Origin of the sequence: Streptomyces sp. NPDC016845 (genome assembly GCF_044332585.1) — a bacterium.
GTDB lineage: Bacteria > Actinomycetota > Actinomycetes > Streptomycetales > Streptomycetaceae > Streptomyces.
In genome coordinates this window covers 1-57,671 of the sequence record NZ_JBIRPI010000029.1, presented here as the reverse complement: position 1 = coordinate 57,671, position 57,671 = coordinate 1, and the positions used below count along the sequence as shown (strand labels likewise).

Here is a 57,671-nt window from a genome sequence, read left to right as displayed (position 1 = left end):
TCCTCCCCGTAGGCGGCTGACTCGGCCACCTGACCCAGCCAGCCCAGCAGGGCGGCCCGCAGGCTGCGCGGTGGACCGTCGTCCCAAGGAAAGTGCCCCTCGTGCTCGGCCAGGCCCATGGGATGGTCGAGGATCGCGGCGACGAACAGTGCCGCGGGCGCGGTGACCGTGTACAGCGAGCCCTGATGCAGCACGCCCATGTCCAACGCGGCCAACGCCTCGGACCGCACCTCGGGATCTTCGTCCACAAGGGAGCACAGCGAGAGTGGTATGTCCTCGCCGGAACCGTAGGCGTGCCGGTGAGCAGCCCAGTCCGTCTCAAACAGCAGGACTCGAGCCGCTGCCGGCAGCCCGCTCAGGACCCGCGTCATGCGGGCACTCTCGCTATCCGTCATGCACGCACCCTGCCAGCCCCCACCGACAACGCCCTCTGCTTCGCAAGCTCACCGCACGCCGCCATCGCGGGACGTCCATCGCGCGCCCAGGGGCCAACTGGTGCGCTCGAGGGCCAGATATCGCGCGGTGTCGCCGTCCTCATCCAGTACGGCCTGGTCGCCGAGGACGGCCCGACGGCCGCCCGAATGGGCACCTATTTCATCCCGGTCATCGCCACCGCCCCGGCGTCGCGCTCCTCGGCGAGGCCAGGCCTGGAGGAATGATCCGAGCCGCACAACTCATCCACAAGTCTTGACAATTGCTCGGTGTCTTGTCGGATTCGCTGCTGGTCTCACCTGGCAATGTCCGTGCAGGCCGGGACAGCCGTTTCGGTGGCTGCCACAGACCGGGCACCGCCGGAACGCCGACGAGCCACGCCTGGCTCACGCTGCGGCGTAGTCGGCGAGCGACGGCGCCAACAGGCCGAAGGCGCTGTCCGCCTCTGCGATGACAGTGGCGGAGATCCGGGCGTTGTCCTGGCCGATGAGGGTGAGTTCCTGGATGCGCTGGAACAGGGTGCGGTGTACGGCGCCGAGCAGGGCGGCGGCGGTGCGGGGGGTGATGTCGCCGCGGAGTGCGCCGGTGGCATCGGCCAAGGCGTCTGCCAAGGCGGCCTCTCGCAGGTCGTGCAGGTCGCGCAGTCGGGCGGAGAGGGTGGGGCTGTCGGCGATCATGCGGGCGAAGTCGGGGCCGGAGAACCCGGCGACCGGATCGGCGTTCGCAGCCGCTTCGGTGAAGGCGCGATGCAGGGCCGACAGGGCCGACTCGCCGGTCCGACGGCTGGTCACCGTACCGGCCAGGGTGGCGATGAAGGCGTCTTGGTGGTCCAGGGCCAGATCCTCCTTGCGCGGGAAGTAGTTGGTGACCGTCTTCTTCGCCACTCGCGCGGCGGCGGCGATCTCGGCGATGGTGGTCCGCTCGAAACCCTGGGCGAGGAACAAGCCGGTGGCGACGTCGGAGATGAGGTGACGGGTCTCCTGCTTCTTGGATTCCCGCAGACCAGTAGGGGGTGCGGACGAGGTGGCGTCGGTAGTCATGGAGCAATCTTACCCTCGTAGCAATTTTATGTTGACACCCCCGAGCGGTTCGGTCTAAGTTTACGTCCGTCGTAAGTTTCTCCGCGGAGCCAAGAACGGACGTTCCCATGCTCAAATTCCGCCCCATCGCCCTTCGGGTCGCGCCCGTCACGCTCGGCCCGGTTCTGATAGAGCGCGACATCCGCGCCCAGGCTCTGCCCTGCGGCAACCAGCGTCCCTCCCGCACGCTCCCCGCACTCGACCGGCGAGTTCCCCCGAAGGCCCGGAGTCTGCCGCGCCGCTCCGGCTACTGACCTGAGCCCACCCGGCACTCCCCGCTCCACCTCCCGGAAACACTGAGGAGAAGCACCTTGCAGATCACCGCGTCCACCGTCTCGCTCACCGTCGACGATGTCGCCGCGTCCCAGCGGTTCTTCACCACCCACCTCGGCTACGTCGAGCAGGCCGCCGCCGACGGGTTCGCCTCCCTGTCGCGCGACGACGCCGCGATGGACATCGTCCTGCTCGCCCGCGGCACCGAGGTGCTGCCGGCCGACCAGCGAGACCAGCACGCCTCCGGCCTGATCCTCGCCTTCACCACCACCGGCATCGAGCAGGAGGAGAAGCGGCTGCGCACCGAGGGCGTCGAGATCACCATGCCGCTGCGCGAGGAGCCCTGGGGCGAACGCCTCTTCCAGGTCACCGACCCCAACGGGGTGATCGTCCAGTTCGTCGAATGGGTCACCCCGCCCGGCCCCGACAACGCCTGACCGCCCGCCGCGTCAGGCGAATCCGGGCCATGCCCCGGCAACGCCCGGCCCGAATGCCCGGACCGTGTGCGACATCCCGCAAACCGGCGAAGGACCTCGACCTTGTCACCTGATCCGACCACCGTTCACCCGCTGCCCGCCCACGACCGCGTGGTGTTCCTCAAACCGCTGGTCACCTCACCGAACATCGCCGTGGGCGAGTACACCTACTACGACGACCCGAACGGCGCCACGGACTTCGAGCACCGCAACGTCCTCTACGCCTACGGGCGAGAGCGTCTCATCATCGGCAAGTACTGTGCGATCGCCACGGGAACCACATTCCTGATGGCCGGTGCCGAGCATCCGACGATGGGGGTGTCCACGTACCCGTTCACCATGTTCGGGGGCCGGTGGGCCGAACAGACCCTGGACATCGTCACCGCCATGCCCAGCCGCGGCGACACGGTCATCGGCAACGACGTCTGGTTCGGTTACCGGACGACCGTCATGCCCGGCGTGCGAATCGGCGACGGCTCCATCATCGCGGCCGGTGCCGTGGTCACCGCCGACGTTCCGCCCTACACGATCGTCGGCGGCAACCCGGCCAGACCGATCCGACAGCGCTTCGCCGACGCCGACACCGAGCGGCTGCTGCGCGCCGCGTGGTGGGACTGGCCCGCCGACCTGGTCACCGAACACGCCCGCACCATCATGGCCGGAGCCCCGGCCGACATCGAACGCATCGCCACCGAGCACGGTTTGGAGAAACCCCTTTGACCCAGATATCCATCGAAGAGCACGTGGTGGCCGACAGCGGGGCCGGACCCTACGCCCTCACCACCGGAACGGACGGCGCGTTATGGTTCACCCTCGTCCACAGCGGCCGGATCGGCCGCCTCGTCCCCGGTGAGGAGCCGACGAGCCACCGGCTCGACCCCACCTGCGGACCGACCCTCATCACACCCGGACCCGACGGTGCGCTGTGGTTCACCGAGTACCGGGCCGACCGGATCGGGCGGATCACCACCGACGGCGTCATCGACGAATTCGACCTGCCCACACCCGGTAGCGGACCATTCGGCATCGCGACGGGACCCGACGGTGCGCTGTGGTTCACCGAGACAGCCTCCGACCGCATCGGCCGCATCACCACCGACGGCCACATCACCGAGTTCTCGCTCCCGGTCACAGGCGCCTTCCCCTCCGCGATCACCGCCGGTGACGAGGGGATGTGGTTCACCCTCAACCAGGCCGGCGCCATCGGCCGGATCGACATGACCGGTGCGGTCGACATCCATCCCCTGCCGACGGAGGCGGCAGCACCGGTGGGGATCGCCTCAGGCAACGACGGGCAACGACGGGACCCTGTGGTTCGTCGAGATCGCCGCCGGTCAGATCGGACGGATCACTCCCGACGGGCAGATCACCGAGTTCCCACTGCCCGACCGCACCGCCCGACCGCACGCCGTCACCGTCGATGAACAGGGCGCCGCATGGTTCACCGAATGGGGAGGCAACCGCGTCGGCACGATCGCCCCCGACGGCTCCGTCACCGTCCACGACCTGCCCACTCCCCACTCCGAACCGCACGGAATCACCGTCGGTCCCGACGGCGCCCTGTGGATCGCACTGGAGACCGGCGCGCTCGCCCGCATCGCCGCGAACAGCACCCCCTGACCAGGCTGCCCCCTTACATCCCATCAGCAGCGGTTGCCCGTACGGCGGCCGGAGAGGAACCTCATGAAATTCGCACTCGTGATCTTCGAGACGGACGAGTCACGCCGTCGGATCCAGGCCGACCGAGCCGCATATCGCAAGCAATACGAAGGCTGGATCGGCGGCCTCGCCGCCGCCGGGAAACTTATCGGCGGCGAGGCCCTGGAAACCGAGCACGTCACTCCGGCGACGGTGCGCACAAAGGCCGACGGGACATCTGCGGTGACCGACGGGCCCGTGCAGGCCGGCGAGGAGACCCTCGGCGGCTGGTTCATCATCGAGGTGGCCGACCGCGAGGAAGCCCTCGAACTGGCCAAGAGCCTCCCCACCCCGGAGACCATCGAGATCCGTCCGATCCTCGAATCGGCCTGAGCAACACTGGAGACCGGCCCGATGCACCACCATGCCGTCCTCGGTGCTCGACGTGTATGGGCCCATTCGCCTGCTCCTGCCCGGACTTGGTGGAGTGGTGCTCGCCGTGCTGGGTGCGCTGCTCCCGGCGGGCTGGGCGGCCAGGACCCGAACGGCCACCGCACTGCGCACCGAGTAGCACCACGACCGCTCGGCGCAGCCCGAAGCAGCTGGTTGCCATGGCAGGGAGCCAGGCACAGTGCGAGGAGTGGAGTGCTCGACCCTCACGCGGCGTCATACCGCATGGTCAGGGACGTGGAGGAACACCTGACCGTGGGACGTGTGGCCGAGCTGGCCGGCGTGGGCGTCCGCACACTGCACCACTACGACGAGATCAGCCTCGTGAAGCCGTCCGCGCGGACCGCGGCCGGATGCCGGGCCTACTCGGCCAGCGACGTGGAGCGGCTGCGAGAGGTACTCGTCTACCGGCGCCTGGGATTCGGACTGCGCGAGATCACGGCCCTGGTGGACGACCCGGCCACCGACGCCGTCGCGCACCTGCGCCGGCTGCGCGGCCTGCTCCGGGAACAGCGCCACCGCACAGGCGCCATGGTGGCAGCCATCGACAAGGAACTGGAGTCAAGAATTATGGGGATCAGGACAACACCGGAGGACCAACTGAAAATGTTCGGGGCCCAGCTGTACGAGACCATCGGGTCTGCTTATCCGGCGACGCGGCGCACCGAGCCGCGGATCGCCGCAAGGATCTGGGAAGCGCTCGGGGACGCCCGGACCGTACTGAACGTCGGGGCAGGTACCGGGTCCTACGAACCCACCGGCCGAAGGGTCGCGGCAGTGGAACCGTCGGCGATGATGCGGGCGCAGCGTCCTGCGCATGCGGCGCCGTGCGTGGCCGCCAGCGCGTAGCAGCTGCCCTTCCCCGACCAGTCCTTCGACGCCGCGATGGCGGTGAGCACCGTCCATCACTGGCCGGACCCGGTCGCCGGGCTGCGCGAAATGCGACGGGTGGCCCGCCGCGTGGTGGTGTTCACCTACGACGCCAGCACGACCGGCTGGCTCGAGCGGTTCTGGCTCACCCGCGACTACCTGCCCGAATTTGCCGACATCCTCGCCACCTGGTCCTCACTGGCCGACCTGACCCACGCGATCGAGGACCATGCGGAGCCGGTACTCAACCCTGGGACTGCGCCGACGCTTCTTCGAAGCCCACTGGCACCGGCCCGAGGCATACCTCGACGAGCACGTACGCCGCGCAGTAATCTGCCTTGGAACCGTCGCTCTCGGAGCCCCCATAATCTGGGTGCACATGAGCTTCGGGAAACGGCGCCGTGGTCGTGACGGCGGCATTCTCGGCATGCATCTGATCGATTCAGACTTCTGGGTGTGGTCACCGGCGGCACGACGATCGTGCTCATCGGCGACGCGAGCCCTCGGGCGCGAAGCCGTGCATCTCCTCAAAAGGTTGGAACCATCACGCTCACTGGTCCGTGATCTCCTCGCGGCAACGTGACAGCTACTGAGCTTTCGGGCTTGGTCTCGTTGGGGGCTGACGTGTGATGATCGTTGCGGTATGCCCGAAGCATGAGGTATCCGCAAGGCGGTGGTCTGACCGACGAGCGGCGGGCATTTCGCGAGCGCGTCCGTATGAAGGCGGTCGGGATGTTCGCTGCTGGCCAAGACAACACGGTGGTGGCGAAGCAACTGCGGATGTGTGTGCGATCGGTGTAGCGATGGCGCCGGGCCTGGCAGCACGGCGGCACGCAGGCACTGCACTCGCGGGGGGGGCGGCGGCACGTCCCAAGCTGAGCGAGGCCCTGTTCGCGGTGCTGGAGCAGGAGCTGGCCAGGCGGCCGGTCGCGCACGGCTGGCCGGACCAGACCTGGACTCTGGCGAGGATCAGGACGCTGATCGGCCGCCAGTTCCACAAGTCTCTCGCGCTGTCGAGCATCCTGCAGATGCACCGCAGCCACGGATTCAGCCATCAGGTCCCCGCCCGGCGGGCCGTGGAGCGCGAAGAGGAGAAGGTCGCCGGCTGGGTGAAGGACACGCGGCTGCAGGTGGAAGCACCGAGGCGGCGCTCGGGGCCTACATCGTCTTCGAAGACGAGGCCGGGTTCTCGATGACGCCGCCCACCTCCCGCGCCTGGGCCCGACGCGGACACACACCGGTGATCCGGGTGCGAGGACGTTCCCGGCGCCGCTTCTCCATCGCAGCCCTGACCTGCTACAAACCCGGCGAGCGTTCCCGGCTGATCTACAGGCCCAAACGACACGTGGACCACAAACGCGGCGGCCGGCGCAGCTTCACCTGAAGCGACTACCGCGACCCACGTCCGCCGCCCTGTCCGGGCGTGGGCGTCGATCGAAGCACAGCTGGTGGCCCTTCGTCACTGCGTTGCCGGAAGCCATCGGCGATCTGTCGAAGGCCGCTACGTCGCGCACCGCAGCCATGCTCGACTACATGAAGGGGACATCGTGACGCAGGAACCCAGGCGTGAGCGGCGCACCGTGTCGGCCCGTGAGCTCGCGGACCGGTTCGGGGTGTCACCGTGAACCGTGCGCAGCATGGGGGCCGAGGAACGTGCCGTGTACGAGGGTCGCTCCCGCCAGCGTCGGGATCAGATCATCGAGCTGCACCGGCAGGGCTCACGGGCTACGAGATCGCGCGGGAGTTGTCTGTCTCCCCTGGCCTGGTGTCCACCCGGCTCATTGAAGCCCGCGCAGCCGGTGTCGATCTCACCCGCTACACCGCTACCGGCAGCACCTGACGGTCTCCTCAGTCACCGGTGGGTTTCATGCTGGCGCCGGTCGACGACGTCCTTGTCGAGGTCGCGGTGGACCAGTTCGACGGCCAGAGCGCGGCCGGCGAACGGCCGGGCGGCGTCGCCCAGTCCGTACGCGGCGGCCTGCTCGACGTCCCCGGCAATGACGGCGCGCAGGGCCATGGCCGTGGTGGCGGCCCGGTGGCGTCCGCCGGTTCTCTCGCCCATTGCGAGTCGTTGCTGCCAAAGGGCATGTCGGGAGGCAATGGCCATTGCCTCGAATGGAATGTTCTGGATGATCCGGGTGAATCGGATGGGTGCAAAAAAATCCCGCGGCTGCTGCCGCGTGGGCTGCCCGGTCGCGGTCGACGGGATGACGACTCCGCCTACGCCGAACAGCTCGTGACCTGGTCGAAGTCCCGGCTGGGCCTGACTCTGAAGACAGGCAGTCGGCCAAAGGACGCCAGCGGGTTCGTCGTCCTGCCGCTGGGTCGTCGAACGCCCCCTCGCCCGGATCACGCACGCCCACCGACACGCACGCGACTACGAACGGCTCATCCAGCACTCGGAATCACTGATCACTTGGGCGGCGATCACCATCATGACCAGACGCATCACCCGCCGAAGCTCCCGCAGGAACGGGCAGCCGGCACCCCGCGAACCGGTCCGGGACTGACCGGTTCCAAGGACAGCGTCCTCTCCTTGCCACGATCACTCGCGCATACCGGCTCACGCTGGTGAGGCGAGCATCGCTTTGAGGATGCGTTGCAGCTCGACGCGGTCCTGGGGGGTGACCCTCGCCAGCCTGCGGTCATACTCCGCCGCGAGGGCTGCAAGTGCTCGATCGCGCGCTTTCGTGCCCTCGTCGGTCAGCACGAGCCGGTGACGCCGCAGATCCGCCTCGTCGATCTCGCGGCAGATGAAGCCCTTGGCGACGAGGTTGCGGACGTAGACCGTCACGCTCGCCTTGGGCAGCAGCAGCGCGGTCGCGATCTCGGCCGGGTACGGCGATGCCTCCACCTCGGCCAGGACGAAGAACTCCTTCGTCTCCAACCCCAGTTCGGCCAGCTCCTCCGTGCAGGCATCCATCACGACTGCCAGCAGCCGCTGGTTCAGCGTCCACAGCTGCGCCCCGTCGATCGACACGCGATCCTCCGTTCCAGGTGGTACAGTTTCGTACTAGTTTCAGATCGTACAAAATATTTCTTTGTACTGGGCTCCTATGGAACAACAATCTCACGAAGGAAGCCAGGCGTGATCCAGCACCTCACCATCCCGCGCGGTCCCATCGACCTCGCCGCGGACCTCCACCTGCCCGACAACGCCGACAGCAGCGCACCGCTGCCCGCCGTGGTGCTCTCCACCCCCGGCAGCAGCGTCAAGGAGCAGATCGGCGCCAACTACGCCTCCCGTCTCGCCGCCCACGGCATCGCCGCCCTTGTCCTCGACCCCGCCCACCAGGGCCAGAGCGAGGGCGAGCCCCGCGACCTCGAAGACCCCTACCGCCGAGGCGAGGACATCTCCTACGCCATCGACGCGCTCACCACGACCCCCGGCATCGACCCGCAGCGCATCGGCGTCCTCGGCATCTGCGCCGGTGGCGGCTACGCCGTGCACACTGCCCGCACGGACCACCGCATCAGGGCGGTCGGTACGGTCGTCCCCGTCAACATCGGCAACGCGTTCCGCAGCTTCTCCCCCGACGGTCCGGCCGCAGCAGTCGACGCCCTCGCGGACGCACGGACCGAGGAGGCCCGCTCCGGCGAGACGACCCGCGTGAACTGGCTGCCCGACACCCTCGAGGACGCCGCGGCAGCGGGCCTGACCGACATCGACACCACTCAGGCCGTCACCTACTACCGCACCGAACGCGGCGGTAACGAACACTCCACGAACCGGCGCCTCCTGCGCGGCGACTCCCTCCTGCTGGGCTATGACGCCTTCCACCTGGCCGATCAGCTCATGACCCAGCCTCTGCAGGTCATCCTCGCCGGACGCATCGGCAACACCGGCTCCTACGACATGGGCATGCAGCTGTGGAAGCTGGCCCCCAACCCCGTCGACGCCATGGTGATCGACGGCGCCGGCCACTACGAGATGTACGACGAACCCGCATACGTCGACGCCGCCGTCGAACGACTCACCAGCTTCTATGCGAACAACCTGTAAGGCACCCGAACCTGCCAGCCTCTGCGGTCACCGCACTGATATAGCGGGCCGGTCTGTCAAGCAGCAGTCTTCAGCGGCGTCCGAGCTTCGGGGCTCGGACGCCGCTTGTGTGCATGGGGCCGGTAAGCGCTTGGTGGCGCGCGTGTCGTTCTCGACGCATGGTCCATGCTGAGGGCCTCCAAGATCGTCTTATGGCAAACGAAGTGGAACACTCCCGCGACACACACGGCCCCGCAGTGCCACCCGGGCTCCGCGGCAGCCCCGTCAACGAGATGGCCGCCCAACAGCCCCTTCGGGCTACAGCACTACACCTGTCGCAGTCGCTAGACTCTCGATCAATAGCGCTGAGCTGCACCAACGTGAACCACTCACTAACGCCACAGCTGAGAGCCCCAGAGAACGTGCAGCGGCCGTGGCGATGTCGAGCCGCTGCGCGGTCGAGGCGCGGCGGAACGCATTGGACGCGGACAGTCTCGCGCCGCCAGATGACCCCCGGCTTCCTTGGCCGTGCTGGTGTCGTAACCGCGTCACTACCAAGGGGCCCGTTCTCTCATGCCCGCGACCGCACCCGAACCTCCGTTCAGGTGACCACCCGCGCCGCACACCTCGAACAAAGTCCGGTTAGCCACAACGCGCTAAACGTACGGGCAGGTCGCCGCCAAACCCCATGAGCTGCTACGCAGGGCGCTGGACCACACCGGACGGGCTGCCCGTTCGGCGAGCCAAGCCTTGAAAGCCTGTGGCTTTGGTCGTGACTTGTGAGGCGGTCAGCTCTGGGGCATTCAGCGGCTGATGTCGTCCAGCTCGGTCAAGTCCTCATGAGAGAGGGAGAGTCCCGCGCCGGCGATGTTCTGGCGCAGGTGTGCCGTCGATGACGTGCCGGGGATGAGCAGGATGTTCGGTGATCGCTGCAGCAGCCAGGCCAGTGCGACGGACATCTGTGTCGCCTCCAGTCGAGCGGCGACCGCCGAGAGCGCCGAGGACTGAAGCGGGGTGAAGCCCCCGAGGGGGAAGAAGGGCACGTACGCGACGCCGTCGGTTGCGAGCCGGTCGATGAGCTTGTCGTCGTGGCGGTGGGCGAGGTTGTACATGTTCTGCACGCACACGATCGGCGCGATGCTCTGCGCCTCGGTGACCTGCTCCTCGGTGGCGTTGCTGATCCCGAGGTGGCGGATCAGGCCCTGCTCCTTGAGTTCGACGAGCGTCTCGAACGCCTCGGCGAGCGAGCCGGGCTGGGGACCTTCGGCGTTGCCGAGTCGGAGGTTGACCAGGTCGAGTACGTCGAGGCGGAGGGACTTGAGGTTGTCGTGGACCTGGCGGCGCAGATCTTCGGGTCGGCGGGCTGTGGGCCAGCCGCCCTCTTCGTCGCGGGTCGCGCCCACCTTGGTCACGATGTGCAGCGACTCGGGATAGGGGTGCAGTGCCTCGCGGATCAACTCGTTGGTGACGCGCGGCCCGTAGGCGTCGCTGGTGTCGATGTGTGTGATACCGAGGGCGACCGCTTCACGCAGCACGGCCAGGGCACCCTCGCGATCGGCGGGCGGCCCCATGACCCTCGGGCCGGCCAGTTGCATGGCGCCGTAGCCGAACCGGGTGACGGTCAGGTCACCCAGAGTCCAGGTGCCGCCGGGAAGAGAGAGGAAGGGTGTGCTCATTTTGTTGCCTTTCGTCGTGCACTTGGGGGTGGCGCCTGTTGCCTCCCTGCATCAGCATTGGAGAGAAACTTTCTCTGGGGAAGTAGGCACTTGAAAGTGCGTAACCCACCCATTGGTGAGAGGTGCGATCAGTGACGACGACGAAGGCGGCCCAGAAGAGGGCTCAGGCCAAGGTGGAGTACAACGCGTTCCTGGCAGGGTGCCCCAGCCGGCAACTGCTCGACCGGATCTCGGACAAGTGGGTCGTCCTGATCCTGTGTGCGCTGGGCGGCGACAACAGCCCTGGCCAGCCCGGTGCAGCACACGCAGACGCTCCGAAGGCGATGCGTTACTCCGAGATCTCTCGTCTTCTGGCCGGGGTCAGCCAGAAGATGCTGACCCAGACGCTACGGTCGCTGGAGCACGATGGTCTGCTCACCCGTACCGTGAAGCCAACCGTCCCTGTCACCGTCTCCTACGAGCTGACCGACCTCGGCCTCTCGCTCCACCACATGACCCGCGGGCTCAGAAACTGGGCGCAGACACACATGGCCGAGGTCCTCGCAAACCGCGAGAACTACGACGCTCGCACCCCCTGACGACTCACCTCCAACCGTCCCACAGCTCTACATTCTCGGCCTGCACCCTCAACTGCGAAGAGCCTCTGGTGACCCGGGCGCGCTGCGCGCCGAGGACGAGCCCGCCCCGGCGACCTCGACCCCCGCGGCGCCCGACTCCCAGCCGGCCACTCCGAGCACGTCCGCGACGCCCGCCACCGCGACGAGCACCACGATCGCCGGCAGCGCCGGCGCCGGCGGACCGGCGTACGCGATGGCCAAGGCCCGGAACGCAACTCGCCCGTCCTCGATCCCGCCTGGAGCCGTCAGTTGCACATCGCCCTGATCCCGATCTGCCAGGGCTACACCGGGTTTGCTGTCACCAGTTCCGCTTGCAGTATCAGGGTGCGGAGCTGTGTACGGGTCAGGGGCGGGGTGCGGAGGAGGGGGCCGAGTTGTCCGTGGCCGCGGAACCCGGTGCTGTCGTGGATGAACAGGACCCGGCCGTCGGGAAGGGCGAGTTGGCCGGTGAGCTCCTCTCCCCACGCCAAGGTGGCACTGTCGTTGTGTTCCCGCGGCTGCCGCCAGATCGTCAGCACCCTGTTTTCGGACAGCTTTTCGCGTACGCACTCGGCGCGAGGAGTCTCGGTCTGGGCGCAGAGGTCTTCGGTCAGGGGGTGTCGGTCGGGCGTTTTGGCTTCCAACTGTGCCCGGTCGCGCAGGGTGATCCGGAGGTAGCCGACGCCGCCGTCGCGGCGGACGGCGTAGCTGCCGTCCAGCGCGCCGCCGCTGTCATCGCTGGTGGAGCTCGCCAGGTCCGCGTCCTTCACCAGCATGGGCAGGGAGACTTCCTCGATCTTCCCCGTTTCGGCGGGCAGCAGCCCGGCAAGCTTCTGCTCGCGTCCGGAGCCGCCGGTCAGCTCCGTGCGGGCTGGGGAGGAGGCCGCGGCAGGGGGCCGCTCCGTTTTGCCGGGGGTCATACCGGCCACGGTGACCAGGCCGCCGGCTACCGCGGCCAGCGCGGCACCGGCGAGCACCAGGCAGTGCCTGCGGCGCACCCTGGAGGCTTTGGCGAACACCGCGGCCGTGTCGAGCGAGGGGTGGCCGGCCTGCTCGGCGGCGCGCGCGAGCAGGTCGCGTACCTCATCGGTCCTTGCGTCGTTCATGCGAATTCCTTCCCCACTTCGGCACGGAGGGCCGCAAGGCCGCGGGCTGTGTGGCTCTTGACCGTGTTCTCGCGCATTCCGAGCAGTGCGGCGGTCGCTTCGACGCTCTGGTCCTCCCAGTAGCGCAGCACCAGGACGGCCCGCTGACGTGGTGTGATGCGGGCCAGCGCGGACCGCACAAGCATCCCGGTTTCCGAGTCGGACTCGGGAGCGATCTGCTCGGGCATCTCCCCGTAGGCGTGTTCGCGCCGCCAGAAGCGGCGCTTGCCCGCGATGAACGTGTGGAACAGCGTCTTACGGGCGTAGGCCTCGACGTTGTCGAGGCGCTGCAGGCGCCGCCAGCCGAGGACCACCTTGACCAGCGTGGTCTGCACCAGATCCTCCGCCTCGTCGCGGTTGCCGCACATCAGATAGGCGCTGCGGAAGAGTGCCAGGCGTCTGTCGCGGACGAAATCGTGCAGCGCTTGCTCACCGCGCTCCATCCCGCCCCTCCTTTCCCGGTCCGCCGGTGCGGACCGTCTCCCTCTTAAGTGCGGTGGACCGTGCTGCGCGTTGCAGTACCGGCGAGGCGATTGACGCGAAGAAAAGTTGCCGACAAGCGCAACGCCGCGCTGCTCCCACCGCACTGAAGGGGGTGAAGGGTTGAAACCGCATACGCACCAGGAGCGTTCAGCATGAGTGCAATACACGTACGCAGGAGAACGGCCGTCGCGACACTGGCCGTCACCGCCATCGCCCTGTCGGCCGGCACGGCGCACGCCGACGCCCGGTGGACCGCCGCGGACCTGTCAGCTGTGGGGGACGCCGCGCTGACCGGTGTCACGCGCGTGGACGCCGACACGACCTGGGCCTACGGAGTGCAGGTCAGCCAGGAAGGCAAGGTCCAACCCAGGACGCCGCTGCTGCTCGCCCGCGACGACAGCGAGAAAAACTGGCGGCGGATACCGATGCCGGCGTTCGCCGACCGCTCCAACCAGATCAGCGGTATCAGCGCCGTGTCGCAGGACGACGCATGGGCGGTCGGACTGTACGAGGAGGAACGTGGTGCCTTCCTCACCCAGCACTGGGACGGCACGGCGTGGCAGGTGATCGACGCGCCGGCGCCGGAGGGCAAGCGGCTTTCGGGGGCCGGGTTCCTTGACGTGTCGGCGCGGGCCGCGGACGACGTGTGGGCGGTCGGCTGGCTCATCGTCGTCGACAGCGAGGTACCCGATCCGGACAAGCCCGGGGGGACGATCCAGGAGACGCACGCGGAGGCGCTGGTCCAGCACTGGGACGGCGAGGCGTGGCACATCGTGCCGGTCCCCGACGCCACCTCCCTGTGGACGAATTCCGTCACCGCCCTCGCCGACGACGACGTGTGGGTCTCCGGCTACACCTCCGAGGACCAGCCCGTGATGCTGCACTACGACGGCCGCTCCTGGTCGCGCGTGCCCGTTCCGTACGACGGGGTCAACGGCGAACTCATCGACCTGGAGGCCCGCGGTGCCAACGACATCTGGGCGGCGGGCCGGAAGCTGAACGACGACGAGGACACCGGGCACGCGCTGCTGGCGCACTGGAACGGCCGCTCCTGGAAGCAGGTGCCGGCGCCCGCCGACGCCGGCCGGGTGAACGACCTGACTCTCGCACCGTCGGGAGTGGCGGTCGTTGGGGAACAGCCGGACCGCACACCGTATGTGATGCGGCTGCGTGACGGCCGGTGGTCGAGACTGCCCGTGCCGTCGGGCGGCGCGGACGCCGGCCGGCACCTGAGCGGGGTGGCCTGGACCGCGCGGGGCGTCACCGCCGTCGGATACGCGGAGGAGGCGACGGGCCTGCCCAGCCCGATACTGCTGACCGGCGGGAACTGACTGCTGACCGGCGGAACTGACTGCTGACCGGCGGGAACTGACACCGGCACCGGACCCCGCTCCCAGTCCTGCGGCCCCTGGAGCCGTGTCTGCCCGTGACCCGACTGGAGCCGTATCGCCGACCATACGGTTCCAGTCTCGTCGCGCACACGCGCGGCCGGCCAACGTGGCGCACCGCCGGTCGTGGCAGGCTAGGCCGTGGCGCGGCGGCGGGTGCGGCGGGTGCGGCGGGTGCGGCGGACCGGGTGTCCCACAGTCTCGCCACCGCGATCGATGCGGCCGCGGCCAGTGCGTAAGGCGCCGCCGTCAACAGGAAGCGGCCCAGCGGCTGGTGGGCACCGGAGCCTGTTCTGATCCGCAGCGCATGCGCGGCAAGATCCAGCTGTTCCAGGCGGCGGGCCCGGCTGTTCGCGCCGTCGGTGGCGTCCCGGTACGTCTGGGCGATCTGTTCGCCACGGCCGTCCGAGCCGATGGCCTCCACCAGCAGCACGTACTGGTTCTTGCTCTTGACCTTGTAGACGTTACTGGCCTCGAACAGGCCGAACTTGTCGTTATGCAGGGCGATCCGGGTGTTGCGGAAGCCGCCCGGGGACTCGCCGACCGTGGTCTCCGAGCGGTAGAGATGGCCGTTGTCGTCGGAGGAGAACAGGTAGCACTTGGCGTGGTCGCAGGTGACCCAGAAGTCGTCCCAGTAGCCGTCGCCGATATGGTCGCGGATGATGTCCGGCATCTCGCCCTGGAAGTTGCGCGGAGCGGGCCAGGAGCCGGGCCTGGTCGGGTCGTCGGTCGTGGAGAAGGACGGCAGGCCCGTCTGGAGGACGAGGTACCACTTCTTCTGCGGGTTGAAGTAGAAGACCTGCGGAGCAGCCCGGTAGCCCGAGCCGATCTGGCCTGTGACCAGTCCTTGAAGCTCGTGTTCATCAGGCTCCAGCCACCGCTCTTCCGCGCGGTGGTGGCGAACACCAGCCACTGGCCCTCGTAGCGCACCGCCGAGGGGTCCTTGACCGCGGCGATGTCGTGCGTGGCGTTGGACTTCGCGCTGATCAGCGGTCCGCTGGAGGACCATGTGAAGCTCGACGGCAGAGCGGCCGCACGGGTCCAGGTGCCGTCGGCACGGTCGTCCGCAGCGCTGGCGGAGGCGGCGGTCAGGCCGCCGAAGGGCAGAAGGACGGCGACCAGAGCGGCACGCCAACGATGTGCGGGCACGGCAGACTTCTACGGCTCGATGGGCACGACGGTGCTGCGGGAAGCAGGAGCGAGGCGGCGGACGCGAGCGCCTGGCGGAGCCGTGACGCGGGTTCTCGGCCGGCATCAACGGAATCGATCGTCCGCATGTTTCGGAAAGTGCCTGGAATGCTGCGGTGGGACTCTAGGTAGGACCGACAGGCGCGTCAAGGCATGTCGCTGGAAGTCGTCGAATCGGCAACCGATGCAACGGTCGTTCATGGATATCGCAGTACGAAGGGTGTTGACGGCCTTCTGCGGACGTCTATAGTCCGTGCTTGCCGAAGAGTCGACCAGCATCCGATATTTCGAACGTCGTAAGCGAGTGAGCCGCCCGCCGAAAACCGGAATCCGTCTTCAGCGCCGAGATGCCCCGCCCGAGCCCGTCCGCACCTCGGCGCAACACCGACCGAGCCGTCACGTCAAGCCCAGCAGGGAGCGCTGATTTGGCATGTCCTGGACCAACACCATGCACAGTCACAGTCGCAGGCAGGCACTGGCCGCAGCGGCCGGTCTGATCGCGGGGACGGCCGTCCCCGGCGCCGCCTCGCGAGCCCATGCCGCGTCCGCGCCGACCGCGCCCCGGAGTGCCGCGCTCGCTCCCGCCGCCTACGCCAACCCCGTCATCTGGCAGGACTTCGCGGACATCGACATCATCCGCGTCGGCGACACCTACTACTGCTCCGCCTCGACCATGCACTACTCCCCGGGAGCACCCGTCCTGCGCTCCTACAACCTGGTCGACTGGGAGTTCGCCGGCCACTCGGTGCCCGTGCTGGACTTCGGGGCGAAGTACGACCTCGACGGCGCCCGCGGCTACGTCAGAGGGATCTGGGCGTCCTCGCTGAACTACCGGCCCAGCGATCGCACGTTCTACTGGCTGGGCCAGATCGACTTCGCCAAGACGTACATCTACACCGCCCCGGCCGCCGAGGGACCCTGGACCAGGCACACCACCCTGGACAACGCCTACTACGACGCCGGCCTGCTGATCGATGACGACGACACCCTGTACGTCGCCCACGGCAACACCACCATCAGCGTGGCCCAGCTCTCCCCGGACGCCCGGACCGAGGTCCGCGACCAGCCGGTCTTCACCACACCGGCGGACGTCGGCGTCCTGGAGGGCTCCCGCTTCTACAAGATCGACGGAAATTACTACATCTTCGTCACCCGCCCGGCCAACGGCCAGTACGTCCTGAGATCCACCAGCGGCCCCTACGGCCCGTACGAGATGCGGCAGCTGCTGCTCGACCTGCCCGGCCCGATCCCCGGCGGCGGCGTCCCCCACCAGGGCGGCCTCGTCCGGACCCAGAACGGCGACTGGTACTACATGGCCTTCGTCGACGCCTACCCCGGCGGCCGCATGCCCGCCCTCGCGCCGGTCACCTGGACCACGGACGGCTGGCCCACCGTCCAACTCGTCGACGGCGCCTGGGGAACCACCTACCCGGCACCCGCCCTGCCGCCCCCTCCCCGCCAGGTGGCCCCTCTGACCGGCCCCTTCACCGACACCTTCGCCGGCCCCGGGCTCGCCCCGCGCTGGGAGTGGAACCACAACCCGGACAACAGCAAGTGGTCCACCGGCAAAGGGCTGCACCTGCGGACCGCCACCGTCACCGGTGACCTCTACGCGGCCCGCAACACCCTCACCCACCGCATCCAGGGCCCCTCCTCCACAGCCACGATCACCCTCGACCACCAGGGGATGCGGGACGGCGACCGAGCCGGACTCGCCCTGCTGCGGGACTCCTCGGCCTGGATCGGCCTCAGACGCGACGGCGGCACCAAGCGGCTGGTGATGACCAGCGGCCTCACCATGGACGACAACTGGAACACCACCGGTACCGGCCAGGAGATCGCGAACACCGCCATCCGCGGCAATCGCGTCTGGCTGCGCGCCACCGCCGACATCCGCCCCGACGCCGGCCGCGAAGGCCACTTCTCCTACAGCACCGACGGAGTCACCTTCACCCCCCTCGGCACCGCCTTCGTCCTCAAGAACGACTGGCAGTTCTTCATGGGCTACCGGTTCGCCCTGTTCAACTACGCCACCCGCGCCCTCGGCGGCTCGGTGAACGTCAGGCGGTTCGAACTGGCAACACCGTGATCACGGCCAGGGCCGAGGAAGGTCCACCTGCTCGGCGGCGAGCCGGTCAGGACCTGCCCGGGCGTCCCCTTCCCTTTCCCCTTCTCCATTCCCTCCCCCGACCACAGAACAGGTGAACGATGTCTTCTTCACCCAGCAGACGGCGCCTCCTGCAAACGGCCGGAGCCGCGTTCGCCGTCTCCGCGGCCGGCTCCCTCGCCGGCGCCTCCCCCGCCCGGGCGGCCGTCCCTCCCGCCCGTGCCGACATCGGAGTATCCGCGTACTCCTTCGGCTTCGGCCAGGTCCGCCTGACCGCGAGCCGCTGGCTGGACAACCAGAACCGCACAGCCGCCTACCTGCGGTTCGTGGACGTGGACCGGCTGCTGTACACCTTCCGCGCCAACCACAGGATCTCCACGGCCGGCGCTGCACCGAACGGCGGCTGGGACGCCCCCGACTTCCCCTTCCGCAGTCACGTGCAGGGTCACTTCCTCACCGCCTGGGCGCAGTTGTACGCCATCACCAAGGACACGGCCTTCCGCGACAAGGCGCTCCACATGGTCGCGGAGCTGGCCAGATGCCAGGCCAACAACGGCGCAGCCGGTTTCACCACCGGCTACCTCTCCGGCTACCCCGAGTCCGACTTCACCGCCCTGGAACAGGGCACCCTCAGCAACGGCAACGTGCCGTACTACACGATCCACAAGACGCTCGCCGGGCTGCTGGACGTATGGCGCCTGATCGGCTCCACGCAGGCCCGGGAAGTCCTGCTGGCCCTGGCGGGCTGGGTCGACACCCGCACCGGCCGGCTCACCGTCCAGCAGATGCAGTCGATGCTGGCCGTGGAGTTCGGCGGCATGAACGACGTGCTGTGCGACCTCTACCAGCAGACGGGCGACACGCGGTGGCTCACCGCCGCCCGACGCTTCGACCACGCCGCGGTGTTCGACCCGCTGGCCGCGGGCCAGGACCGGCTCAGCGGACTGCACGCCAACACTCAGGTCCCCAAGTGGATCGGCGCCCTGCGCGAGTACAAGGCCACCGGCACCACCCGCTACCGTGACATCGCTACCAACGCCTGGAACATCACCGTCGGCACGCACACCTACGCCATCGGCGGCAACAGCCAGGCGGAGCACTTCCGCGCGCCGAACGCCATCGCCTCCTACCTGCGGCAGGACACCTGCGAGAGCTGCAACACGTACAACATGCTCAAGCTCACCCGGGACCTGTTCACCCTGACCCCGGACCGGGCAGAACTCTTCGACTTCTACGAGCAGGCCTGGCTGAACCACATGATCGGCCAGCAGAACCCCGCGGACGCCCACGGCCACGTCACCTACTTCACCCCGCTCAACCCGGGCGGCCGGCGCGGTGTGGGCCCGGCCTGGGGCGGCGGCACCTGGAGCACCGACTACGACAGCTTCTGGTGCTGCCAGGGCACCGGCCTGGAGACGCACACCCGGCTGATGGACTCCATCTACTTCCACAACGGCACCACTCTCACCGTGAACCTGTTCGTGCCCTCGGTGCTCACCTGGTCCCAGCGCGGTATCACCGTCACCCAGACCACCTCGTTCCCCACCAGTGACACGACCACGCTCAAGGTCACCGGGAACGCCGGCGGAGCGTGGACGATGCGTATTCGCATTCCCGGCTGGACCAGCGGGGCCGCGGTCAGCGTCAACGGCGTAATACAGGACATCGCCACCGCCCCCGGCACCTACGCCGCCCTCACCCGCCCCTGGAAGAACGGCGACACCGTCACCGTCGACCTGCCCATGCGGGTCGTCCCGCGGCCTGCCCCCGACAACGCCGGCACCGCAGCGGTCACCTACGGCCCGGTCGTCCTGGCCGGCGACTACGGCGACCGCACGCTCAGCGGGCTGCCGATGCTGGACCCCGCCACCATCAAGCGCACCAGCGACAGTTCACTCGCCTTCACCGCGACCGCGGACGGATCCGCCGTCGACCTCGGCCCGTTCCACGACGCACACGGCTTCAACTACACCGTCTACTGGAACACCAGCGGCGTCGCCCCCGCGCACGTGCGCCTCGCCAACGTCGCCAGCGGCTTGGTCCTGGGAATCCAGGACATGTCCACCGCCGACGGAGGCCTCGCCCTCCAGTGGACCGACAGCGGCACCGCCGACCACGACTGGGAACTGATCGACGACGGGGACGCGACCCGCATCCGGAACGTCAACAGCGGCAAGGTCCTCGGTGTGCGGGACATGTCCACCGCGGACAACGCGAGCGTTCTCCAGTGGACGGACAACGGCACCACGGACCACCTGTGGACACTGCTCGACCAGGGCGACGGCACTCACAAGATCCGCAACGTCAACAGCGGCAAACTGCTCGCCATCAAGGCAGACTCCACCGCAGTCGGAGCCTTCGCGGTCCAGGCACCCGACGACGGCACCGCCGACAACCGGTGGCGCATCGTCAGTGCCTGACAAGCAGGCCGCACGCTCGTGTCAGACTGTCCGGCGTCGGCTACGCCGCGACCCGCAGGACCCGGTCCTCCAGAGGCAGCCCCCACAGCCGCCCCCACCGCACCAAAATCAGCTCACCCGTGGCCTACGGGCTGGAGATGGTTGTCACTTGTGCCCGGTGTCCAAGAGTGCGTCACCTTCCGAGCGGATCCAGCACTGCTCGGCCAACATCTCAGACGCGTCACCGCGGGCTAGGAAAGTCGCCCATGGCTCGGTGCCCTGCCTGCCGAGGCGTTCGATGCGCGCGGCCTCACGGGATTGAAGGGCGTCCAGCGCCTCGATCACCGCTCGGGGCCGCTCCCCGTAGGCAGCACAGAGCACATCAAGGCGAGCCCGCAGGGTGCTGGAGCCAGTGACCGACGCCCGTCGCTGCTGCTCCAGGGGCCGCAGTGGGACGGCGTACCAGGCGAGTTGGGCCACGTCGTCGACGGCATGGCCGGGTGCCGCGAAGTCCCAGTCGATGAAGCCGGCAAGCCGGCCACCGTTCCAGATCGAGTTCCACGGTCCGAGGTCCCCGTGTCGGATCACCATGCCCGGCCGCCACTCTTCTTCCTGGCCCTGCCAGTAAGCATCGGGCGGCGGGCGGAAGGTCCGGACGGCATCGTGGTAGCACCGCAGCCAGCGGCCCAGCTCACCGACTCCGTGTGAGGAGCGCAGAGCCTCTGGCCAGGGCGTGAATGCGGGCTCGCCGTAGAGCAACGACAGCACTGCGTCGGCGCCGTCAGTGCCCAACGCGCGCGGAGCTCTGCTGAATCCCACCGCCTCCAGGTGGCTCAGCAAGGCATGTACGGCAGGCGTCCACGCGCCCGTCGGCCTACGGATCGTCGCGCCGATCCTTCGCACCGTCATGACACTCCCGCGGTCAGCAGAACCGTCCTCAATCACCGGGCCAGCGTAGACCGGCCACCTCACCGCCGTGCTCGCGGGCTTCGTCGTTCCGGGCGAGGAGGTTGTCGCGGATCTCGAGAAGGCGGGGCAGCTGGGCGGGGCCGGTCCGCAGCAGTGGGCAGCGGATGCACCGCACCCAATGCGGTTGCTGACGTCGGCTGCGTAGGCGGCCCAGTCTCCGGCGGCGGCTCGCTGCCATTCGACGGCGACCGTGATGTCGATACCGAGTGTCCGGGCGAGGACCGCGGCGGGTAGCTGGGTGGCGAGTTGGACCAGCGCGGTCGAGCGGGCTTCCGCGAGCCGGATGCCGAGTTCGCGGAGCCGTTCGCCCATGGCCCAGGCACTGATCGGGCGGCCGGCCTGGCCGCCGGGGAAGAGCCAGCTGGAGTCTGTCCGGCCGAGGAGGGCATGGCTGCGGCGAGCCTCGGCCTGCCTGAGAGCCAGTTCAGCGACGGGTGCGGGGATCTCGACGGGGACGGTGTCGAACCACTTGGTGATCCCATCTCGGCAGCGACATGAGCGACCGGACGGCCGGACGCGGCACGTTCGACCAGCAGTCGCCTCCCGAAGACCGTCAGCCGGGCATTACGGTGGGAGACGAAGACCTCCGTGTGGTGTGTTCCTGGACAGCTCCACCACACCGGAGGTCTTCGCCATGACCAAGCCCAGTCGGTGTTGACAACGCTGGTGAGCGAGACACCTGGTCCAACGACCAGAACCCTGACGACGGTGCAGCAGCATCGGCGCCAGAAGTGACTGGCTAAGCTCCGAATCATGTGGAGAGAAGCAGCGACAACGGTCTTCCCCGGCGTGGGTCTCAGGGAGCCGGCCCAGGCGTCCGATCTCATCGCGGCACAGACGCGACTCAGTCGGAGCCTGCCGTCGGAGCTTCGGCAATTGCTACTCGAGAGCAACGGGTTGACCGGTCACACGCACGTGGACATCGTCTGGCCCATCGATCAAATCGTCGAGACCAACCTCAGTTTCTGGTCCGACACGACGTTCGCGCAGCTCTACATGCCGTTCGACCCCTTTCTCTTCTTCGGGGACAACGGAGGCGGTGACCAGTTCGCCTTCGTGCAGACGCCGGAGCGTCCCGATATTTTCGTCTGGGAGCACGAGAGCGACAGTCGGCGGTGGGTCGCCAACGATCTGCAGGACTACCTCGACCGCGCGCTGAGAGACGGCGACGACTGGTACCAGCTGTAACGCGGCAGCTTCCGAGCGCGCAACAGACACCAGAACTCCAGGACAAGGGTTCACGGGCTGACTCTCAGCGAGGCCGCCGGCGTGCGCGCTCAGGCGGCGGAACCGATGCTCACGACGTACTCGTAGACGCCGTACTCGGAGCCGAGGTCGCGGGCAGAACCACCAGGTGAAGGTGGTCCTCAGCGCGTCGAGAGGCGCCCGGGCCTGCTGATGAGAGCACAGCTGCGAAGCCACCGCTGGGCGGACGGCAACGATCCGGGTGATCGCGAGGATCAGCACCGCCATGGACACCGAGGTGGACGACGCAGCGTGGCGACGCCGACGGCCTTCTACAGCGGCAGCACGATCCGCAGCAGGATGCGCAGAGCGCCCGCGCCGTCGAGGCGCGCCGCCTCGCCGAGCTCGTCCGGCATGCCCTGGAAGAGGACCCGTACGAACTCTGTCGAAGGTATTGAGCACCCAGGCAAAACAGGAGACACAAGCGGAGCAGGGCTTGCCAATCTCCCATACATCTCTATTTCACCTCCATCGCACCTTGGGAACCATCCCCCACGTCTGCTAGCTTCCCCGTTCGGTCCCGAACTGCCTTAAGACAAAGGCGGCTTCGAGACAACAGGCATGTCTTCAGACATGGCTTCAGACATGGGAGGCCCCATGAACAGAAGCGCCGCCGTGCCCCTCGGCGCGGCGTTACTCCTTCTCCTCGGCACGGCCGTGCCCGCCGCCGCGGGAGCCCCCGGCGACGGCGCGGCCACCGACGGGGCTACGCTCTACCGCGACGACACGGTCGACGTCTCCTACCGCCAGGTCGCCCCCGGCGACGCGGCGTGGAGCCAGGTTCCGGCCGCCCTCCGCAGCGGAGCGACGGAGGGCTCGTACGTCACCCGGCTCCAGCTCGAGAACGTCTCCGATCACCCAGTATCCAAATGGTCACTGACCTTCGAGCTTGCTGACCGCATCACGGACACCTCCGCCGCGAAGCTCGCCGCCCCCCAGGACGCGCGCACGACGCTCCAGGGCGTCGGGCCTACGAACACCCTTCAGCCGGGCAGGATCGAGACCGTCTGGTACCGCGCCGAGCCCGGCGCCGACGCCGATACCCCGACCTGGGCGTCCTTCGCCAAGCACGGCATCTCACCGACGGAGGACACCGACGGCGACCGCCTCCCCGACGACCTGGAGGTGCGCGCCAAGCTCGACCCCAAGTCCGAGGACACCGACGGCGACGGCCTCTCCGACTTCGCCGAGCTCGGCTACCACCTCAGCACCCCGCTCAAGGCCGACACCGACGGCGACGGCACCAAGGACGGCGCCGAGGACCCCGACAAGGACGGCCTCACGAGCGCCCGCGAGCTGAAGCTCCATACCACGCCCACCCGCGCCGACACCGACCAGGACGGCCTCGCGGACGCCCGCGAGCTGCGGCTCCGCACGGAGCCCACCAAGGCCGACACCGACGGCGACGGCGTCCAGGACGGCGAGGAGACGAGGCTCGACGCCTCCCCCCGCGCCAAGAACTCCGCCTTCGACGTGACCCGCCGCGCGGACGGCGGCGCCACAGCCGTCGAGGCCACGCTCAAGGGCCTGCGCGCCAAGCAGGTCGGCGGCTTCCAGGTCACCGGACTCCCTGCCAAGCAGCGGGAGTTCCCGCGGTCCACTCCGGGCCACCTCGGCAACGGCTTCCAGGTCTCCGCCCCCGCGGACAGCGCCGCAAGGCTCACCTTCCGCCTCGACCCCGACCGTACGGAGGGCACCGCACCCGCCCTCTACCGCTACGACGAGAAGGCCCGCCACCTCGTCAGGCAGTCGGGCCAGCAGCGCAGCGGCAGCACGATCACGGCCACCGCCACGGCGGGCGGCTCCGCCAAGTACGTTGTCCTCGACAGCCACGCCTTCGACAAGGCAGGCCCCGACGCCCCTGGCAAGCGCGTCCTCTCCGACGACCCCGGCGGCGGCGGAGACCCGGGTGACCCGGGCGACCCGCCCCCGACCGACATGCTGATCCACCAGTCGTCCTTCCTCGAGGGCCACCGCAAGGCCCCCGACCCCCAGCACCCGCCCGTCCCGGCCGACCCGCGCGTCGCCGACGACCTCACCTTCAACGACTACGACTTCGACGAACTCACCGACGTCGGCCTGGAGTTCTGGGTCGCCCGCATCACGCCCGAGTCCTGGATGTGGGCCGAGTTCAACGACATCATGAACTTCGGCAAGCTCGGCGCCGACGCCGACTACGCCCAGTCCGTCGACGACCTCCGCAACGCCTTCCGCTACGGCCGCGACGGCCAGAGCGCGGGCACGGTCACCGTCGACGACAACTTCGACCCCGGCCGCTACCTCTACCGCGGCTCCGGCACGGCCCTCTCCCGCGCCGTCGGCGCATCACCGCAGGAGAAGACCTACACCGACAAGGCCGGCCAGATCATTCGGCAGTCCCTCATCGACAACAAGGGCCGCACCGATCAGCTCACGGTCCAGGAGGACCTCTCCAAGAACCTCCTCTTCCAGGAGTTCCTCCGCCAGGACGTGAAGTACCCGGTGTACGACTTCTCGCTCTGGGACGCCAACCAGCGCGCCCTCTCCATCGCGATCCACCAGTTCCACGGCCACACGATCGCGCTGAAGGACTACAAGATCGAGGGCAACTCCTTCTCCGGCAAGCTCGTCTTCCACTCCTACGACCACTTCGGTCTCGACCCGGACGACGAGATCAAGGAGTACGGCTTCATCGACTGGTTTACGCTCCAGCACTATGACCGGTTCGACGGGAAGTACCCCCCGCCGATCGCGCAGGCGGACATCGAGATCCCCATCAGCGGCACGTTCTGACCTCGCCGGCCTGATGCCCCACAGGCGCTCGCCGGGCCGGGTGCTGGTCGTCACGCTGCTCGTCGTGACGGCCGGATACCTGGCCTGGCGGGTCGCCGTCCTCGCGGGCCTGGAGGCCCACTTCGGCAGCGGCTTCGACGAGCGGCGCTTCAACCGGCTGCAGCAGGAGTACGACCGCCGCAAGGATGCCTTCGCCCGGGCCGACGCCCGGATGCGGAAGCTGATCGCGGAACATCCCCGCGCCGAACGCATCGACTGGAGCCTGTACCGGACCTGCGTCCGCGAGCCGGGCCGCCCCTCCGACACGTGCACGACGACGCCCCCGCGCGACCAGAAGGTGTACGACGCCCTCCGGGGCGTCAGCGTGATCCTCTACCAGCCCAAGGACGAAGGCCGCACGTTCTACCGCTTCTACCACGAGGACCCCCCGCGCTACACGATCATGCGCGCCCCCGAGGACACCGCGGAGGAGACCGAGGAGTACGCGGACACCCACGGCTTCCGCTCCACCCGCCCCCTGGGGCCCGGCTGGACGATCCTCGGCCCTATCGACGACATCGGCCGCGAGGAGAAGCAGTTCCCGTAGGAGGGCTCGCGGAACCCTTCGCCGGGCAGCAGCAGGCACGAGAGGGAACCCCCATCCCCGTGCAGACGTCACTGATCGCCGTCGACCGTGGCATCGCGGGCATCGCGGACCGCACCACAGCGTCCGCCGGTGTGTGAACGCCGCGGACGCGGAAGGCCCGCTGATCCATCACCCGGCAGTCAATTCTGGGTGCGCGCCGGGACGCCGATGCCCCGTTTCGCGTCAGAGGATCCGCACCCCACTCAGGTCGTCCGTACGTTGGCTGCCGCACGGTTCAGTCAGCCACCGGTACATCGGCCAGACTCACTGCGGGGCAGCCGAGCATCCCGGTCAGTACGCGACGCTGGCGCTCCGTGAGGGTGGGCAGGAAGAGCGCGGCATCGGCCTTGGTCTGCTCACAGAGCGCGGCTACTTCACGGACCTTTCCGTAGCTCAGGAGAGTCCGTGAGGAATAGGGCAGGGACATCTTCCTGGCCCCGCCGTCCGAGACGCCACGGCGTTGCACGATACGACCCACGACCCGCATGCCGTGCTTCGTCGCCTGCTGGGCCGCCGTGTCCATCAACGCGGCGAAGTCCTTCTGTTTGCCAGAGAAGTAGCCGACGAGTACAACACCCGCTTCCTCGGGCACAAGAGCAGGAGCCCGATGCCGGGCTGGGACCGACCCCGCGCGGCGGGTGGGCCGTCGGTCACGCCTTCGGTGCTGATGCATGGCTGTCAGGCTAGAGGCGCTGCTGCCCGCGTCGGTACAGGGGCCTTCCCCATGCAGGTGGGCACGCGGTTATGAAGTCCCGCTGGCACAGATCGGGAACCGGTCGGGCTGCCGGGTCCGGGACGGCGGTGCGCACGCGTTTGCGCAGGCGGATTCCCACGCGTTCGCGCAGGCGGATTCCGGTGATGGACAACGTCCGCATGCTCCGGGCGACCCGCTTCTCGTTGGGCTTGGGCGCCCCCGGACTCGCCGTGGGCCGTGCGGATCTTCTCGGCCAGGTGTCCCGGTAGTCGTCGACGAACTGGAAGCGGCTCCGCACCAGTTCGTCTCCCCGGCGACATACTTGGCCACCTTGCCCTCGCCTCCAGCTGCCGGATCCGCTCGTCCGAAGCGTCCGACGACACCGCCGCCCCCGCCTGGACGGCCGGCCTTGCAGCCGTGGCGGTGACGCCGCGGCGTGCACGGTCCCGCAGCACCCGCTCCCGCGGGGTATGCCACCGTGTGCTGCTGACGGTCCGGTCCGAGAGGCCCCTGGCACTGGGCCGAAAGGTCTCAGCATGCTCGGCTAAGGTGGCGCCCTGATGAATGCGCGACAGTCAGGCGGTACGGATCCGGCCACCCCACTGTTGCGACTGCACCTTATGGGCGGATTCCGCGTCACGCGCGACGGCGGCCCCGAGCCGGCCGGACGCTGGAGCAGGCCCAGCGCTCAGACCCTTGTGAAACTCCTCGCCGTCACCCATGGCCACCGGCTCCACCGTGAACAGGCCCTTGAGGTCTGCTGGCCGGATGCCGATCCGCAGTCCGCGCTGCGCAGCCTGCGCGTCGCCCTGCACGCCGCGCGCCGCGCCCTGGAACCCGAGCTCGCGCCGCGCGCCACCTCCTCGTATCTCATATCTGACGGATCCCTCCTGCTGCTCGATCCGGCGACCGTGTGGATCGACGCGGACGCGGCGGAGACTCGGGCGCGCACCGCTCTCGCTTCCGGCAGCTCGGACCGACTGGCAGCCGCCGCCGCGCACTTCAGGGGTGACCTGCTGCCCGAGGACCGGTACGCCGATTGGGCGGTGCCGCGCCGTACCCGGCTCGCCGAGCTCCGGGAGCTGCTGCTGCTCAAGCTCGCCGAGGCACACCTGACGGCGGGCGCGCATCAGGACGCGGCAGCCGTCGCTGGGCAGGTCCTTGCCGTAAGCCCGGCCGAGGAGGCAGCGCACCGCCTCCTCATGGAGGCGTATTTGCGTCAGGGGCTTCGGCGCCTCGCGGTGCGTCAGTTCCACGTGTGCCGGGCGGCGCTCGACGCCGAACTCGGGGTGGGCCCGGGGCCCGAGACCGAGCGGCTGCACCGCCTCGCCCTCACCGACACCCCGATGGACGGCCTGCCCACACCTTCGCTGCCAGGTCCCGTGCGGGCCATCACCAGCTCACCCCTGCACGGCCGCGACCAGCCGCTCGCCATGCTCGCCGGACCGGACAAGCCCCCCGTGGTGCTGCTCACCGGGGAGGCGGGGGTGGGCAAGACGCGCCTGGCGGGTGAGGCGGCGCGGCGGGCCGCCGAGGGAGGGGCCGCCGTACTGTGGGGCGGCGGGCACGACGCCGAAGGGCACACCCCGTACGGGGCGTTCGCCGAGGCTCTGGACGGCTGGCTCGCCGAGTGGGGCGTCACCGAGCGGGCCCGCGCGGGGGCCGAGTATCCCGACCTCGCGGCCTTCCTGCCGTCGTTGGGGCGGGTACGGGCGGGTACGGAACGCGCCCCGGAGGAGGAGCGCGGCCTGCTGTTCCGGGCGACGTCCGCCCTGCTCGGCCAACTCGCCGCGAGGCGGCCCGTCCTGATCGTGCTGGACGATCTGCACGCCGCCGACGAGGGCTCCTTCCAGCTCCTGAGCCATCTGGCGCGGCGGGGCGCGGCCGACGGGACGGATCTGCGGTTCCTGGTGACGTACCGCGAGGAAGAACTGCCCGAGGGCGATCCGCGCCGTACGGCCGCCGCCGCGCTGCTGCGGGCCGGGCTGGCCGCGCGCGAAGAGGTGACGCGCCTGGATCGCGCGGCCTGTCTCGCGCTGGCCCGCGACGCGGGCGCTCCGGACGCACGCCTGGACCGGGTCTGGGAACTCTCCCTGGGCAATCCCCTGTTCGCCCTGGAACTGGCGCACGGTCCGTCCGATGGCCCGGACGACCGGGAAACGCCGCGTAATGTACGGGAGTTGGTGGCTGGGAGGCTCGGTCGCCTGGACCGCGACACCCGCCGCGTCGTCGAGGCGCTCTCGGTGACCGGTGGTGAGGCCGCGCTGCCCGAGCTGCTCGATGTCGCCGCGCACGGCCTGCGTCCGGCTGTCGACGCCGTCTCGGCCGCCGATGCCCTGGAGCGCGCCATCGGCGCTTCACTCATCGAGGAGCGCCAGGTCGTGGTCGCGGGCCGGCCCCAGGAGGGGGTCGCGTTCCGGCATCCGCTGGTACGGCTCACCTGTTACCAGCAGCTGACGACGGCCCGGCGCCGCCAGCTGCACGCCGCATACGCTCAGGCCGTGCTGCGCGGCCGCCCCGACGCCGTCGATGCGCTCGCCTCGCACTTCGCTCGGGCCGACGATCCCCGGGCCGCCGAGTACCTGCGCCTCGCCGCCGAGCGGGCCGCCGCCGTCTACGCCAACGACACCGCCGACCGCTACTACCGCGACCTGGTCGACCGGCTCGACGTCGACGCGGCCCGCGCCCGCCTCGCCCATGCCCACGTGCTGCGCCGCATGGGCCACTTCGGGCAGGCCGCCGCTGTTCTGCGGCTCGCCCTCGCGGAGTTCGTGCGGCGGGGCGACCACGACGAAACGGTCCTCACGGCGGCCCGGCTCGCCGAGACCCTCGTCAAGTCCGAGGACCCGGAGGCCGGGCGGCTCGTCCTGGACGCGCATCCCCCGACCCCGGCCACCCGCCCCGGACCGACCGCCTCGCACCATCTCGCTCTGTGCGTCGTCACCGGCGTACAGGGGCGGTACGCGGACGGGGTCGCCGCCGCCCGGCGGGCCCTGTCGTCGGCGCGCGGGGTTCCCGGTGTCGCCGGTCAGGGACTCCTCGCCCGCTGCCACGCCGGCCAGGCCACGAACCTGGCGCTGGCGGGACGGTTCAACGAGGCGCGCGAAGCGGCCGACCTGGCCCTCGCGCCCGCGGAGGCGTACGGCGACTCGGCACTGCTCGGCTCGGTTCTCTCGGTACTGCGGGAGAACGCGCGGCGCGGTGGGCGACTTCGGGAAGCCGTCGAGACGGGACAGCGGGCGCTGCGTCTCGCGGAGGAGTCGGGAGATCCGACCGCGGCGGCGTTCGAGCGGGCCAACCTGGCCGAGCTGCATCTGCTCCTGGAGGAGTACGACGCGGCGCGGAAGCTGGCGGAGGCAGCGGTGTCCGGGGCGGACCGGAACGACGCATGGTCACTGCCGTACGCGCTGGCCGCACTCGGGCGAGTGCTGGTGCGGGGCGGCGACGTCGCGGAGGCCGCCCCGTTGCTCGACCGGGCCGAGGAGACCGTGGGAGTCGTGCGGGACCGGCAGGCGCGTGGCGAAGTGCGCTCCGCACGAGCCGAGTTGTTCGTACGCCGAGGAGAGCCGGAACGTGCCTTGGCCCTGTTGGACGAACGAGAGGCGCCAGTGATCTCAGCATGGGCGCATGTACTGGCCGGCGATGTGGTGACGGCCCGCCGGGTGGCCCGGGGCGAGGTGAAGCGGGCCCAGCGGTCCGGTGAGCGGTTGGCGGAGGTGGAGGCCGGGATCGTATGCGCGGTGGCGCTGGGCGGGGGCGCGGGGTATTCGGCGTTGGAGCGGGTACAGGTGCTGGCTCGCGGCTTGCCGTACCCCGCGGGGCTGGGGAGAGTTCGGCGGGCCATGGAGGCGGGGTGGAACGGGGTCGCACCCCACTGATGTCTGCACGTATACGTATCCGCATCCGGTCCGCGTCCGGTCCGCATCCGGTCCGCATCCGGTCCGTATCCGTGGTTTTCGGCAGATGTGGTGCTGTCGCGAGCTTCAGCCACGTAGGGCCGGTGCGCCTGCGTGCGCACCGGCCCCCTGTGTCTCGCTCGCCGGGCATGGCCAGGGGTTCAGGAGAGCTTGTAGGCCGTCACCTGGTGGATGCCGTAGTCGGTCACGTAGTAACCGCCGCCGAACTGGGCGACCTCGCGGTTGCGGCCGGTGTCGTCGCTGTTGAGCGACAGGACCTCGTCGACGCCGTCCCCGTCGAGGTCCCCCGCGAAGTAGTTGCGCGCGCCGTTGAGGCCGATGGAGCCGACGCTCGGTGCCCAGGAGTCATCGGAGTCGATGATGCTCGGGTCCCACAGGTACAAGCCGCCCTCGGTGCCGGCGACGAGCAGTTCACGCCCTCCGGGGCCCGTCATGAATCCGCCGCCGTAGGACTGGGGCATGACCAGTTGCATGGTGTCGTCGCCGTTCGCCCTGAAGCGCCGGAACGACGCCGTACCGCCCTCGTAGAGCGCTCCGTCCTTGGCGAAGAAGCTGTTGTGCGTCCACAAACCTCCCGACGTCCAGGTGTGCAGTACCTCGCCGGTGCGGCCGTCGCGGATCTCGAAGTAGTTCTGCGGGCTGAGGGCGGTGGCGGAGTCCCACCGGATGGGCGCGTTGACGGCCCAGGTGTAGATCACCGCGTGTCCGTCGGCGTACGGGATCTCCTTGGAGGCGAAGACGCCCTCGTTCGGGGTGAGAGCGCGGATGCCGCCGACCGCGGTGCCCGGCGCCTCGGGAGCGGCCGACCAGCGGGCCTTGCCGGTCTTCGCGTTGACGGCGACAGCGCTCGACACCGGATTGTCCAGCTGGAAGGAGTTCAGGCCCGCGTAGCCGGCGTAGACCTTGCCGTCGTTGACCGACGGGTCGCTGAAGCGCACGTCGCCCGCGTCCTCGGGAGCGCTGTACGTCCAGATGGTGTGGCCGTCGCCGTGGTAGGCGCGCAGCGCGTCGGTCGGGACGAGGATGTCCTGGGCGCCGTCACCGTCGAGGTCGGCCAGCTTCGCCGTGTGGACGAACTGACCGCCGCCGTCGATCGTGGCGAGGGTCTTGCCGGTTCGGCCGTTGAGGACGACCGTGGCGGTGTCGGCCGCGACGACGATCTCGGGTCTGCCGTCGCCCGTGACGTCGCCGATCTCGATGTCGTGGACGGCGCCGGGCAGGGTGGCCTGCCACAGCTTCTCGGGCGTTGAGCCGTTCACGAGCGAAGGACCGGAGTACGCCCACACGCCGTTCGACGAGCCGCCCATGACCAGGTCGTTCTTGCCGTCCTTGGTGAGGTCGGCGCTCTTGGCGAAGGCGATGTCGCCCATCAGCGGCGTCACGCTCTCCGCTTTGCCGTTGGTGAGCTTGAATGTGCGGATGTTCTGCGACTGGTCGATCAGGCGCACATGCGTGCCTTGCGCGTCGCTGTACAGGTCCTGGTACATCGGTGCGGCGGCGGCGCCCTTGGACCGCCACTTGACGGTGCCGTTGGCGGCGTAGACGGTCAGTGTCCCGTACCGGCTGCCGCCGAGGTTCTCGGCCTCCTCGTACGCGTCGTTGTCCTGGGCGGAGGTGACCAGCTTGCCGTCGGCCACCGTCATGCCGAAGACACTGGGGCCGCTGTTGCCGTCGTCCTCGTCCCGCTTGACCGAGTCCGACCACCGGAGCCGGTCGGCGCTGTCGCCGCTGACGACGCGGACGGTACTGGCGTTGACGAGGTAGTTCTCGTCGAACGAGGACTCGGCCACCGCGTACTCGTCGCCGGCCCTGCCGCCGAGGTCACCGATCGTCAGGGCGGTGGGAACCACGTTGTCCCGGCTCTGCAGGGTGGCGCGGTGACCGGTCTTCAGGTCGTACGCGACGACCTCGTAGTGCACCGCGTCGGTGGTGTCCGCCTGCTCGATCGCGACGATCCGCTTGCGGCCGGCGTCCAGCCGCGTCTGGCGGCTGTACAGCATGCTGTCGGTCTGCCAGGTGACGGAGCCGTCGGCGGCGTCGAGCACGAGCGTACGGCCGCGCCCGCCGACGCCGTCGGCCTTCTCCAGGTTCCAGGAGACGGCGACCTTGCCCTTGCCGAGGTCCTGGATGTCGCCCCAGTTCGCGGACCGGGCTTCCTCGGTGTCGTACGTCCAGGTCCGCGCCGGGGTCAGCTTGCCCTCCGGGCCGGCCGCGAAGCGGATACCGGTGAGAGTGGCGGTCGCGTCGGCCGGGACCCCGGCGTCACCGCTCATCCGGGGCGCGTCGGCGACCAGCAGGGTGCCGTCGACGATCTTCACCAGGGAGGCGCGGTTGTACAGCTTCGACCACAGTGTGCCGCCGGTCCTGCCGTCGAGGACCGTCACGAACGTACCGGTGGTGAGCGACGAGCCCGGGCTGCTGAACGGCCGCGTGTACGGGGGCGTGCCGACCTGCGCCGAGAACACCAGGTCGGGTACGCCGTCGCCGGTCAGGTCCCCGGCCGAGTAACCGGAGTCGGAGTTGGGCGTGAACGGCGAGACCGCGTTGTAGCCCATGAGGATCTGCGCCGGGTACGGCTCCGTCTTCCAGACCTGGAGCGGCTTGACCTGCCAGTCCGTGAAGAACGAGCTGCTGTCGCGGGCCCATTTCTGGCTGCCGTCGGCGGTGTGAAGCTGTACGTAGCCCATGCTGTGGACGGAGAAGTAGTCGCCCTTGTCGCCGGCCGGCACCGTGGCACCCATGCCGCGCACGCCTTCCAGCGTGGACTTCGCGGTCATGGTGACCTTGGTGTTCGGGTCGACGTCGGTGGACGCACGGCGCGGCGTGGCGCCGGTGGACGCACCTCCTGGCGTGGCGCCGGTGGACGCACCTCCTGGCGTGGCGCCGGAACCGTCGTCCTTGGCCGTTCCTGTGGTGTCGTCGGCCTTGACCCATGGGTCGATGGACACCTGGGCGGCGAGCTTCTTCGCCGCGGCGCTGGTCAGCTTCGTCGTCGAGCCGCTGTCGCCGTCGACGGCCGCGGCCTGCGTTACGGCAGTCAGGCACAGACCCGCCGCGACCAGAGCGGAGGCGAGCGCCAAGGCGCGCCGCGAGTGGTGGGCTCTCATCACTTGGCTCCCTGTGTGACGCGGACGGCGGTGCCGTCGGCGAGCACTGACTGGTTGAAGGAGTACTGGAGGGCGTCGGTGCCCGACTGGTTCGCGATGCCGACAGTGGCGCCCGCGCCCTTGTCGGCGACCGACTTGTACTGCAGGGTCACGGCGCCGGTGGCCTCGTCGAAGACGACCTCGAAGGTGGCGCGGCCCGAGGTGCCGTTGGCGTAGGCGGCGTTGTTCCACACGATGGCGAACCTGCGGTTGCCCTTGGTGCCGGTGGTCGCCGTCTGCACGGAGGACTTCCTGTCCAGCGTCAGGTCGTCCCACAGCGGGGCGATGAAGCCCTTCACGCTGTTCGTGCCGACGGTCGGCAGCGCGGTGTTGCCGTAGTCGCCGACACGGGAGGAGAGGAAGTTGACCAGGCCGTCGGTGGTGACCGAGGCGGAGGAGTACGAGACGCCGTAGTGCTGCACCGAGAAGGGCAGCGCGACGGGGGCGGAGTCCTCGTCCCCGGACAGGGCGACCTTCTTGGAACCCGCGATCCACGTGTAGGCGGCCGGGGCGCAGGAGTTGCCGGAGGTGTCCATGCGGTTGGGGACCTGGACGTTCTTGGTCAGGTCCGCGGAGGTGACGGTGGCGGCGCCGGTGTAGACGCCGTTGCACAGGACCGGTGCGGCGGGCTCGACGGTCAGGGTGTAGGAGCCCTCGGAGACCTTGGCGAAGGTGTACTCGCCCCGGTCATCGGTGGTGACGGCGGCGAGCGGCGAGCCGTTCATCTCGACCTTGGCACCTGCCAGGGCCTTGCCGGTGACGTCGAGGACGGTGCCGGAGACCTGGTGCGCGGGGACCGCGCGCAGCGCGAAGTCCTGGGTGAAGGTCTGCTGGGCGGCGAGCGTGACACCGGTCGCCGAGCCGGTCGCGTAGCCGTAGCCGCCGGAGGCGAAGGAGTACGTGCCCGGGGCCAGCGGCAGACGGTACGAGCCGTCGGCGGCGGTGGTGACCGTGCGGACGGAGCCCGCGGCGTCGGTGGCCCTCACCGTGAAGTTGTTCAGAGCCGCACCGGTCGCCTTGTCGGTGACTTTGCCGGTGACGGTGGCCGCGGTGTGCGGGGCCGCTTCGACGGAGGCGAGGATGTCGAGCTTGCCCTCGCCCCAGACGTTGTTGGCTCCGGCGGTACCACCGCAGTGCGTGTCATCGACGTCGATCGCGCCCTCGTCGAGGAGTTTGTGGGTCTCGTCGATGTTGCCGATCAGGGCGGGGGTCGCCGACCACAGGAGCGCGACGGCGCCCGCGACGTGCGGGGTCGCCATCGACGTACCCTGCTCGGTGTTGTACGAGGAACCGGGCCAGGTGGACTCGATGTCGACGCCCGGCGCGGTGATGTCCGGTTCCGCCGAGCCGTCGACCCGCGAGGGGCCGAAGCCGGAGAACCCGGCGATTTCGCCGCTCGCGTCGTAGGCCCCGACGCCGTAGGAGTCGGCCTGCGCGCCGGGCGGGTCGGTCGTCGCGCAGGTCGTGCCGTCACCGGAGTTGCCGGCCGCGAACGCCTCGAAGATGCCCGCGGAGTGCCAGGCGGCCAGGATGTCCTGGTAGAAGGGGTCGGTGCCGCCCGTGTTGCCCCAGGAGTTGTTGACGATGTCGGGGGCGAGGTCGGGACGCGGGTTCCGGCCGTTGTGGTCGGTCGGTGCGAGGATCCACTGACCGGCTTCGAGCAGGTTCTCCTGGTAGCAGTAGCCGGCCGAGTCACATGCTTTGGCAGCCATCCACTTCGCGTTCGGCGCGACACCGATGCCGTTCTTGGCGACCATCGTGCCCATGGTGTGGGTGCCGTGGCCGTTGTCGTCGCACGGGGTGCCGTCCGAGGGGCAGGCGCCGAACGTGTCGTGGAAGTTGTAGTCGTTGGTGAAGGTCCCGTCGCCGTTGTTGCCGCGGTACTGCTGCACCAGGTCCGGGTGGTCGTACTGCACGCCCGAGTCGATGTTGGCGACGACGATGCCCTCGCCGCGGTCCTCGTACCGGTCCCAGACCTGGTCGGCCTTGATGTCGGAGACACCCCACTCCGGGGCGTCGCCACCGTCGGCCGACGACTCGGTCGTCGCCGGCGTGGTGCGCGACCCGGTCACCTCGGCGTCGGAGGTCTCGCTGTCGTCAAGCTTGAACTTCCGCGCCTTGATGACCGACTTCACGTCCGAGCGCGTGGCGAGCTGGTTCACCAGGTCCTGGTCGCCGGTGACTTGCACCGTGTTGGCGATCCAGTAGTCCTTGTGGCCGATCTTCTCCTTGTCGAGGAAGGAGGTCAGCGACCTCTGGCTGGACTTGGCGTGCGTGCGCAGCTCTTTGTAGGCGGCCGTCGCCTTCTTCGCGTGGGTCTTCTGCTTCTTGGCGCCGGACAGGTTTGCCTGGTCCTTCAGGACCACGAAGAACGTCGCGTCGCCGCCCTTCGAGACGGCGCTGCGCAGCAATGAGTCGATCTTCGCGGTGCCCGTTGTGCCCGCGGTGGGCAGGGTGTCGGCGGTGGCGGCCGGCATGCCGCCTACGGTCAGAGCGGTCGCGGTCAACGCGGCCGCCGCCCATACGGCGAATCTGCGCCGGGGCGGTCGGGGCAGGTGCATCGGGGGTGCTCCTCCGGGAACGGGGCGGTGAAGCTCGCACGCTAGGTAGCCGCCGTTACTGAGGAATTACTGATCGCTCGCCCCTGCCCCGCGCCGCGTTGTCACCACAAGCTGTCGCCTGGATCGCCGGTCCGGACAGCCCAACCGCCTGACGGCCGGTCAGGCCGACGACGCGGACTCGCCGCTGGAGCCGGGAGACAGATCATCCACACGCTCGACGGCCGGCGCTCGGGGCTGACCGTGGACTGCGTCGACTGCACGGACACGTCCCACCACATCCCAGTCACCGGCCTCGCTCCGCTCCTACCAGCCCATACTCTTGGCGACCTCGCCCTGGGCCGTGGCGATGTCTTCCTCAGTGGACTCGGCGATGTCCATCTCTTCGAGACGCGCCAACAGGTCTGTCAGCGCTTGCTTCTGAGCGGGATGCGTGATCGGTACGTTGAGAAGCCCGCCCCCGGTGGAAGGACGCTTTCATGTGGAACAACATCGGCGACTGGTTCGAGAACGCCGACTGATCTTGCCGCCCGGTTCGGCAGGGCCAACCGTTGCAGGGTTCAGTCGCGCCGCATGGAGACAACGTCAGGGCGCCTCGGGACCGGAGCGAACCTCGGCCACACGTCCCGATCGGCGACGGACGCCATGGCGCTGCGCCGCCGATCGACACGTCATAGCCCTTGGCGGTCTTCGACGATGAAGCGCGCTCGCCGAGAGAGCTCGTCGAAAGTGATGATCTCGACTTCCTTGTATAGAGACGCCGGTACCTGGGGCGGCCGGGCTGATCAGCGAAGGGTGCGCAGGAAGATGTCCGCTTTGCCGTTGGTGTCGTCGGGGACGAGGTCCTCTGCTGTGGACCGGAAGATCACATGGCGCCCATCGGCGCTGACCGCGTCGATCCCAGCCGTGGCGGGACGGTCGGTGACGGTCTCGTCGGTGCCCGTCTCCAGGTCGCGCAGTGTGAGCGGTGCAGGCCCGGTCGTACCGGAAGGGGTGTGCAGAAGGTAGCGGCCTGTGGGGTCGATGGCGACGCCCTTCACGCCGGATACCTGCACGGCAGTGCCGGAGGCGACATCGTGGACGTATGTGTCGGGGCCCGAGAGGTAGACGATCTTGCTGCCGTCGTCACTGAGCTGGACGAGCTCGGCCGCCCTGCCTGAACCCTCGATCGGATAGACGACGGTGTTGTCGGCCCAGTCCCACAGAAGGATGTCCTGCTCACCGCCGTCCTGGTAGGCGAGACGGGTCCCGTCTCCGCTGATGGACGGCCGGATCGATGCGGTGTTGTGGATGATGTCGATGGTCTGCAGCTCGCCGGTGTCCGGTCTGCGGACCTCGACGCGCTGGTTGGTCTCCGGATACCTGAAGCGGACGGTGATCGCCTGGTGACGTTCGCTCGCGCCCATGGACGCCTCGCAGGTCAGGAGCGAGCAGGTGTAAGCGGACGACCATCCCAGGCTCAGGTGGTTCTGATACAGGGCCGTGCTGTCGAACCTGGGTGCCAGATAGGCCAGGACCTGCCCGTCGCTGCTGAGCATGGGCGGCGCCATCGTGGGCCCGCCGAACTGCCGGTTCTGCCCCGTCGCCAGATCGCGGACGAAGACCCGGTCGTTCCTTCCCGTGTTGCCGGGGGTGAGGTTGTTCGCGTACGAGGAGAAGACCACGCGGTCGCCGGCCGGTGTGATCGACGCCTGGGCGGAATCGTCGTTGGCCTGGGTGCCGTCGGCCGCGACGCTGACCCTCTCGACACCGACCGAGCGGACGTCGGCACCGCCCACGCCGCCGCCGGGCCCGGCCCAGGCCGCTCCGGGCAGGACCGCCGTGACCACACAGATCACGGCCGCCGCGCTCAGGGCGGCCCGGCCGCGTCTGACTGTAACCCGGTTCGTACTTCCCCGCATGTCTCCCCCAGACAACTTCCGCCTCGGTACCCCATCCGGAGAACCACCGACATGCAAACGTCACAGAGCGACGCGGTCAATGCGCCGGTGCGCCAGATGTCCTGTCGGGGGGAACGGTTTCGGCCATCCGAGGACCGTTCCGTCACTTGGCCCTCTCCCGCCACGACGAAGGAAGCCGGGTCCGTCAAACGCACTGCACAACGGAGCCGAAGGAGCCGACAGAGCCGACGGAGTAATTGAGGCTGCTGCCGCGCCGCTGATGAGCGGCCGCCCGAAGGTGGCAAGCCGAAAGCGTCCAGCGCGAGACATGGGAACTTCGCGTCGCCACCCCGTGTCGCAAGCCGTCGCCGCCTGCTTCGTCCGCCCGCCACGGACCACTTCCCGGTTTGACCGGATGCCGCCTCCGTTTTACTCTCGAAGGCATACGGAGGCAGCATCCGTTTCGACGGCCGCACATTTCCGGCAGACAGGAGGCCGCATGAACGCCAGTGAACCGCGAGGGCGCAAGCCACGCGCGGACGTGCAGCGCAATCGCGCGGTCCTCCTGGAGACCGCACAGCGGCACTTCTTGCGGCACGGGGTCGGAACCTCCCTCGAGGCGGTGGCCAAGGAGGCGGGCGTCGGACCCGCCACCTTGTACCGGCACTTCCCCACCCGGGAGGCCCTACTGGCCGCAGTACTGCAGACGCGCTCCGAGGAACTCGTCGCCCACCAGGCGAAGATCGAACAACTCGGCCACTCCGCCGAGGCGTTGGAGCAGTGGCTGCGGGCGATGGAGTCTTACTTCAGCGCCTACAGCGGCCTCCCGGAACCGCTCATGGCCGCAGCCAGGGCGCAGAAGCCCGACAGCCCGCTCACGATTCCCTGCGACATTCTCATCGCCGCCACCGACCGGTACGTGGAAGCGGCCCAGCGCGCGGGACACGTGCGCGCGTCGGTGCGGGGGTACGACCTGTTCCTCGCGGCCTGCTCCATTGCCTGGATCAAGGGCAACGACACCGAGGAGGAGTCGCTGGACCGCCTCCGCTCGCTCATCGCGAGCGGTTATCTGGAGCGGGACATGCAGGCGTAGCCGCTCGGACACCCGCTCCGCCGATCCCCGGTCCTCCTCCGATCCACTCTCGGCGGATCCACCCCACATTCTCGGGCTGTGCCTCGCGCGGCCTCTCCTCGCGCTGCCCCTGTACCGGTGTGACGTTTCGAAGCCCTTCAAAGCCCCCCCAAGGCCTCTCAAAGCCCCTCAAAGGACAAATCATGAAAATAACTGTTATAGGCGCCGGTGCCATCGGTGGGAACCTCGCCTCCAAACTCAGCACGGCCGGTCACGATGTCCAGATCGCCAACGCCCGCGGACCCGAGACCATTCGCGCCGAGATCCTGGAGTCCGGGGCCCGCGCGGTGGACCTGGAGCGGTCGGTCCAGGGCAGGGACGTGATCATCCTGTCGATCCCGTTCGGAGTGGCGGGCCAGCTGGCGGACCTGTTCGCCTCGGTGCCCGAGGAGACGGTGGTCATCGACACCTCGAACTACTACCCGGGCATGCTCAGCGAGCCGATCGAGGCGGTGGACAACGGCCAGGTGGAGAGCGTGTACACCGCCGAACAGCTCGGCCGTCCCGTCGTCAAGGCGTGGAACGCCGCCCTGGCCGAGACCCTGCGCACCCGCGGCGTCCCGGCGGGAACTCCCGGCCGTATCGCCATCCCGGTCGCCGGCGACTTCGACGAGGCACGGAAGGTCGCCATGAGCCTGGTGGACGACACCGGCTTCGACCCCTACGACGCGGGCACCCTGGCCGACTCCTGGCGCCAGCAGCCCAACGGCCCCGCCTACTGCACCGAACTCACCCTCGACGAGCTGCCCGCCGCCCTGGCCGCGGCCGACCGCGAGAAGGACACGGCCGTCCGCGACAGCGTGCAGGAGCGCTGGACCGCCCTTCCGGCCAACCCCACACTTGACGACATCGTCGAGATGAACCGCGCCGCCCACCGGTGATCCACCCGGCACGCCCTCGCGCCCGCGATCGCACGAGGGCGGCATCTCGGCACATCACGAGCACCCATCCACGTACGCCACGCGCACGTGAATCAACATGAAATTCACGTAGTCATCCAGTCTCCGCGCTCGGGGACGCACCCCCGGCGTGCCGCCACGTATGGAACGTCCGCGATGCCTGCCGCCTTGCGCGGTGTACGCCCCGCAAGCGGCATCACGGTGGCTGCCTCCGCGCCCCGAACTGCTCCCTACCGCACCGCCTTCGCCGTGGCGGTGACCGCGCGCCATGGAAAGGACGAGCCTTGCCCAGTACCGCCTCACCCTTCACCGCCCTCGCGCACTCCCGTCGCTCCCCCCGCAAGTTCCTGCCCACCCCCCTGTCCCCCGCGGACATCCGCGGCGTGCTCGAAGACGCCCAGACGGCCCCCTCGAACAGCAACACCCAGCCGTGGGCCGTGCACATCGTCTCGGGTGTGGAGCGGGACGCGCTGGCCGAGGAGCTGCTCCAGGCCGATGAAGACGGGCGCACCTCCCCGGACTTCACCGCTGACTACGGCGAGGGCGTCCACCTCGAGCGGGCGCAGTCCCTGGCCGCGAGCTACTACGGAGGCCGGGGCATCGAGCGCTCGGACCGGGAAGGCAGGAGGGCGGCGGCCCGCGAGAACCTGGAGTTCTTCGGGGCTCCCCATGTGGCCTTCCTGTTCATGCCGACTCTGGGCGACGGGGTACGGACGGCCGGCGACATCGGTATGTACGCGCAGAACTTCCTGCTGTCGCTGGCCTCCCGGGGGCTCGCCGGCATCCCGCAGACCATGCTCGGTCTCTACGCCGACACCGTCCGCGCGTTCCTGGACGTTCCCGACGATCTCAAGCTGCTGTTCGGCATCTCCTTCGGCACGGCTGATCCGACAGGACCGGTGAACGCCTTCGGCGAGACACGCATCCCCCTCCAGCGAAGCGTGGTCCTGCACGGCACCCCCGGCGTCCTCGACGGGCAGTAACCGCACCCGCCTGACGGAGACCGCCCGGCTCCGGGGCCGGGCCGCCACCCGGTCGGCCCGGCCCTTCCACGCCCCCAACGCCCCCAACGTTTACGAGGTGTTGCGCCGACGCCTTGGTGCTCGCCGTTGCGAACAAGCGGTACGCACGACACGGCGAGGCCCCGCGCTCGTCCGCCGTTCCGGCCACCTGCCGACAGCCCGCCACGGCAGAATGACGCCAACCCCCGAGCCTGTCGGAGTCCGCCGAGCACGGCTACGGGACGCCTGACGGCCGTTTTGACGGTCGGACGGGCTGCGCTCGGACCGGACGGCAACTCCCTCTGCGCTCATCACCGGCCCGCCACCGGTCCCGTACCGGCAACCGAACCCCGGTCCGGCAGGGACGGAAAGGGCGCGGCACCACGAGATGACCCCGGCAAGCCGCCACAGCAAGGCGGCTCCCGTCGGCGCCGGGATCACAGCCGGCGCCACCCGACATGCTGGAGTACGCCCGCAGCCGTGGATGGTCGCAGGCGGAAACTGTCCGGGCTCACATCGTGTGCAACACCACCACGGGCCTGACCCGACCGAAGCACCAAGGCCGAACGGGCCGGTCACGCAGGTCGGCGCCGCACCCGGCCCCGGCACCTCAGCTGCGTCCCGCCGCCTTGACGGTGCAGGTGTCGGTCCCGGCCGGACACCAGTGCGTGCTGCCGCCCACGAGGTGCAGTTCGAGATCCGCCTCGCGCATGCCGTTCGCGTCCAGGGCGGCGCGCAGTGCGGTGGGAACAGGCTGCGGGGGCAGTCCGAGGACGCCGATGACGACGATGCCGTTGCGCGCCTCCACCGAGGCGATCTGCCAGTTGCCGTCGGCGGCCCACCGCTCGGCGACCGGGCGGGCGTCGGCGGCCAGCACGCGGTCCTGGGTGATGGAGATGGTGCCGGTGGTCAGCGGCACCGCGATCAGCAGCACCAGCGCAGCGACCACGACCAGGGTGCGCCCGTGGAACTGCCCCACCCTCAGGCCGGCCTCCTGGGCCGCGCCGCGGACTTGGTAGAGCAGGAAGACGAGTGTTCCGGTCGCCACGATGGCGGCCACGTTGGTGGCGAACAACAGCGCCGACTCGCCGGCGTCGTGGTAGCGGCCGACCGTCAGGAGCAACCCCGTAACGGAGAGCGGCGGTACGAGCGAGATGGCGATGGCGACGCCCGGCAGGGTGTCGGAGATGTCGGCCCGGATGAGGGCGAAGGCACCGACCGTCCCTGTCGCGAGCGCGGCGAGCAGGTCGATGAGGCGGGGGCTGATCCGCGCGGACACCTGGCTGTTGGAGGCGAATTCGTCCGGCGGGGCGGCGATCCAGCCCAGCAGCATGCCGATGCCGATGACGGCGAGCGCCCCGCCGAGGACCAGCCAGGCGCACCGCACCACCTGCGAGCGGTCAGCCAGCACCAGCGCGAGCGCGCTGCCCAGGATGGGCGTCATGAGCGGGGCGACGATCATGGCGCCGATGACGGTCGCGGTCGAGTCGCCCACCACACCGGCGCTCGCGATGACCGCGGCCAGCACCAGCAGCGCCCAGAAACGCGTCGAGCTCGGGCTTCGCGCCGGACGCTCGATGAACAGGGTGTCGGTCATCCGCTGGACCGTGCGGGCGTCGACAGACGCCATGGTGACCCCCTTCGCATGCGGCGTCGGCCATCACCTCCCCCGTCGGGCAGCAAGTCCTCTGCCACTGTTACGGCTGACAGATCGTAAACCGCGCACCCGGCCAATCGGCAGTACGGCGCGACGGGAGCGAAGCAGCGCGGCCCGTTGCTGGTGGCCGCGCGGGCAGCCCCGCACCCGAGGTCCCCGGTCACCGTCCGTGCCGGGCCCCGATCGCCACGCGGTACCTGCCGCCGGTCTCCAGCTCCGGTTCAGGCGGGTACGGAGGTGCCGAGCATCGCGGAAGCTCGCTGCACCGGGCTGACCGTGTCCGCGGGAGCGGCCTCGGGCGGGGTGCGGCAGGTGAAGCCGAGTTCGGCCATGGCGCGCATGACCAGTTCCAGTACGCCGCCCTTGGTGAGATCGAACGGGAGGCGGGCGATGACACCGCGCATGTGACCTCACAGGGAGAAGGGGAGAACGGCCGTGGCGTGGGCCGGGTCAGTGGGAGAGGGCGAGGACGCCCAGGGCGCCGCCCTGTTCGCCGACCACCGGCAGAGCGGCGATCCGCAGGCGGCGCATTGTTCGGCGGGTTTCGGCCGCACCGCTGGTGGGCGAGGCGAACGATCCGTGGCCGTCGAGAATCTCACGCGGGCGGACATGGTCCGTGTAGGCGGCGCGGTCCTGGGCTGCGGCGAGTTGGGCCCGCGTGAACAGGCCGGTGCACTGGCCGTCCTGGTCGCAGATGATTGGCCGCTGTGTCCGGGCGGCACTCATCACGGCCAGCGCCACCTCGACGCTCATGTCGTCACAGACCTGGGGACCGGCCGCGTCCATGACCCCGGTCACCGGCCGGTGCGCGGGGTCGGTGCCCACCGGGCGGGGCTGCATCTGGACCAGTGTCAAAAGGTGCCTGCTGTGCGGGTGATCGGCGTTTTGAGCATGACCGTTCCAGGCTGCCGCGCCGAAGCGGGACGTGCTCACCGACGCGCGCCGGGCTGCCGGAGCACGCGCCCAGAGGAAGGCGTCACCGGACAGGTCCGGTCCGGGTTCCCTGCGGTCCAGGCGGTACAGCGCCAAGGACAACTGCTCGGCAAAGCCGGTGACCACGGGCAGCGGGGACCGAGCCAGGTGCTCGGTCAGCGCTGCTGCCAGTTGTTCGGAGTCGGGGTCCGACCCCGCGGGCCTGCAGTCCTCGATGAGTTGCCAGAAGGCGTCTTCGTTCATGTCGGCGAGGATGACGCAAGGGTCCGGCACTCCGCCTTCGAGGTCATCTGTCGAGGTCCTGCCGGAGGTGCGTGGCGGTGTGGGAGCCGGTGGTCTTCAGGAGATCGGCCGGGGTTCCTTCGAAGAGGATCCGTCCGCCGCGGCTGCCGCCTTCGGGGCCGAGGTCGATGATCCAGTCGGCGCTCTTGACCACGTCGAGGTTGTGCTCGATGACGATGACGGTGTTGCCCTGGTCGACGAGGCGCTCGATGATGCCGAGGAGGCGGTGGACGTCCGACATGTGCAGACCCGTGGTGGGTTCGTCCATGACGTAGACGCTTCCGACGCGGTGCAGGTCGGCCGCAAGCTTGAGCCGCTGGCACTCGCCGCCGGACAGGGTGCTGAGCGGCTGGCCGAGCCGCAGGTAGTCCAGGCCGACCTCGTTCAGGGCGTGCAGGACGGGGCGGAGCTTGGGCTCCGTAAAAAAGTCCGCTGCCTCGGCCGTCGTCATCTCCAGTACGTCGCTGATGGACCTGGAGCGCAGACGGTGGCCGAGGACGTCCTCGGAGAAGCGGCGGCCTCGGCACACCTCGCACACGGATTTCAGCGTGTCCATGAACGCGAGGTCGGTGTAGAGGACGCCGAGCCCCTGGCAGTTGGGGCAGGCGCCCTTGGAGTTGGCGCTGAACAGGGAGGCGCTGACGTTGTTGGCGTTGGCGAACAGCTTGCGGATCGGGTCCATCAGGCCGGTGTAGGTGGCGGTGTTGGAGCGCCGGCTGGTGGTCACCGCCGACTGGTCGATGACGACCGCGTCGGGGTGCTGGCGGAGGAACTCGTCGTTGACCAGCGTGCTCTTGCCCGATCCGGCCACGCCGGTGACGACCGTCAGGACGCCGGTGGGGAAGCCGACCGTCACGTTCTTGAGGTTGTGGCTCGTCGCGGCGGTGACGGTGAGCGTCCCGGTGGCGCGCCGGAGTGCGGTCTTGAGAGGCAGTCGGTGCTTGAGGTGGCGCCCGGTGAGGGTGTCGGCCCGGGTGAGTGCGTCGTAGCTGCCCTCGAAGACCACTTCGCCGCCGAGCGTCCCGGCTTTCGGGCCCATGTCGACCACATGGTCCGCGACGGCCATGACGTCGGGGTCGTGCTCGACCACGAGCACCGTGTTGCCCTTGTCCCGCAACGCGATGAGGAGTTCCTTGAGCCGGTGCACGTCCCGGGGGTGCAGGCCGATGCTCGGCTCGTCGAACACGTACAGCATCTCGGTGAGGCTGCTGGACAGATGCCGGACCATCTTGATCCGCTGGGACTCGCCGCCCGAGAGCGTGCGGGTCTCCCGGTCAGGGCTCAGGTAGCCGAGTCCGATGTCGACCAGGTGGTGCAGACGGATGGCCAGCTCGTCCAGGACCGGTTTCACGGGCCGCAGGTCCAGCCCGGCCAGGACGTGCACGAGGTGCTGGGCCTCCATCGCGGTGAGGTCCGCGATGTGGTGGCCGCCGACCCGGGTGGCCAGCGCGGCGGGCGCGAGGCGGGTGCCGTCGCAGTCGGGGCAGGAGTCGGTGCGGGCGAACCGCTGGAACACCAGGCGGCCGCGCTCGGACATGTCCTCCTTCTTGATGTAGAGCCGGGTGAACTTGTCGACGAGGCCTTCGTAGCGGACGTTGAGGATGTTGCCCTGCCAGTCGAGGCGGAGCTTGTCCGGCAGTTCGCCGTGGAGCAGCAGCTGCCATTCCCGCTCGGTGAAGCCGGCCAGCGGCTTGTCGTTGTCGAACAGGCCGGACTCGACATAGCTCAGCCAGTACCAGGTGTCGGTGGAGAAGTCGGGGTGCAGCAGCGCGCCCTGGTTCAGGGACCTGGTGCGGTCGAGGAACGTGTCCAGGTCGAGCCGGACGATCGTGCCGAGGCCCTCGCAGGTCGGGCACATGCCCAGGGGGTCGTTGAAGGAGAACGCGCTCGGGGGCAGGCCCGCGGGATCGCCGGCCCGGGAGAACAGCAGACGCAGCAGGGGGTTGATGTCGGTGACCGTGCCGACGGTGGAGCGCGGGTTGCCGCCCAGGCGTCTCTGGTCGATGACGACGGCCGTGGAGATGTTCTCGACGGCGTCCATGTCCGGCCGCCCGTGGTCGGGCAGGAAGGACCGGACGAACGCGCTGAAGGTTTCGTTGAGCTGCCGCTGGGCCTCGGCCGCGAGGGTGTCGAACACCAGGGACGACTTGCCCGAGCCGGAGACACCGGTGAAGACGGTCAGTTGCTGTCTCGGGATCTGCAGCGAGACGTTCTTGAGGTTGTTCTCCCTGGCACCGGTCACCTTGATGGCGTCGGTCCTCACGTGTGCTCCTTGGTGGTACGGGGTCGTACGAGGTGGTGCGAGGTGGTGCGGGTGGGCTCCCCCTCCGGGGGATGTAAGGGGGAGCCCGGTCTCGGTCGGCCTGAGGGCGGTGCCGTCAGGCGTTCTCCTTGCGGAAGGTCCGCGTGCCCCACATCAGGGCGAGGACGGCCATGACCAGCAGCACGAGGGAGCCGGTCAGCAGCCCCGTGGCGCTCATGTCTCCCCGGAACGCCGCGCGTTCGGCGTCGACCACATGGGTCAGGGGGTTGATCCGGGCCAGGTTGTAGAGCCAGCCGGGTGCGAGTTGCTCGGAGACCGGCAGCAGCACCCCGGACAGCAGCAGGAGCGGCAGGAGCACGGCGTTCATCAGCGCCGGGAACGCCGCCTCGCTCTTGAGGAGCAGTGCCAGTGCGTACGATCCCGAGGACAGCGTGACGGCCAGCACCGCGGCGATCACCAGACTGAGCAGCAACCCGGTCGGTGAGGCGTCGAGGTCGAAGACGAGCAGCGTCACCAGCACGATCAGTACGGATTGCGCGGTGGCCTGCACGGCCTGGGCCAGGACCTTGCCGAACAGCAGGGCGGCCCTGCTCGCGGGCGTGCCGCGGAAGCGGTCGACGACGCCGACCCGGTACTCGGTGAGCAGCCCCACCCCGGCGAAGGAGCCGCTGAACAGTGCCGTCTGGACGATGAGTGCCGGGGTGAGGACCTCCCAGGCGCCGCCGGGCGGGAACCCGGGGGTGTGGTCGACCACGGACACCATGAGGGGTCCGAAGAGGAACAGGTACAGGAGCGGCTGCATGATTCCGATGAGCAGCCAGGTCGGGCTGCGCAGCGCGAGCTTCATGTCCCGCGCGAAGATCAGTTGGGTGTCACGCAGCATGGGCGGCCTCCTGGGCCCGGGGCGCGGGGTCGCCGTCCCGCAAGGAGCGTCCGGTCAGGCTGAGGAACACGTCGTCGAGGGTGGGCCGGTTGACCTTGACCGAGGCCAGGGTGATCCCCCGGCCGTCGAGGGCGCGCAGCAGTTCCGGCAGGGCGGCGTCGCCGCGGGGCACCCGGAAGCGCACCGTGTCGCCGTCGACGCTCACCTCGGTCGCGCCGGTCAGCCGCCCGGCGACGTCGGCCGCCTCCGCGACCTGGTCGGTCACCTCGACGGTGACCGCGTCGCCGGCGACCCGGGCCTTGAGCGCGTCGGGGGTTCCCTCGGCGACGATCGTGCCGTGGTCGGTGACGAGGATCCGGTCGCACAGCGCGTCGGCCTCGTCGAGGTAGTGCGTGGTGAGGAAGACGGTCGTGCCCTGCTCGGAGCGCAGGCGGCGGACGTGGTCCCAGAGGTTGGCCCGGCTCTGCGGATCGAGTCCCGTGGTGGGCTCGTCGAGGAACACGAGCGTCGGTTCGTGGACCAGCCCGAGAGCGATGTCGAGCCGGCGGCGCTGACCGCCGGAAAGCGACTTGGTGGGGCGCTGGTCCAGGCCGGCGAGGTCGAGCCGCTCGGCGAGCAGGGCGCCGCGCCGTTTGGCCTCGGACCGGGAGAGGCCGTAAAGCCGGGCCTGGAGCTCGATCTCCTCGGCGACTCTGGACTCGGGCCAGGTGGCGCCGCCCTGGTGGACGCAGCCGATTTTGCGCCGGACGCCCTGGGGGTCGGTCAGCAGGTCGCAGCCGGCCACGGTGCCGGTTCCGCCAGTGGGGCGCAGCAGGGTCGTGAGCATCCGTAAGGTCGTGGTCTTGCCCGCTCCGTTGGGGCCGAGGAAGCCGACCACCTCCCCGGGCGCCACGTCGAAGTCGATCCCTTTGACCGCTTCGACGCTTTGGCCGCGCACGGTGAACCTGCGGGCGAGACCTCGTACTGTGATCATGGAATCCTTCTCCCGGCCCGGCGGGTCTGCCTCTCGGCCCGGCGGATCCGTCTCCCGACCGGGCAGTCGTCCGGCCGACTCGCGGCGCCCGGCCGGGATGCCGATGTCGGCGCGCGGCTCGTCAGGACTGGCCATCGGACGCCGCCTGGTACTCGGCGAGGCGCTCCTGCGCCTCGGCCATGTCGTCGGCGGTCGGGGCGTCGTCCTGAGTGAGTTTGACGCGCCAGTAGCCGCTGAAGTCGATCGCTCGCTTGTCGAGCCCCCTGTCGTTGACCAGGTGGCGCCGCAGCGTCCGGACGGTGCCTGCCTCTCCGGCCAGCCAGGCGAAGGGGCTCCCGGACGGGAACTCGGCGCCGCGGACAGCGTCGATCAGGGCTTCGCTGCGGCCCGCCTGTGTTCCGTCGCGGTGCAGCCAGTGCAGTGCCACGTCTCCCGCCGTACGGAAGGTCTGCTGCTCGGCGCGGTCGGCGACCTCGATGTAGACCTGGGCGCGGGCCCCCTCGGGCAGGCGCTCCAGCAGGGTGCCGATGGCGGGCAGTGCCGTCTCGTCGCCTGCGAGCAGCAGCCAGTCGGCTGAGGCGATCGTGTCCGTCAGGGAGACCGGTCCGGCGTAGAGCGCGGAGGGGCCGACCATGCCGAGCCGGTCGCCGGGGCGGGCGGAGTCGGCCCAGGCGCCGGCCGGGCCGCTGTCGCCGTGCAGGACGAAGTCGACGTCGACGGTGTTCGTGCCGGGCACGCGACGGCGGAGGGTGAAGCTGCGCATCCAGGGCCGCTCGTCCTCGGGAATGGCCAGAAATGCCTGGTACCAGCCCGTCGCGTCGTCGCTCTGCTCGGGCAGGACGGGCGTCTTCTGGCCGGGCCGGGGGAAGCAGAGCTTGAGCTGCTGGTCCGGGGTCAGGCCGACGGAGTCGTCGAGGTGGTCCGCCTCGAACGTCACGCGGGCCATCCGCGGTGTGATGCGTGTGACGTCGGTGACCTGGATGAACGTGACGGGGAGCTCTGCCATCGAAAACCTTCCACAACGTACGGGCATACCAGTGCGGTTGAACGCGCAGCTGATATCCTTACAGCGTAAAGAGATGCGCCGGTGAGGTTACTTTAGGCTGTAAGGAGTTGCAAGGTGGTTGTTTTCGCCGGACAGGGTGATGCCCGCCGGTCCATGTCCCTGCTCTGGCGATCGGCCGCTTCCGCCGGGGCCGCCCTCAAACCCGGTCCCAAACCTGGACTCGACGTGGACACGATCGTGGCCGCGGGTGTCGCGGTGGCGGACGAGCAGGGCATGGCGGCCCTGTCCATGCGGGCGGTCGGAACCCGGCTCGGGCGAACCGCCATGGCGCTCTACACGTATGTGCCGAGCAAGAGCGAGCTGGTCGACCTCATGCACGACCGGGTGCTGGCCGAACTGCCCACGGAGTACGACACGAGCGCGGGATGGCGCCCGGCGATCACCGCCTGGGCCGACGACGCCTGGGCGTTCTATCTACGCCACCCCTGGGTGCTCCAGGTCTCGCAGGCTCGGCCCGTACTCGGTCCGAACGAGTACGCGCGGCTGGAGACGGTGGTGCGGATCCTGGGTGTTATCGGCCTGGAACCTTTGCGCGTCAGACGGGTCATCGCGGTGTTGTTCCAGTTCGTGAGGGGTACGGCCCTGGTCGCGACGGAGCACAGGCAGGCGGCGCCGGAGACCGGGGTGCCCGACGAGGAGTGGTGGGCGCAGCGGTCCGCGCTGATGGCGGAGTTCGCGCCGGACTTCACCGAACGCTTCCCCGCCCTCGCGGCCCTGGAGTCGACCGCGAGCCTCACCGCCATGGCCGAGGCGGAGGCGGGCGGCGCCGCGTCGCACATGGAGCAGGAGGCGAGGGAGGCGTTCCGGGTGGGCCTGGACCTGATCCTCGACGGCATCGAGGCGGCGGTGCGGACGGACTCCGACGGCACGCGCCACGCCTCGGCCGGCGCCCCCTGACGGCGTCGTGCGGGTCCGGGCGGGCCCGCACGACCCGGCGCGTGCCACACCCCTGAAGCGGTCCACGTCGAAGCCGGTCGCGCTCCCGAAGCGGTCCGAGCCAAAGCCGATCGCACCCCGAAGCGGTCCGTGTCGAAGCCGATCGCACCCCAATCGGCCATCTGCGGCCGGAAGTATTCGTTGACGGTATCCCGAACGGTGCTTACCGTTTTTTGAGTTTGCGCCCTTGATGACTGAAGGGCGCGCTGAATGGTACGAGATGCATCATGCCCCGATTTCAGGAGAAAGCCGGTGCAGCACATCGCCAAGTACGACCGGAGTGACCGTCAATTACCAGTCGGCCGCCGCGCGGCCGAGGCCGCCCGCCCGCGCAGGCCGGGCGAGCAGGAACGAATCTTCACCACCCGGGTCGGCCTCAAGATACCGACCGGCCTCACGTACGACCGCTGGGAGAAGGCCGGGCAGCACATCTTCCAGATCGCCGACTCCTCCGCCTGGTGTCTGGGCGACTGGCTCGTATGGGGCCAGGACCGCTACGCCGACCGCTACCAGACCGGAGTGCAGGCCGCGGGGCTCGACTACCAGACGCTGCGCAACTACGCGTGGGTGGCACGCCACTTCGAACTCCGGCGTCGGCGCGAGACGCTGAGCTTTGGCCACCACGCCGAGGTCGCGTCCCTGCCTCAGGCCGAGGCCGACACCTGGCTCGACCAAGCGGAGCAGCACGGCTGGTCACGGAATCAACTCCGACTGCGGCTGCGGGAGAGCCGCGGAGGAGACCGGCCGACCAGGCCCGCACTGGCCGGCCAGCTCCGGATCAGCGCCGCCGGTGACCGCGTCCAGCGCTGGCGCGAGGCCGCGTCGCGGGGAGACCGGGACCTGGAGGAGTGGGTCCTGCTGACGCTCGACCGTGCCACCGCGCACGAGCTCGGTCATTGACGGCACCTGCCTGACGACACAACGCCCGCCACCCCCCAGAGCCGAGGGCTCCACGGTGCAGACCGTGGAGCCCTCGGTGCTGCGGTCGGAGCGCGCCCGGCTCCGGTACTGGACGAGGAGTCACTTGACCGCGCTGATCACGCCGTGCGGCGTCCACCGGCCCCCGGGCAGCCGCTCGGGCTTCACGAACCCGGCCGCGGCGAACCACTCCTCGTACTGGCCCCACCGGTAGATCGTGCTGCTGGCGGCCGGCAGCGTCGCGAAGTACAGGTTGTCCAGGGCCGCGTACAGCGGGCCGTCCCCGCTGTCGTCGGACATGGCGTTGAACACCAGCACCCGCCCGCCCTCCGGGAGCGCCGCGTACGCCTTGCGCAGCAGGCGTGTGTTCTCCTGCGGCGACCAGATCACGAGCTGGTTGGCGAAGAGTACGCAGTCGGGGCCCGTCGGGTAGGTGTCGGCGAAGATGTCCGCGGCGCGCACGGAGATCCGGTCGGACAGACCGTGCTCGGCGATCTTCTTGCGGGCGATCTCCACCGTGCCGGGCAGGTCGAGGACGGTGAACTCCACGCCGGGGTTGGCCTGCGCGAGAGCGATGGCGTTGACGCCGTCGCCGCCGCCCACGTCGAGCACGTGCCGCACCCCGGTGAGGTCGGCCTTCTCGACCAGCACGGGGTTGGACAGCCTGGACCAGGACCGCATGCAGCGGTAGAACAGCTGCTCGAGTTCGGGGTCGGCGGAGAGCCGGTGGTAGAGGTCCTCCCCCGTGCCCTTGATCCGTCGCAGACCGACGTTGGTGTTCTCGCGCAGCGAGGCGATGAAGTCGACCTCGGCGGGCCGGACGATCCGCTCCTCGTACTCGACGAGATCCTCGATGATCTCCCAGGTGCCCTCCTCGAAGCGGGCGTTCAGGACCTCGGCGTTCTCGTAGCCCTCGCCCTGGCGCGCTGTCAGTCCGAGGGCGGTGGTGCCGAGCAGCAGGATCTGCACCGGCCGCTCCTCCAGGCCGAGTTCCCGGCCGATCTCCGGCGAGGTCAGGCCCGGTCGCCGGTGCAGCAGGGTGAACAGGCCCAGTTCGCTGCCCGCGCGGAGCATCTGGAAGGCCGAGGAGCCGAACAGGATCTGTACCAGTCCGTCTGTGGTGAGCGGGGACGCGTGAGCCATGAGCACTCCGAATCGGCTGAGGTGGAGAGGGCGGGGAGAGGGTGGTGTGCGGGGCGGCGGAGGTCAGGTCACCCGGGCGAGGCCGACGGGCCGGGAGGCGTGGGCGCCCCCGGCCACGAGGTCGCGGACCCGGGCCAACGCGTCCCAGACGTCGGTGAACCGGGTGACCAGGGGCGACAGGCCGATACGCAGCCGGTCCGGGACCCGGTAGTCGCAGACGACCTTCGCGTCCGCGGCCAGCGCCTGGCAGATCCGCCAGGCGTCGGGGTGGTACAGCGACAGATGGGAGCCGCGCCGCTCCGGCGGCCGGGGCGAGGCAGGCCGGAAGTCCAGCGGCGTGAGCCAGGCGTCCGCCAGATCGTCGGCCAGTCGGCCCAGCCGCAGCCCTTTGGCCCGGATCCGTGCCAGGCCGGCCTCCTCGACCAGGGCGAGGGCGGGGTCGATCGCCGCCAGCGACACCAGCGGCGGGGTGCTCACCAGGAACCGCTCGATGCCCGGCACCGGGTCGTAGTCGGGCCCCATCTCGAACTGCCCGCGCTGCCCGTACCAGCCCCACACCGGCTGCCGCAGCAGGGACTGGAGGTCGCGCCGCACATAGAGGAAGGCGGGTGAACCCGGGCCGCCGTTGAGGTACTTGTAGGTGCAGCCGACGGCGAGTTGCGCACCGGTGCCGGCCAGGTCGACGGGGACGGCTCCGGCGGCGTGCGACACGTCCCACACCACCCGCGCGCCGACCGCGTCGGCCAGCTCGTTCACCCGCGCCATGTCCACGAGCGCGCCGCTTCTGTAGGACACCAGGGACAGCACGACCAGCGCGACGTCACCGTTGAGTGCCGAGCGCAGCGCGTCGAGGTCGAGGCCGCCGTCGAGTTCGGACGCCAGCCGTACCAGCCGGAGAGCGCGCTGTTGGGCCAGGCCCTGGACGATGTACCGGTTGGTGGGGAAGTCCTCGGCGTCCATCACGACGGTGCCGCGCCCCGGTGCCGCGTCCAGGGCGGCGGCGGCCAGCTTGTAGAGGTTGACCGACGTGGAGTCGGAGATCACCACCTCGCCGGGGGCGGCGCCGAGCACGTGCTCGGCGAGGCGGTCGCCGAGCCGGGCGCCCCAGTCGATCCAGTCCTGCCACGACCGCACCAGTCCCCGGCCCCAGCCCTCCTCGACCACCTCCCGCAGCACCTCGGGGGTGGCGGCGGGCAGCGGGCCCAGCGAGTTGCCGTCCAGGTAGATCAGCTCCGGATCGGCGATGACGAACCGCTCGCGGAACACGGCGAGCGGATCGGCCGCGTCCAGTTCCTCGGCCACCGTGCGCGGGAACCCGCTCATCATCGGCCCTCCTTCTGTGTCGTGACGTCCGTGTCGTGCATGACGTGCATGACGTGCATGACGTGCATGACGTGCATGACGTGCGTGTCCGCGCGTCCCCGCCCTCTAAGGGGAGGCCGCGGGCGTCCGGTCAGAGCGTGGAGCGCACCGACCACAGTTCCGGGAAGAAGCGGTGCTCACTGATCCGGGCGAGCCAGGCCACGCCATCGGTGCCGCCAGTCCCGGGCTTGGCCCCGAGCATCCGCTGCACGGTCACCAGGTGGGTGTAGCGCCAGCGTGCGAACTGGTCGGCGGTGTCCATCAGCGCCTCGGCGAGCAGATGCAGGTCACGATGGTGGACAGGGTCCCGGTAGACCGACCGCCAGGCCTCCTCGACCTCCGCGCCGCTACGACAGGGCCGGGTGGCGTCCGCGTCCGTGGAGTCGTCCGCCGTGAGCAGCCCGCGGCGCGCCAGCAGCGCGAGCGCGGCGTCGTACAGGCTCGGCTCGTGCAGCTGGCCGGCCACCGCTTCGTAGCCCGCCGTGTTCCGGTGCGGCGCGACCATCGCGGGATTCTTGTTGCCCAGCAGGAACTCCAGGCGCCGGTAGCCGGCCGACTGGAAGCCGGAGGCCGATCCCAGGACGTCCCGGAACTCGGCGAACTCCACCGGGGACAGCACGGAGAACGTCTCCCACGAGACCAGCAGCACCTGCTGCACCCGCGCGGCGCGGCGCAACGTCCACAGCGCGTCGTCGAGCAGGTCGTCCCCCAACTGGTCGCGCGCGGTGCTGAACTCGATGTGCAGGAGTTTGAACAGCAGCTCCTTGACCTGGCTCATGATGATGAACCCCGGCTCGGCAGAGGCCGGACTGAGCGGGTGCTGCAACGCCAGCAGCTCGTCCATCCGCGCGTAGTGGGCGTACGGGGTGGTGTCCGTCGGGGTGGTGTCCGGCGGGGTTCCGGCGGACAGCGGGCACACAGGGCTCCGGGTGGTCTCTTCGGTGGTCATGCGGTCGTTCCTTCCAGTCCCATCTGCGCCAGGACCGCGTCGCCGAGACCGGTGCCCGCCACGCCCAGGTCGTAAGGGAGGTCGAAGTGGTCGCGCCGGTCGGCGACGACCTCCGTCACCACGGCCCGGAGACGCAGCGCCGTCACCATCCGGTCGTGCTGGCGGACGTACTCCTCGGTCTCGTTCCCGCCGCGGGCGACCACCGTCCCGGGCAGCCGCGCGGGCAGCCGAAGGACCGGGCTGTTGCGGCGGGCCGCGGCCTCGTCGAGGCGCAGCGCGTCGTTCACATAGGACAGGCGGACCGGTTCCAGGTCGTACAAGCCGCTGAGCAGCACCGCGCCGGCGATCCGGCCGGACACGTCCGGGCCGCCCGACACATCGGGCAGCAGGGCCATGGCGGCGAGGTGCGCACCGGCCGAGGTGCCGCACAGATGGAGGCGGTCCGGGGCGAACCCGAGCCCGTCCGCGTGCGTCAGCAGCCAGTCGACGGCCCGGCGCACCATGCCAGCCATGGCGTCCAGGCCGACCTCCGGCGCCAGCCCGTACTCGATCACCGCGACCGCCGCGCCCGCGGCCAGCAACGGTGGCACAGGGAAGGCCGATTCGGCGCGGCCGAGTGCCTGCCAGTTCCCGCCGTGCACGAATACGAGGAGCGGCGCACGGCCGGCCCCTGACGCGGGGAAGTAGTCGAGCCTCTCCACCGGGTGCGGGCCGTAGGCGAGGGAGGCCCGCACCGGGTGGTCCCGGCGGGCGGCCTCGCTCAGCCGCTCGTACTCGCGCAGGTAGGCGTCCAGGCTCGGCACGCGGGAGCTCGGCGAGTACTGCCGGTCCAGCGTGGCCCGGTCCATGTTCCGGTACACGGCGCCCGCGGCCGGGGGTGCGTCGCGCATGCGCTCAGCTCCCCGGCGTGTGGGCGGCGCGGGCCCGCTCGTACACCTCGGTCAGCACGGGGTCGATGCCGTGCGACCCGGTGCGGTAGCGGGCTCCGAAACGGCTCGCGTACTCCTCGAACCACTCCCGCCGGCCGGCCAGGAACAGCACGTCGTGGATGGCCATCGACCGTACCGCCATCATCGGCACCGGGGCGTGGCTCACCTCGAACGCCGGGTTGCGTGCGGCCTTCTCCTCGCACCTCTCGTGGAACTGGGCGATCATCAGCCCCCGCCGCACGCTCTCCGGCTTCAGCGCGGTGTGCGCCGCGTCCAGCAGATGCAGATGCTCGGCCGGCAGGTCCGGCAGGACGAGCAGCAGCGAGCGCAGATTCGGGTTGCCGGACTTCCAGTCCACCTCGCTGAACTCGTCGAGGCCGCAGCGGACGATCTCGTCGAGGAGGGTCTGGCTCGGGGTGGGGCCGACCAGCCTGACACGGATCTCCAGCGCGCCGACACGCTGGGCGGGTTCGACGAACGGGCACACCGGGCCGGTGCGTCCGAGTTCGCCGTGCGGTCGGCGGATGTATTCGCTCAGCCATTCGTCCACGGCGGTCAGGGCCTTGGCCACGTCTATGGAGAGCACGTCGGTCAGCATCAGTGTCAGTCCTCGGATGTCGGTCCTCGCGGACAGCGGACGGCGGGTTCCTGGTGGGCGTCCCGCGAAGGTCACTCGTCGCCGGTGAGGTCGTGGAGCTTGGCCGAGAGGATGCGGCCGATCTCGGCCAGCGTGTCCGGGCGGGTCAACATCGACCCGTGGTCGCCGGGCACCACATGGGCTTCGACGGAGCCGCGCACGTAGGGCTGCCAGGCCTCGGCGGTCACCGGCGGGTCCTGCTCCTGCGAGCAGGCGATCAGCAGCAGGTCACCGTCGATCTGGCCGGGTCGGTAGTCGACGGTCAGGTGAGTGTTGTTCGCCGAGATCTCGGTGATCGTCGTGAGCCGGTCCTCCTCCAGGTTGGCCAGCACACTGCCCTGGCGGCGCAGGATCTCCCGCGCCTTGGCGAAGGTCAGCTCCTCGTCGTCGTGGTGGCTGCCGTCGTCGACGAGACCCACGTGGAAGAGAAGCATCACCCGGTCGTCCGGGGCGGGCACATCGGCATGGGTGAGTCCCTGCCAGTCGGGGATCACGTCGAGCACCGCGACCAGCGCCACCGGTTCACCGCGCCGCTGGAACTCCGTGGCCAGCGCGTGCGCGCACAGCCCACCGAACGACCAGCCGGCCAGGTGGTACGGCCCGTGCGGCTGCACCCTCTGGATCTGGTCGGCGTAGTCCACCGCCATCTCCTCGATGGTGGCGGGCCGGGGTTCCGGCCGGGCCAGACTGCGCGCCTGGACGCCGTACAGCGGATACTGCGGCCCCAGGTGCTTGATGAGCGCGCTGTAGGACCAGCTGATGCCCCCGCCCGGATGGACGCAGAACAGCGGCGGCCTGCTGCCTCCGGTGCGCAGCGGCAGCATCACCTCGTACGAGCCGTCCGCGTCGTCGATCTCGAGGCGGGCGGCGATGCCCGCGGGCGTCGGCGCCTCGAACAGGCTCCGGACGCCCAGCTCGACGCCGAAGGCCGCGCGCAGCCGGGCCATCAGCCGGGTGGCCAGCAGGGAGTGCCCGCCCAGGTCGAAGAAGTCCTCGCTCACACCGACCACCGGTTGGCCGAGGATCTCCGCGAACAGCTCGCACACCACCTGCTCCTGCGGAGTGGCCGGCGCCCGCCCGATGTCGGCGCGCTCCGGTTCGAGCGCCGGCAGCGCGGCGCGGTCGAGCTTGCCGTTGGAGGTGAGCGGCAGCCGGTCGAGCGGAACGACGGCGGCGGGGCGCATGTACTCGGGCAACCGACTGCGCAGGTGTTCCCGTACGGCCAGGAGCAGGGCACCGGTGCTGCGGCCGGTGGCCGGGCTGGTGGTCCAGGAGGAGAGCGGTGTGCCGGGGCCGGCCGCGCCCGTGGGCGCGTAGGCACCGACGGGCGCCCTCTCGCCGAGCAGTTCGCGCTTGACGTACGTGAGATCGAGGGTGGCCGGGTCGTGCCCGTTCCAGCTGATCGCCGTCCAGTAGCCGTACTTCTCGCCCAGGCGGTGCAAGTTCTCCGGATCGATACCGGCCGTGTCCCGGACGTCCGGTGCCGTCCCGGTTTCGAGCGCGCGTTGCGCGGCGAGGTCGGCCGCGATGCGCGCGTGGGGCACCCCGGTGACGCGCAGCCGGTCGGGCCGCGCGCTGCCCAGGTGATCGGCGAGGGCGGCCAGGTCACGGGTCCAGGGCCGGGTGGGGGCGTCGTCGAGGGCGTGGGTGGTGATGCCGGTCTTGTAGAGGGTGGCGTCGTAGCGGTAGCGGGTGAGTTCGTTGTGGGCGGTGCCGCGCT

Annotated in this window: 46 protein-coding genes and 7 pseudogenes (1 of these 53 running past the window's edge); 25 read left to right on the top strand and 28 right to left on the bottom strand. The window is 69.7% G+C overall.

The window, feature by feature from the left end; translation table 11 throughout:
• Positions 1-248: the beginning of a hypothetical protein gene (locus ACH4RC_RS37840; RefSeq protein ID WP_398208929.1), read on the bottom strand. The gene continues 796 nt to the left of window position 1, outside the view; only the first 248 of its 1,044 coding nucleotides appear in the window; its start codon is at positions 246-248; its stop codon lies beyond the left edge, outside the window.
• Between the two features lie 273 nt (positions 249-521).
• On the opposite strand from ACH4RC_RS37840, the pseudogene ACH4RC_RS37835 reads away from it, so the two are divergent.
• A pseudogene (locus ACH4RC_RS37835) lies at positions 522-643 on the top strand (EamA/RhaT family transporter); the annotation flags it as partial.
• Positions 644-818: 175 nt separating this feature from the next.
• On the opposite strand, the gene ACH4RC_RS37830 reads toward ACH4RC_RS37835, so the two are convergent.
• Positions 819-1,472: a TetR/AcrR family transcriptional regulator gene (locus tag ACH4RC_RS37830; protein ID WP_398208928.1), complete on the bottom strand. Its 654-nt coding sequence runs from the start codon at positions 1,470-1,472 to the stop codon at positions 819-821.
• A 107-nt stretch (positions 1,473-1,579) separates the two neighbouring features.
• Here ACH4RC_RS37830 and ACH4RC_RS37825 point away from each other — a divergent pair, with 107 nt between their 5' ends.
• The 9 genes and pseudogenes from ACH4RC_RS37825 to ACH4RC_RS37785 all read left to right on the top strand — a co-directional run.
• Complete coding sequence (locus ACH4RC_RS37825; RefSeq protein WP_398208926.1) at positions 1,580-1,765, top strand: hypothetical protein; 186 nt, start codon at positions 1,580-1,582, stop codon at positions 1,763-1,765.
• 57 nt (positions 1,766-1,822) lie between these two features.
• Positions 1,823-2,221: a VOC family protein gene (locus tag ACH4RC_RS37820; protein ID WP_398208925.1), complete on the top strand. Its 399-nt coding sequence runs from the start codon at positions 1,823-1,825 to the stop codon at positions 2,219-2,221.
• A 102-nt stretch (positions 2,222-2,323) separates the two neighbouring features.
• A complete protein-coding gene (locus ACH4RC_RS37815; RefSeq protein WP_398208924.1) occupies positions 2,324-2,980 on the top strand; it encodes a CatB-related O-acetyltransferase in 657 nt (218 codons plus the stop codon).
• 5 nt (positions 2,981-2,985) lie between these two features.
• Positions 2,986-3,880: pseudogene (locus ACH4RC_RS37810) on the top strand (virginiamycin B lyase).
• A 63-nt stretch (positions 3,881-3,943) separates the two neighbouring features.
• A complete protein-coding gene (locus tag ACH4RC_RS37805; protein WP_398208922.1) occupies positions 3,944-4,291 on the top strand; it encodes a YciI family protein in 348 nt (115 codons plus the stop codon).
• A 31-nt stretch (positions 4,292-4,322) separates the two neighbouring features.
• Positions 4,323-4,469 (top strand): hypothetical protein, encoded by a 147-nt coding sequence (locus ACH4RC_RS37800; RefSeq protein ID WP_398208921.1) that lies wholly within the window; start codon positions 4,323-4,325, stop codon positions 4,467-4,469.
• Positions 4,470-4,573: 104 nt separating this feature from the next.
• A pseudogene (locus ACH4RC_RS37795) lies at positions 4,574-5,549 on the top strand (methyltransferase domain-containing protein); the annotation flags it as partial.
• Between the two features lie 323 nt (positions 5,550-5,872).
• Positions 5,873-6,414, top strand: a pseudogene (locus ACH4RC_RS37790) (winged helix-turn-helix domain-containing protein).
• A pseudogene (locus ACH4RC_RS37785) lies at positions 6,411-6,599 on the top strand (IS630 family transposase); the annotation flags it as partial. The pseudogenes ACH4RC_RS37790 and ACH4RC_RS37785, both read left to right, overlap by 4 nt.
• A gap of 471 nt (positions 6,600-7,070) precedes the next feature.
• Here the strand turns inward: ACH4RC_RS37785 and ACH4RC_RS37780 are convergent.
• Positions 7,071-7,280, bottom strand: a complete 210-nt coding sequence (locus ACH4RC_RS37780; protein ID WP_398208965.1) for a hypothetical protein — start codon at positions 7,278-7,280, stop codon at positions 7,071-7,073.
• Between the two features lie 150 nt (positions 7,281-7,430).
• On the opposite strand from ACH4RC_RS37780, the pseudogene ACH4RC_RS37775 reads away from it, so the two are divergent.
• Positions 7,431-7,674 (top strand): annotated as a pseudogene (locus tag ACH4RC_RS37775) (IS5/IS1182 family transposase); the annotation flags it as partial.
• A 107-nt stretch (positions 7,675-7,781) separates the two neighbouring features.
• Here ACH4RC_RS37775 and ACH4RC_RS37770 read toward each other — a convergent pair.
• Positions 7,782-8,198 carry a MarR family winged helix-turn-helix transcriptional regulator gene (locus ACH4RC_RS37770; RefSeq protein WP_398208955.1) on the bottom strand — a complete coding sequence of 139 codons (417 nt, stop codon included), beginning with the start codon at positions 8,196-8,198 and terminating at the stop codon, positions 7,782-7,784.
• An 87-nt stretch (positions 8,199-8,285) separates the two neighbouring features.
• Here ACH4RC_RS37770 and ACH4RC_RS37765 point away from each other — a divergent pair, with 87 nt between their 5' ends.
• The gene (locus ACH4RC_RS37765) at positions 8,286-9,221 is read left to right on the top strand and encodes an alpha/beta hydrolase (RefSeq protein ID WP_398208954.1); all 936 of its coding nucleotides are present in this window, start codon (positions 8,286-8,288) and stop codon (positions 9,219-9,221) included.
• 782 nt (positions 9,222-10,003) lie between these two features.
• Here the strand turns inward: ACH4RC_RS37765 and ACH4RC_RS37760 are convergent.
• Positions 10,004-10,876, bottom strand: coding sequence for an aldo/keto reductase family oxidoreductase (locus tag ACH4RC_RS37760; RefSeq protein ID WP_398208920.1), 873 nt, complete (start codon positions 10,874-10,876; stop codon positions 10,004-10,006).
• Between the two features lie 131 nt (positions 10,877-11,007).
• On the opposite strand from ACH4RC_RS37760, the gene ACH4RC_RS37755 reads away from it, so the two are divergent.
• On the top strand, positions 11,008-11,454 hold the full coding sequence (locus ACH4RC_RS37755) for a winged helix-turn-helix transcriptional regulator (RefSeq protein ID WP_398208918.1): 447 nt from the start codon (positions 11,008-11,010) through the stop codon (positions 11,452-11,454).
• A 48-nt stretch (positions 11,455-11,502) separates the two neighbouring features.
• Here the strand turns inward: ACH4RC_RS37755 and ACH4RC_RS37750 are convergent, their stop codons facing one another.
• The 3 genes from ACH4RC_RS37750 to ACH4RC_RS37740 all read right to left on the bottom strand — a co-directional run bounded on the left by ACH4RC_RS37750 (position 11,503) and on the right by ACH4RC_RS37740 (position 13,060).
• On the bottom strand, positions 11,503-11,694 hold the full coding sequence (locus ACH4RC_RS37750) for a hypothetical protein (RefSeq protein ID WP_398208916.1): 192 nt from the start codon (positions 11,692-11,694) through the stop codon (positions 11,503-11,505).
• A gap of 80 nt (positions 11,695-11,774) precedes the next feature.
• Complete coding sequence (locus ACH4RC_RS37745; protein ID WP_398208914.1) at positions 11,775-12,578, bottom strand: hypothetical protein; 804 nt, start codon at positions 12,576-12,578, stop codon at positions 11,775-11,777.
• Positions 12,575-13,060, bottom strand: coding sequence for a SigE family RNA polymerase sigma factor (locus tag ACH4RC_RS37740; RefSeq protein ID WP_398208912.1), 486 nt, complete (start codon positions 13,058-13,060; stop codon positions 12,575-12,577). The genes ACH4RC_RS37745 and ACH4RC_RS37740 overlap by 4 nt, the downstream gene beginning before the upstream one ends.
• A gap of 192 nt (positions 13,061-13,252) precedes the next feature.
• Between ACH4RC_RS37740 and ACH4RC_RS37735 the strand changes: the two genes are divergently transcribed.
• Entirely contained in the window at positions 13,253-14,431 is a 1,179-nt protein-coding gene (locus ACH4RC_RS37735; RefSeq protein ID WP_398208911.1) for a hypothetical protein, read from the top strand.
• Here ACH4RC_RS37735 and ACH4RC_RS37730 read toward each other — a convergent pair.
• Positions 14,361-15,637 (bottom strand): annotated as a pseudogene (locus ACH4RC_RS37730) (non-reducing end alpha-L-arabinofuranosidase family hydrolase). The gene ACH4RC_RS37735 and the pseudogene ACH4RC_RS37730 sit on opposite strands and share 71 nt — an antisense overlap.
• Before the next feature lie 469 nt (positions 15,638-16,106).
• On the opposite strand from ACH4RC_RS37730, the gene ACH4RC_RS37725 reads away from it, so the two are divergent.
• Together ACH4RC_RS37725 and ACH4RC_RS37720 are read left to right on the top strand one after the other, a co-directional pair.
• Positions 16,107-17,765, top strand: a complete 1,659-nt coding sequence (locus ACH4RC_RS37725) for a glycoside hydrolase 43 family protein (protein ID WP_398208909.1) — start codon at positions 16,107-16,109, stop codon at positions 17,763-17,765.
• Positions 17,766-17,884: 119 nt separating this feature from the next.
• Positions 17,885-20,203, top strand: a complete 2,319-nt coding sequence (locus ACH4RC_RS37720; protein ID WP_398208907.1) for a beta-L-arabinofuranosidase domain-containing protein — start codon at positions 17,885-17,887, stop codon at positions 20,201-20,203.
• A gap of 144 nt (positions 20,204-20,347) precedes the next feature.
• Here ACH4RC_RS37720 and ACH4RC_RS37715 read toward each other — a convergent pair whose 3' ends face one another.
• A complete protein-coding gene (locus ACH4RC_RS37715; RefSeq protein ID WP_398208905.1) occupies positions 20,348-21,127 on the bottom strand; it encodes a phosphotransferase in 780 nt (259 codons plus the stop codon).
• Between the two features lie 777 nt (positions 21,128-21,904).
• Between ACH4RC_RS37715 and ACH4RC_RS37710 the strand changes: the two genes are divergently transcribed.
• Positions 21,905-22,339: an SMI1/KNR4 family protein gene (locus ACH4RC_RS37710; RefSeq protein WP_398208904.1), complete on the top strand. Its 435-nt coding sequence runs from the start codon at positions 21,905-21,907 to the stop codon at positions 22,337-22,339.
• A 329-nt stretch (positions 22,340-22,668) separates the two neighbouring features.
• Here the strand turns inward: ACH4RC_RS37710 and ACH4RC_RS37705 are convergent, their stop codons facing one another.
• Complete coding sequence (locus tag ACH4RC_RS37705) at positions 22,669-22,806, bottom strand: hypothetical protein (RefSeq protein ID WP_398208902.1); 138 nt, start codon at positions 22,804-22,806, stop codon at positions 22,669-22,671.
• Positions 22,807-22,993: 187 nt separating this feature from the next.
• Here ACH4RC_RS37705 and ACH4RC_RS37700 point away from each other — a divergent pair, with 187 nt between their 5' ends.
• Both ACH4RC_RS37700 and ACH4RC_RS37695 read left to right on the top strand, forming a co-directional pair.
• Entirely contained in the window at positions 22,994-25,168 is a 2,175-nt protein-coding gene (locus tag ACH4RC_RS37700) for a DUF3289 family protein (RefSeq protein WP_398208901.1), read from the top strand.
• Between the two features lie 13 nt (positions 25,169-25,181).
• On the top strand, positions 25,182-25,754 hold the full coding sequence (locus tag ACH4RC_RS37695; RefSeq protein WP_398208899.1) for a hypothetical protein: 573 nt from the start codon (positions 25,182-25,184) through the stop codon (positions 25,752-25,754).
• A gap of 274 nt (positions 25,755-26,028) precedes the next feature.
• On the opposite strand, the gene ACH4RC_RS37690 is transcribed toward ACH4RC_RS37695, so the two are convergent.
• Positions 26,029-26,385, bottom strand: a complete 357-nt coding sequence (locus ACH4RC_RS37690) for a hypothetical protein (RefSeq protein WP_398208897.1) — start codon at positions 26,383-26,385, stop codon at positions 26,029-26,031.
• A gap of 722 nt (positions 26,386-27,107) precedes the next feature.
• Between ACH4RC_RS37690 and ACH4RC_RS37685 the strand changes: the two genes are divergently transcribed.
• The gene (locus tag ACH4RC_RS37685) at positions 27,108-30,365 is read left to right on the top strand and encodes an ATP-binding protein (protein WP_398208895.1); all 3,258 of its coding nucleotides are present in this window, start codon (positions 27,108-27,110) and stop codon (positions 30,363-30,365) included.
• Positions 30,366-30,544: 179 nt separating this feature from the next.
• On the opposite strand, the gene ACH4RC_RS37680 is transcribed toward ACH4RC_RS37685, so the two are convergent.
• The 3 genes from ACH4RC_RS37680 to ACH4RC_RS37670 form a co-directional block, all read right to left on the bottom strand.
• Positions 30,545-33,511 (bottom strand): FG-GAP-like repeat-containing protein, encoded by a 2,967-nt coding sequence (locus tag ACH4RC_RS37680; RefSeq protein ID WP_398208893.1) that lies wholly within the window; start codon positions 33,509-33,511, stop codon positions 30,545-30,547.
• Positions 33,511-36,111, bottom strand: a complete 2,601-nt coding sequence (locus ACH4RC_RS37675) for a S8 family serine peptidase (protein WP_398208891.1) — start codon at positions 36,109-36,111, stop codon at positions 33,511-33,513. Before ACH4RC_RS37675 ends, ACH4RC_RS37680 begins: the two co-directional genes overlap by 1 nt.
• Before the next feature lie 782 nt (positions 36,112-36,893).
• Complete coding sequence (locus tag ACH4RC_RS37670; RefSeq protein ID WP_398208889.1) at positions 36,894-37,946, bottom strand: hypothetical protein; 1,053 nt, start codon at positions 37,944-37,946, stop codon at positions 36,894-36,896.
• 541 nt (positions 37,947-38,487) lie between these two features.
• Between ACH4RC_RS37670 and ACH4RC_RS37665 the strand changes: the two genes are divergently transcribed.
• From ACH4RC_RS37665 to ACH4RC_RS37655, 3 genes are all read left to right on the top strand, one after another.
• Positions 38,488-39,081: a TetR/AcrR family transcriptional regulator gene (locus ACH4RC_RS37665; protein ID WP_398208887.1), complete on the top strand. Its 594-nt coding sequence runs from the start codon at positions 38,488-38,490 to the stop codon at positions 39,079-39,081.
• A 182-nt stretch (positions 39,082-39,263) separates the two neighbouring features.
• Positions 39,264-40,001 carry an NADPH-dependent F420 reductase gene (locus tag ACH4RC_RS37660; RefSeq protein WP_398208885.1) on the top strand — a complete coding sequence of 246 codons (738 nt, stop codon included), beginning with the start codon at positions 39,264-39,266 and terminating at the stop codon, positions 39,999-40,001.
• 302 nt (positions 40,002-40,303) lie between these two features.
• Entirely contained in the window at positions 40,304-41,002 is a 699-nt protein-coding gene (locus ACH4RC_RS37655; protein ID WP_398208883.1) for a nitroreductase, read from the top strand.
• Between the two features lie 628 nt (positions 41,003-41,630).
• Here ACH4RC_RS37655 and ACH4RC_RS37650 read toward each other — a convergent pair.
• The 7 genes from ACH4RC_RS37650 to ACH4RC_RS37620 all read right to left on the bottom strand — a co-directional run bounded on the left by ACH4RC_RS37650 (position 41,631) and on the right by ACH4RC_RS37620 (position 49,017).
• On the bottom strand, positions 41,631-42,650 hold the full coding sequence (locus ACH4RC_RS37650) for a DUF389 domain-containing protein (RefSeq protein ID WP_398208881.1): 1,020 nt from the start codon (positions 42,648-42,650) through the stop codon (positions 41,631-41,633).
• Positions 42,651-42,898: 248 nt separating this feature from the next.
• Positions 42,899-43,081 (bottom strand): hypothetical protein, encoded by a 183-nt coding sequence (locus ACH4RC_RS37645; protein ID WP_398208879.1) that lies wholly within the window; start codon positions 43,079-43,081, stop codon positions 42,899-42,901.
• A 46-nt stretch (positions 43,082-43,127) separates the two neighbouring features.
• A complete protein-coding gene (locus ACH4RC_RS37640) occupies positions 43,128-43,853 on the bottom strand; it encodes a DUF4240 domain-containing protein (RefSeq protein WP_398208877.1) in 726 nt (241 codons plus the stop codon).
• Between the two features lie 43 nt (positions 43,854-43,896).
• Complete coding sequence (locus ACH4RC_RS37635; RefSeq protein WP_398208875.1) at positions 43,897-46,155, bottom strand: ATP-binding cassette domain-containing protein; 2,259 nt, start codon at positions 46,153-46,155, stop codon at positions 43,897-43,899.
• Positions 46,156-46,270: 115 nt separating this feature from the next.
• Entirely contained in the window at positions 46,271-47,038 is a 768-nt protein-coding gene (locus ACH4RC_RS37630; RefSeq protein WP_398208873.1) for an ABC transporter permease, read from the bottom strand.
• The gene (locus ACH4RC_RS37625) at positions 47,028-48,011 is read right to left on the bottom strand and encodes an ATP-binding cassette domain-containing protein (RefSeq protein WP_398208871.1); all 984 of its coding nucleotides are present in this window, start codon (positions 48,009-48,011) and stop codon (positions 47,028-47,030) included. The genes ACH4RC_RS37630 and ACH4RC_RS37625 overlap by 11 nt, the downstream gene beginning before the upstream one ends.
• Positions 48,012-48,132: 121 nt before the next feature.
• Positions 48,133-49,017, bottom strand: a complete 885-nt coding sequence (locus ACH4RC_RS37620) for a siderophore-interacting protein (RefSeq protein WP_398208870.1) — start codon at positions 49,015-49,017, stop codon at positions 48,133-48,135.
• A gap of 114 nt (positions 49,018-49,131) precedes the next feature.
• Here ACH4RC_RS37620 and ACH4RC_RS37615 point away from each other — a divergent pair, with 114 nt between their 5' ends.
• Both ACH4RC_RS37615 and ACH4RC_RS37610 read left to right on the top strand, forming a co-directional pair.
• On the top strand, positions 49,132-49,974 hold the full coding sequence (locus tag ACH4RC_RS37615) for a TetR/AcrR family transcriptional regulator (RefSeq protein ID WP_398208869.1): 843 nt from the start codon (positions 49,132-49,134) through the stop codon (positions 49,972-49,974).
• Between the two features lie 291 nt (positions 49,975-50,265).
• On the top strand, positions 50,266-50,913 hold the full coding sequence (locus tag ACH4RC_RS37610) for an LmbU family transcriptional regulator (RefSeq protein ID WP_398208867.1): 648 nt from the start codon (positions 50,266-50,268) through the stop codon (positions 50,911-50,913).
• 120 nt (positions 50,914-51,033) lie between these two features.
• On the opposite strand, the gene acmL is transcribed toward ACH4RC_RS37610, so the two are convergent.
• From acmL to ACH4RC_RS37580, 6 genes are all read right to left on the bottom strand, one after another.
• A complete protein-coding gene (gene acmL, locus ACH4RC_RS37605) occupies positions 51,034-52,074 on the bottom strand; it encodes a 3-hydroxy-D-kynurenine methyltransferase AcmL (RefSeq protein WP_398208866.1) in 1,041 nt (346 codons plus the stop codon).
• Positions 52,075-52,137: 63 nt separating this feature from the next.
• Entirely contained in the window at positions 52,138-53,400 is a 1,263-nt protein-coding gene (locus ACH4RC_RS37600) for a kynureninase (protein WP_398208864.1), read from the bottom strand.
• A 127-nt stretch (positions 53,401-53,527) separates the two neighbouring features.
• Entirely contained in the window at positions 53,528-54,385 is an 858-nt protein-coding gene (locus tag ACH4RC_RS37595) for a tryptophan 2,3-dioxygenase (RefSeq protein WP_398208862.1), read from the bottom strand.
• Positions 54,382-55,275 (bottom strand): alpha/beta hydrolase, encoded by an 894-nt coding sequence (locus ACH4RC_RS37590; RefSeq protein ID WP_398208861.1) that lies wholly within the window; start codon positions 55,273-55,275, stop codon positions 54,382-54,384. The genes ACH4RC_RS37595 and ACH4RC_RS37590 overlap by 4 nt, the downstream gene beginning before the upstream one ends.
• Positions 55,276-55,279: 4 nt before the next feature.
• Positions 55,280-55,912 (bottom strand): DUF6875 domain-containing protein, encoded by a 633-nt coding sequence (locus tag ACH4RC_RS37585; protein WP_398208859.1) that lies wholly within the window; start codon positions 55,910-55,912, stop codon positions 55,280-55,282.
• A 71-nt stretch (positions 55,913-55,983) separates the two neighbouring features.
• Positions 55,984-57,671: alpha/beta fold hydrolase (locus tag ACH4RC_RS37580; RefSeq protein WP_398208857.1), on the bottom strand; the 1,688-nt coding region annotated here is incomplete at its 5' end.

Coding starts and splice junctions, on each gene's coding strand:
- ACH4RC_RS37830 (WP_398208928.1), bottom strand. CDS start 1,472: ATGACTACCGACGCCACCTCGTCCGCACCCCCTACTGGTCTGCGGGAA.
- ACH4RC_RS37825 (WP_398208926.1), top strand. CDS start 1,580: ATGCTCAAATTCCGCCCCATCGCCCTTCGGGTCGCGCCCGTCACGCTC.
- ACH4RC_RS37805 (WP_398208922.1), top strand. CDS start 3,944: ATGAAATTCGCACTCGTGATCTTCGAGACGGACGAGTCACGCCGTCGG.
- ACH4RC_RS37800 (WP_398208921.1), top strand. CDS start 4,323: ATGCCGTCCTCGGTGCTCGACGTGTATGGGCCCATTCGCCTGCTCCTG.
- ACH4RC_RS37780 (WP_398208965.1), bottom strand. CDS start 7,280: ATGGGCGAGAGAACCGGCGGACGCCACCGGGCCGCCACCACGGCCATG.
- ACH4RC_RS37760 (WP_398208920.1), bottom strand. CDS start 10,876: ATGAGCACACCCTTCCTCTCTCTTCCCGGCGGCACCTGGACTCTGGGT.
- ACH4RC_RS37745 (WP_398208914.1), bottom strand. CDS start 12,578: ATGAACGACGCAAGGACCGATGAGGTACGCGACCTGCTCGCGCGCGCC.
- ACH4RC_RS37740 (WP_398208912.1), bottom strand. CDS start 13,060: ATGGAGCGCGGTGAGCAAGCGCTGCACGATTTCGTCCGCGACAGACGC.
- ACH4RC_RS37735 (WP_398208911.1), top strand. CDS start 13,253: ATGAGTGCAATACACGTACGCAGGAGAACGGCCGTCGCGACACTGGCC.
- ACH4RC_RS37725 (WP_398208909.1), top strand. CDS start 16,107: ATGTCCTGGACCAACACCATGCACAGTCACAGTCGCAGGCAGGCACTG.
- ACH4RC_RS37720 (WP_398208907.1), top strand. CDS start 17,885: ATGTCTTCTTCACCCAGCAGACGGCGCCTCCTGCAAACGGCCGGAGCC.
- ACH4RC_RS37710 (WP_398208904.1), top strand. CDS start 21,905: ATGTGGAGAGAAGCAGCGACAACGGTCTTCCCCGGCGTGGGTCTCAGG.
- ACH4RC_RS37700 (WP_398208901.1), top strand. CDS start 22,994: ATGAACAGAAGCGCCGCCGTGCCCCTCGGCGCGGCGTTACTCCTTCTC.
- ACH4RC_RS37695 (WP_398208899.1), top strand. CDS start 25,182: ATGCCCCACAGGCGCTCGCCGGGCCGGGTGCTGGTCGTCACGCTGCTC.
- ACH4RC_RS37685 (WP_398208895.1), top strand. CDS start 27,108: ATGGGCGGATTCCGCGTCACGCGCGACGGCGGCCCCGAGCCGGCCGGA.
- ACH4RC_RS37680 (WP_398208893.1), bottom strand. CDS start 33,511: ATGAGAGCCCACCACTCGCGGCGCGCCTTGGCGCTCGCCTCCGCTCTG.
- ACH4RC_RS37675 (WP_398208891.1), bottom strand. CDS start 36,111: ATGCACCTGCCCCGACCGCCCCGGCGCAGATTCGCCGTATGGGCGGCG.
- ACH4RC_RS37665 (WP_398208887.1), top strand. CDS start 38,488: ATGAACGCCAGTGAACCGCGAGGGCGCAAGCCACGCGCGGACGTGCAG.
- ACH4RC_RS37660 (WP_398208885.1), top strand. CDS start 39,264: ATGAAAATAACTGTTATAGGCGCCGGTGCCATCGGTGGGAACCTCGCC.
- ACH4RC_RS37650 (WP_398208881.1), bottom strand. CDS start 42,650: ATGGCGTCTGTCGACGCCCGCACGGTCCAGCGGATGACCGACACCCTG.
- ACH4RC_RS37645 (WP_398208879.1), bottom strand. CDS start 43,081: ATGCGCGGTGTCATCGCCCGCCTCCCGTTCGATCTCACCAAGGGCGGC.
- ACH4RC_RS37640 (WP_398208877.1), bottom strand. CDS start 43,853: ATGAACGAAGACGCCTTCTGGCAACTCATCGAGGACTGCAGGCCCGCG.
- ACH4RC_RS37630 (WP_398208873.1), bottom strand. CDS start 47,038: ATGCTGCGTGACACCCAACTGATCTTCGCGCGGGACATGAAGCTCGCG.
- ACH4RC_RS37625 (WP_398208871.1), bottom strand. CDS start 48,011: ATGATCACAGTACGAGGTCTCGCCCGCAGGTTCACCGTGCGCGGCCAA.
- ACH4RC_RS37620 (WP_398208870.1), bottom strand. CDS start 49,017: ATGGCAGAGCTCCCCGTCACGTTCATCCAGGTCACCGACGTCACACGC.
- acmL (WP_398208866.1), bottom strand. CDS start 52,074: ATGGCTCACGCGTCCCCGCTCACCACAGACGGACTGGTACAGATCCTG.
- ACH4RC_RS37600 (WP_398208864.1), bottom strand. CDS start 53,400: ATGATGAGCGGGTTCCCGCGCACGGTGGCCGAGGAACTGGACGCGGCC.
- ACH4RC_RS37595 (WP_398208862.1), bottom strand. CDS start 54,385: ATGACCACCGAAGAGACCACCCGGAGCCCTGTGTGCCCGCTGTCCGCC.
- ACH4RC_RS37590 (WP_398208861.1), bottom strand. CDS start 55,275: ATGCGCGACGCACCCCCGGCCGCGGGCGCCGTGTACCGGAACATGGAC.
- ACH4RC_RS37585 (WP_398208859.1), bottom strand. CDS start 55,912: ATGCTGACCGACGTGCTCTCCATAGACGTGGCCAAGGCCCTGACCGCC.